Raw genomic sequence first — 57,671 nt, 5'->3', positions numbered from 1 at the left:
ATAGAATAGACGAACACCAGATGAATATTGAGGTTCTTTTGGGCCGTTCCGAAATTTATGACATTCTTACCCACCTTACCTTCCTTTTTATAGAAGCTGACAAAGTCCGTAATCTGGCATTTATCCAGGATGAAAACTGGAAGCCGACACGTGCCTTCAAAATTATTGAGGAAGTGGTAAAAGGTGAAAAGAAATACAGCAGAAAAGAAAAAGAAGTAGCACTTATTCATCTTTCTTCTTTAATAGGAAGATCTTTTGATGAGACTTTAAGAGCTTATAATACTTTTGGTGACGATCATAATCCTGACCGTCTGTTCAAAATCATTTACAACTTAGCAAAAGTAAGTCTTGATGATGCAAAAGGAAGCAGAGAAAGAGAGATTCATTTCAGTTCTATATTAAAAGAAAGAGTAGGTCACCATTATTTTGGTGAAAAATGGGCGAACAAAGTGAAAGAGGTTTTATTTGAAAATAATCTTCATATGCGTCCGTTACATATTATTTCAGCCAACATGCACTCGGTGAAAAATATGCTGTATGCCAATAATGCCCTTAAAAAGAAGCAGCACCACGAGGTGGATTATAAACTGTACGAAGAGATCTCCAACAAGAAAGAACTTCGTGATAAAGTTTTAAAATATGCTTTGGAGGAAGGAATGATCCATATTGCAGACAAGAGCGGAAGTAATATTGATGTTCAGATCATAGACCTCAGCAAAACAGACCTGAAGAATACCCCGTTTGCAGACATCAAGTTCTCAGGTGATGACGTGGTAATGGTTTTTGACTATGCTTTCGGAGAGCAGGCTTTTGAAGTAATGGACGAATTGCTGAGACCTTTTGAACATAAAGGAGAAGTATACATGATGCATGTAAAATCCGTTTCCATCATGGGTAAAGCAGGTATTCTTACCGGAGCGAAGGGGGATATTATGATCCCTACTTCTCATATTTTTGAAGGAACTGCAGATAATTATCCTTTTGAAAATGCCTTAAAGCTGGAAGATTTCAACGATGATGAATTAAAAGCTTTTGAAGGTCCAATGATTACCGTTCTGGGAACCTCTCTACAGAATAAAGATATTCTTTCCTATTTTATGAATACTTCATGGAAAGCTATTGGTCTTGAAATGGAAGGAGCACACTACCAGAAAGCTATTCAGGTGGCATCCAAGATCAGACACCATATTTCACCGGATTTGTTTGTCATGTATGCCTATTATGCATCGGATAATCCGCTGGAAACGGGAAGTACATTATCTTCAGGAGGTTTGGGTCTTACAGGAGTAAAACCAACGTATCTGATCACTTTAAGAATCCTTGAGAAGATTTTAAGAAGCGGTAAGAAAGAAGCTTCTGCTAAAAAATAATTACATTTTTAAGATGACTTTTCTTTATAAATTAAGAAATAATTTCATGAGCGTATCTTTTATGCTCATGATTTTTTTTGTATCAAGTTGTAATGTAAAAGAAGAACAAAATTTTCCTTTTTACCAACAAACGAATGAAAATAACTGTGGCCCTGCTTGCTTAAAAATGATTTTTGAGTATTATGGAAAAATATATTCAGAAAAGTATTTGGGCGAAATGACTCATGTCAATAGTAATGGAACAACTATGCTTGAATTATCTGATGCCTCGGAATCGCTGGGATTTAAACCTATAGGACTAAAGGTTGATTTTCTAAATCTGAGTAAAAATGTAAATTTACCATGTATTGCTTATTGGAAATCTAAACACTTCGTAGTAGTTTATAAGATAGAAAATTCAAAAGTTTATGTAGCAGATCCAGGAGACACCTTAAAGGTTTATGATAAGGATGAGTTTTGTAATTTGTGGGAGGATCCTCAATATATTGGTGAAAAAACTGGTTATATTTTAGAAATTAATAAATAAAATTATGAGCCAAATCTTACAATTATCAAAAAGATTCAGAGAAGTACTGCTTGACGGTCTCTGGATCGCCAATACCAATTTTAAAGATCAGCTTTCAGAGGTGACCTGGGAACAGGCGGTAACAAAAGTAGATGCTTTGAATACCATTGCGATGCTTACTTTTCACATTGATTATTATATTGCAGGAATCGTTAATGTTTTTGAAGGCGGGGGTCTTGAAATCAAAGACCAATTCAGTTTTGATCTTCCTCCCATAGAATCTCAAAAACAATGGGAAGATCTTTTAAATAAGCTATGGGCAGATTCTGAAAAATTTGCATCATTACTGGAACAAATGCCGGATTCCCAACTGGATGAGGTTTTCGTTGATGAAAAATATGGAACTTACCGAAGAAATATCGATGGAATGATTGAACACAGCTATTATCATCTGGGACAGATTACTTTAATTAAAAAACTGTTGAAAAGCAGATCAAACTAACCATTTATATTTTCCAAAAAAGAATTTAACAATACAGATTAAAACCTATCTAAAACCATAACAAACAGAATAAAACCTCAGAATAACTCCTATTTGAGGTTCTTACTTAAATTAACTACCTTTAGAAAAAATAAAATTTTAAATGAGAAAATCGGCTGCAATCATTTTTGCGTTTATCATTTCACAATTTCAGGCTCAGCAAGGAGCTTATTATCAGCAGGCTGCGAAGTACAAGATGGATATTGATGTCAATGCTGAAAAATTTACCTATCAGGGAAAACAAACTTTAGAATACACCAACAATTCACCCGATGAGCTGAATGTGGTTTATTTCCACTTATACTGGAATGCTTTCAAACCTAATTCCATGATGGATCAGAGAGTAGCTTCACAGGGAAAAAATGGTGATGGGAGACTTCAAAAAGACGGTATTTCAAGACTGGCTTCCATTCCAAAAGACCAGGAAGGTGCTCAGAACATTCACTGGATTAAACAAAATGGGAAAGACCTGAAGTTTGAAGTTCAGGAAACCATTATGAAAGTGTATCTGGCAGAACCAATCAAGCCTAATTCTACGACTACTTTTACAATGGATTGGGATGCTGTGATTCCTATGCAGATCAGAAGAAGCGGAAGAAACAACAGGGAAGGAGTAGACATGACCATGACGCAATGGTACCCAAAAATTGCTGAATACGATTATGATGGCTGGGCCACTTTCGATTATCTGGGAAGAGAATTCCATGCACCGTTCTCCGATTTTGATGTTACCATTAAAATCAATAAAGATTATGTAGTGGGAGCAGGAGGAATTCTGGAAAATCCAACAGAAGTAAAAGGCTACGATGCCAATGCCAAAATAAAAACAGAAAAAGACAAAAAAGCGGTCTGGAAATGGACCGCAAAAAATATCCTTGATTTCGCATGGAGTGCAGACAGAGATTATTCTGTAGAAAGCTTCAATGTTCCGGAAGGCCCGAAAGTATATCTGGTGTATCAGAAAAATGATAAAACGAAAGCATGGGGTGAAGCTCAGCCTTATATCACGAAGTATTTCCAGATCATGAATGCTCACTTCGGAAAATATGTATATCCTACCTATGCATTTATCCAGGGAGGAGACGGCGGAATGGAATACGGGATGTGTACCATGATTTTAGGAGAAGCTAAAAGTGTTAAAGATTTGATGGGATTAATGGCTCATGAGGGGGCTCACTCATGGTATCAGCAGATGCTTGCTACGAATGAATCCGTGCGCCCTTGGATGGATGAAGGTTTTACAAGCTATGCGGAAGGCTATACCATGTATCAGTTATTCCCTGAAGATCTTCCGAATCCTTTTGTTGAAAGATTAGATGCTTATAGAAATTTTGTTAAAAAAGGAATTGAAGAACCTGCCGTTTGGTTAGGTGACCATCATGATAACGGTACATCTTATACCTATGCATCCTATGTCAAAGGAGAGTTGTATCTGGTGCAGCTTGGATATATTATGGGAGAGCAGAATCTTGCCGAAACCTTAAAGCAATATTATGACCAGTGGAGTATGAAGCATCCTTCAGACAGAGACTTCCTTCACATTGCACAGAAAGTTTCGGGGATGGACTTGAAATGGTTCCATAATTACTGGATCAATACGACAAAAACTATCGATTACGGAATTAAGGATGTAAAGTATGATGCGAAATCTACCACCATTACCCTGATTAATAATGGTCAGGTCCCGATGCCGATTGATTTTGGTGTGATGACTACCGATAAGAAAGTTGTTACCTATCAGATTCCGATGAATATGACCCACACATGGAAAGAAAAGGATATTTATGGTGAGTTTAAAACAATGCCTTACTGGCCATGGACTCAGAAAGAATATACCCTTACTATTCCTTACACAAAATCCCAATTGTCTGTCCTGGGAATCGATTTCAGCCAGAGAATTGCAGATGTGAATATGGAAAATAATTTTGTTGAAGTAAAATAATTATAAATATATCACATAAAAATCCACAGATGAGTCTGTGGATTTTTTTATTGTATTCCAAATTGCTGTACCATCCAGTGATTGGGATGATTTTGGGTAAGATCCTTCCTCAAATTTTCATCTTTGGTATTTAGATAACTGTAAACCTTTAAAGGAACAGAATCCGGATATTCTTTTAAACCGCTTGCGACCGTCATTTTCGCTTCTTCTTTTTTTGAGCCGCTATCTAAAGCCTCTGCTTTAAAAATGTAAATGATTGCCGGAAGCTTTCCATATACTTCTTTTGTTTCGCTTTCCAGAAGATGCATAGTTTCTATCTGAAACACCGGATTGGGGCTTTTTCCTTCTGCTACGGCCTGGCTGATATGCTGCTGATACATCAAAAAAAGATAAAGCAGGTGTATATTCTTGGTATTTGAATCAGAAACTGCTTTTCGAAGTTTGTGGGTAAACTCGGGAGTCATTTCATCATTGTCAGCCTGAAGATTTTTTTGATAAAACTCATCCATCAGATCATAAACTGTTTTATCCTGAGTATCAATTTTCGACTGACTCTTTATTTTTTGTAAAATGCTTGCCATTGAATTGCCGGATTGTGCAAAAACAGAGATGCTGAGACATAGTAAAGTACCGAGGATCAGTTTTTTCATGAGTTAATCAGAATAATTATAATGTGTTATTAAATATAGTGATTTGTTCTCAGGAAAGAAAAAATAAGTGTGTCATTGTAATTTAGTTGGATAATGACAGGTTCTTTTTTTTAAAATTATTAAATTTAGTGCCTCAAAAATAAGCAGGATTTCAATTTGTGCAATGAATTTCTTCTGAAAAATATGTCAATGAATTCAATCGTAATAAACGTAGGAAACAGCAATATCAGATTTGGTCTTTTCAATGGCGATAATTGTGATATTTCGTGGGTCGTCAATACAAAACCTTACAGAACAGCAGATGAACTTTATGTACAGATGCTGATGCTCTATCAAACCTATAAAATTGATCCGAAAGAGATTGATAAGGTAATTATCGGATCCGTAGTACCTCAGCTTACCAAAGTAATGAGCTCCGGGATCAAAAAAATTCATGGAACAAATCCTGTGATTGTTGACAGAAATACACCTTCCGGAGTGCAGGCTAAATCCAAGCAGATGGGAACCGATATCTATGCAAACCTGGTGGCTGCACACAATTTGTACCCAAACAGAAAGAAGATTGTCATAGATTTCGGAACAGCACTTACGGCAAGCTGTGTAGCAGAAACAGGGGAGACTTTAGGAGTAATTATCGCTCCGGGAATTGTAACTTCTCTGAATTCACTGATTAACCAGACCGCACAGCTTCCGGATATCGAACTGAAGAAACCAAAATCTGTTTTGGGACTGGATACGGTAACCTGTATGCAAAGTGGTATGGTATATGGTTTTCTCGGAATGGTGGAAGGCTTTGTCAGTCGTATCAACGAAGAAGTGAATGACGATTGTTTCGTAGTGGCAACAGGAGGAGTTTCCCATGTCTATAAACCTCTGACGGATAAGATTCATGTGATGGACAGGCTCCATACATTGAAAGGTCTGTATTTCCTCGGAAAAGATTTATAAATTAAATGATTAAGGTTGAGGTTGAATCCAGCTGATACTTTAGTTCCTCAATCTTACAATTAATATAATGGAAAAATTTCCCATACTACAAACCGAAAGACTGATCCTTTCACAGCTGGAAGAAAAGGATATTCCTTTTATCGTTGAACTTCTTCAGCATAGGATTTTTTCTGATCTTACTTCCAATATTCCTTATCCATATGTGGAAAATGATGCCAGATCCTGGGTGAAAATGTCAAAAGAAGCTTTTGAGAATAATGCAGGATATACGTTTGCGATCCGGAATAAAGAAGGTCAAATCATGGGAGCTATCGGGCTGCATGACAGGGAAGATGATAAAGCTGAACTTGGTTACTGGATAGGAATTCCTTACTGGAACAAAGGATATGTAACCGAGGCTGCAAAAGGGATAATAGATTTTGGCTTTGATGAATTGAAGCTCAATAAAATTTTTGCCACTCATTTCCTTCACAATCCTGCTTCCGGAAGAATTATGGAGAAAATAGGAATGGAGCAGGAGGCTGTTCTGATAAAAGAAGTGAAAAAGGACGGAGAATATTTTGATCTGGTGAGATATTGTATCTTAAAAGACTAAAGAGATTGTCTTACTATTATAAAATTGAAAGCCGGAGAATATCACTATCCTCCGGCTTTTGTTTTTAATTATCTTTTACTTTTAAAAAATTCTTTAACAATAGAAGAACATTCCGTCTCCATGATTCCTGTAATAACTTCTGTTTTAGGATGGAGAGGAAGATGTTTGTTGATAAAACCTCTCTGTTCATCACGCGCTCCAATCACTACCTTCGAGACCTGAGACCAGGAAAGAGCTCCTGAGCACATCACACACGGTTCCATCGTTACGTAAAGCGTACAGTCTTTCAGGTATTTCCCTCCCAGAAAGTTGGCAGCAGAGGTGATGGCCTGCATTTCGGCATGAGCGGTAACGTCATTTAATGTTTCCGTGAGGTTATGGGCTCTTGCAATGATTCTGTTGTTGGAGACTACCACACATCCGATAGGGACCTCATCCTTTTCTAAAGCGGCTTCTGCCTCCTGCAGTGCCATTTTCATATAATATTCGTCGGTAAACATTAGTCTGTTATTGTTAAAGTTAAAGGAAGTTTAAAGCGGTAAATTGTAGGATCACCTTTTATCATTGCAGGAGAAAATTTTTCTGCCAGAGAATATAAAGCAATTTCTGCCTGTCTGTTAAAGGTGAAATTGTCTCCCTGTGCACGGACATTACTGACTGTTCCATCTTTCTCAACAATAAAGTCAACATCCGTTTTTATCATCTTCTCTTTAGAATATACTCCATCCACATACAGCAGGTTGGCTACTTCCTGCCTCAAAGAATTGATGCCTCCGGGATAATCTGCAATTTTTTCAGCATCTGAAAACTTTTCAGATGAGGTGAGCCTGGGATTTTTGATGGTTTGAAGATCCTCCAGATTTCTGACTTTTAATAAAGCTCCGATCAGGGCATTGTTTTCAATGCTATCCATTTTTTTCATGAAAAAAAGGAAGTCTCCCTTTATGGCAGCTTTTTTTACCGTATCGGGTTCTGCATCAAATTTCTTTTTGAACTCTTTATTCAGCATATTTCTGTGCTGGTTATAATAACTCTTTACGAGTCTGAACTCTTCTTTCTGCTGTGCGAGAAAAAAGGAAGAGATAAAGCAGCTGATGCCAATGAATAAAGTTTTCAATAAGGGTATATTTATGTAAATATAACAAAAAATATGAAATATATTCCTGATGATCAGCTTTCAAGATAACGATTCAAAGATTCCTGCAAATGATTGCGAATCTCTTCAACTAATGTTTTCGGTTCCAGAACGGTTACTTCTTTTCCGTAAGAAAGAATCTCCTGCATGAAATCATAAGTAGGGTGGAGGAAGAACTCAAAATAGATCTCTTCCGGTGTTTCTTTGGTCTCTTTCTGAGATTGATGAAGTGGGAAACTTCTGATGTACTCTCCCTGATGGCGGCTGCATTTCAATACAATGTTCTGCGGATTCTGTTCTGTCAGGTTCATCACTCCGAATGCATTTTTAAAGTGCTCTCTGAAGTTGTATTTGTATTTCTCCCTGAACTGATTTTTAGCCACATCAAGATAATTGATCCTGTCAAGCCCGAATGATTTTAAAACTTTGTCTTTGGTATCAATAGCAATAAGATACCATCGGTCTTTAGATTCTTTTAAAGCCAAAGGATGCACTTTTCTGGAGGTCATCAGTTTGTTCTTGTAATTGTAGTGTTCAAAACTTACAACTCTTTTATTTCTGATCGCAAAGAACAGGTCATAAAAATGTTCTACACCGGTGGGTTTTCGGCTTTCAAAAAAGATGAAATCTGAAAAGTCCGGGTGAAGATTCAGGGCATTGCTTACCTGAAAAGATTCGAGTAGTTTTTGATTGTACTCATCCACTTCCATAATCGGGCGGCTTTCGATATAATATCGGTTGTCACCCTTTTTTTTGTTGTGAATAGAAAGGTTAAAAAGATCGGAAATCTCCCGGATATCCCTCTGCAGGGTACGGATAGAGTAGCTCTTGATTCCCGCATCCTGGAATTCAAAAGAGTTTAAAAGATAGTCCTCCAGCTGTGAATAGGTAGCCGGAGAACTTTCTAATCTTTTAATTATTAAGGCATATCTTGTCAGATAAAAATCTTTCTTCATTTCTCTATTTTTAGGGTGCAGCGGAGCTGCGTTCATGGTAAAGTTTTATAGGACAAATATATGCGGTTCATGCGACAAAACGTGTCGTGTTTTATTTTTGTTTTAAATAGACATTTATTTTTGGTCTTCAATAGTGGCTGCCGTAATATACAAAGGGAAACCTTCTTTGAAACTACTTTTTAGATGATTGTAAAAAAGTTGAAAATAATATAAGTTTTTATCTCTGACATTTTCCCGAATATTATAATGATATAATTCACCAAGAAATTCTTTAACATCTTCATAAAAAATAGAACGATTTGTAATAGGATCAAAATGTTCATTTTTGTAAGTTTTCAAATATTCCATAGGATTTTTGGTATGCTCTTCCGGTACTTTTTTCATTGTTTTCAGTACATCTCTAATTTTATTTTCCAGTGCATCAACAACAAACTCCCATGTGTTGGGTTCATAGTAAAAGTCTTTCTTCCCAAAGTCATCTCCTAAAAGATCTTCAAAAACTTCTTTTTTGAAATCAAATTCATTCCATTCAGGACTTTCTTTATAGTCCTCTGTGCGTACATCAAAGCCTACATAGGTACCATCTGGATTATATAATCCATTTTTTTTTTACATCTTTCAAAGAAATTATGATTTTATCTATTTTTTCTTCTTTCATAATAAAGTGATTTTTATAAGTCCCGTTGTATTCTACGTTGTTATGGGCTTTGTATTCTGTGTATTTTTTACCGTTTTTATGATAAGATCTGAACCATCCTTCCTGATATCCGTCTTTATATTCCTCTTCGCAAAAGCTCGCCAGTGTCATAGTATCGTAAAACAATACCTGTAAAAGGGCTGCCATTGTGATAATATATAGGAACTCCTCCGCCATCTAAACGGTTACATGTTAAATCTTTTTCTTTAACTCTCAATACTGCTATATTCTTTAATTACTTCAATATTTTACATGTGATGAATATAGTAAGAATGTGACAGTTTAAAAAATATAAAACCACAGCATTGCTGTGGCTTATATATTATTGATCAAAATATTCTTTTCCTTTTCTGTCTACCCAGCCTATTTTACCGTCTGGAGTTTCAAACCTGGCGAAGGCTCCAAGATAAGGTCCAAGTTTTTTATATCTTGGATCGGTACCTATATTAGGATAGAAGGTAGACAATCCGTCTTTTTCCAGATACAAATAATTTTGATAAGGAATAATTTTTTTATAATGAAATGGAATAATTTCTTTTTGTTCTTTGAAATCCCAAACACCATACTTTCCATTTAATTTAAGTATAATGTATGTGTGTTTTAGAGGTTTGTAAAGAGTTTCTTCAGTATAATCGGGTGATGATGTTTTTTCGAAGTAATCTGAAATATGAGAATTATAAAATGATAAAATCATTAAGTTTTTTTCATTGTTTACAAATCTGGTATCTTTCCCATCTTTAATTATTTTATAATTGAATTCTCTCGGATAATTTTCCTTTCCAAAATATTCTTTACGTGTATATGTTACACCATTATTTGTTATCGTATAGTTTTCCAGAGCTCTGTCACTTTTAACAAATAGATCTTTTTGTGATCCAATCTTCAGTTTAGAAACATCAATTTGTTGTCCTTTGTTATTAAATGTTTTTATTTTATTGTTTTTGGTAATTATTTGAAATATGTCCATTGGAATAAAATATTCATATGCTTTAATATTCTGATCTAAGAGCGTTAAATCATTATTATACAAATCAAATTTATTACCCTTTTTAGCTATTACTAAAAAATCTGTGGAGACATCATCATAAATAGCAGGGACTACATTTTTACCATCTATCCGAACACCATATTTACTATTTTCTTCAAATTTTTCTGGAAGATTTTGAGCTTTAAAGCATATAGTAGTCAATATAGTAGCAAATAGTGTGATTATTAATTTATTTTTCATAATTATTATTCTATCAAACGAAGATAATTATTTTTAACTCCAGTATCAATCATTTTTTTCCATTGCCATTGATAAAAAGATTTATACTCAAACTTACTGTTTCTTGGTGCTGCTTCATTTCCATCTGCATCTCCATATTGAGAATAGTCTAGGAAGTTTTCTAAAGTTTCAGTTTGGGGAAGAACAATTCCTATTTGTTTTTCTTGGCGGGATTTGTTTGCTTGTAAGGCTATAATCTCGTTTCTACGCGTTTGAATAATTGAATTAAATGTAAGAGGAGTTTCTCTTTCTACTCTTTCTTGTTTTTCTTGCTCAGTTTCAGTTTGATCATGTAATACAACAACTTTAGCATCAATATTTTCTTCCATGTGCAAAATAACACTATTAAAAATATTTTTAACTTTCATGTGCTCGTAATACCAGCATTTATCTTCTATATCTTTAATAAAATACACTAAAAAGCTGCTTTCAAAGCTTTCAACTGAAAGTTCTTCCTTCTTTTGTGAAAGGATATCGTATAAACCACTATATATCCAGTCTAGACGAATATATTTTTCATATTCAGAGCTTTTTTGCTTTAATGTTAAGAAGTTTTGTATTTCTTTTTCTTTAGCATCAATTTCTCCCTGTATTCTTTCTACACTACGCTTAGCAACATCTTCCATAGTATGGTTCAGTCCAAAAGCATGTCCTAATTCATGAATAATTAAAGCTTCTGTTTTATCGTCTTGTTTTCTTTCTTTCTCCGCTCTTTTATTGGCTTCTAAGGCGTGGTTGAAAATATGAACGGTACCAAAGCCAGTTGCAGAGAATGCCCGGACATTATCTTTTTCTCCTTTGGTTCTTGCTGATTCGAGATCATTACTATAAAACAAGTAAGTAATATTGTTCTTATTTATAGTGTTGTCTCCTTTGTATTTTTTTTTCAGTTCTTTATATTTTTGATAAGCTTTGTTCACCCTATCACTTTTCCATGCATTTGTTGCTCTTTTTTCTTCGTAAAACTTAGCTGCTTTTTTTAAATCCGAAGTTTTTCCAAAATTAAATTTATCCTTAAATCCTTGAATCATTTCATAAGCAAGAGTCATTAGCTCTTCATTAATGGTTTGTTTTTCTTGTGCGTCAGAATTATAGGCTGCAAATCTTGATTCTATTAAATTATTATAGGCAAGTTTTTGACTCCTATCAAGTCTTAGTTTACCTTCATCTGTAAAAAAAAGCTTTTTGTTCATAAATTCATCTAAAGAAAAGGTAACCGTTTTCGTTGTAGGAGCTAATGTAGCCTGAATGTATGCCTGGTTAAAAGATTTATTATTAAAATATGGTAAAAGTTTGTTCTCAATAAAATCATCATGTTTGGGCAGAGATGCTAACTCTGTACTTGCTTTTTTACCGAAATTGATTAATACTGGCTGAATAGTCGTTCGATAAAGTTTGGAGTTTGCTTTTACGATTAACCTTCCAACAATTTGGTTGTTGTATTTAGCAACAATACTTATGTCATTTTCAAAACTTTCTTTACATTCAATATTGATTTTGAAATACTTTATATTATTTAGTATTTCAGGATCTTTTTTTGTTATATTCAGTTTGGACGTGGTTTTTGAAAATGTTTGAGCATTTTTGTCCCATTCTTTACATTCATATTCTAGTATTTCTTCGCCTCCGGAAGTACCTTTTGCTTTTACATATAAAGAGACCTCGGTCTTAGGCCAAATACTTAAATATGGGCAAACATAGTCGTTTATAGAAATTGCTTTTGCATCTTTTAGTGATTTACCGTTTTTATCAAAATAGTAAATAAAGCTTTTTTGTGGTGAAGTAACTAAACTATATCTGTCATAACCAAATTTTCCGAAATATTGTGAATCCTCATTACCTAATTTATCCTCAATACTTGTTTTTGAACGATAAAAAGTAACATCACCTTCAAGCTTATATTTTGAGTATTTCCTTCTGTCTGTTTTATAAACATCCACATCTGCCACACCAATCTTTGCTAGGTTTCTAATATCTATATTTTTCATTTTTTAAGATTTTTGAAATTAAAAATTGTAAAAAAATAGCGGTGATATTTCACACCGCCATTAAGGTAAATTCTATCCGACAATTGTGGTAGGCAATGTTGTAGCTCCGTCACTATGTGACAATTGTGCATCTTCATCCAATCTGAAGCTTGTTTCAAACTCCAATTCTGATGGGTTTTCACAATTCTCAGGGGCATTTTCCGGGAAAATTGGTAATGGCTGATTTACCGGAAGTCCTGTGGATTTGTCCTGAAGGATCGTTAAGGTAGTAGGGATTCTGGTAATCCAGTATTTACCCTGAGGTTCTCCGGTAGGCTGTCTCATTTCGTCTACGATACTCATGTACATTGGGTCGCCGATTACCGGAACAGAACCGCCATTCCAGATCAATCCTGTTTCAAGGAAGAACTGAACAGCTGCTTCGAAACCTGGTTTTACGGTAACGATAATCCTTGCCATACCTGCCTGCAGGAAACTTCTGAACAATGGGTCCATACTTTCGCTGATATAGAATTCCTGCCAGCTCTTACGGTTAGCCCAATAGTAAGGATAGAAGGTGTAATCCATGATTTCCCATTCGAATGCCTGTTCCATAAACTTGGCAAGGGCTGTATATCTGTCCAGATTTTCATTCAGGTATACCTGGAAATTATCCATGGTTGTTTTCTCATCGGCACCGTTAGTTGTTTCCTGGCCTAATGTATAAAGGTAATCCTGTAATAAATAAGCGATACAGTTGTGCTTTAAGACATCATGTTCCATATAACGGTAGAAAGTATCCTGTCTTTCTTTAAGCTGAGCTTCTTTTTCTTTTTGCTCTGCATCCAGCCTTGCCTGATCTTCCTGGAATTTGGCATAAGCAGCTTCATAGGCTTTAATAATATCATTAAAACTGTCTGTTTTCCACTTGTTGATAAAGGCATCGCTCAGCTCACAGTTCACAACAACTTTGATGGTATAACTTCTTACGTTGTGGCCCTTCACCTGGAAAGATACATTACCTGTGATATTGAAACCAGATGACCCGTCGTCAAAATTAAGGTCTCCACCACGTTCAGAACGGCCAATCATATCTCCTTTTAAGTTAGAGAACATCACTTCAGAATAACGTGACCCTGACCATCCACCACCTCTGTTTCTGGTTGATCTGCAGGCAAAGCTTGCATTTTTTCCGGCATAATTGTCCGGGATGGTAAACTGTGTATAGTCAATTCCAAAATCATCATTTGTCTGAGGAACGCTGGAAGCTGTATGAATTACTTGTTTGGTTGCTTCCGGGAATGCCTCTAAAGTTACTCCGTATTCCTGAGCCCAATGCTGGATCTGTACAATCGTTGCCGATTTTGGATCTGCCATTAACCATGGTTCCGGTGCTTTTCTTGGATCTACAGGAGCTTTAAGTACCTGAGCTTTGGCAACAGTAAGAGCCAGACGGTGTAATCTTGAAGGTTCAGGAACCATAAATTCAAACATTGTACGCTTACCATAGTTGTAGATCTGGTTTTTCATTTTCTTGTCGATCCATCTGTAAACTCCGGTAATGTGTTTAGGCTGTGCAGCTTCAGCATTATCAGTGTTGGTTACCTTTCCTCTGTTATCATATTCATGAACATTGGTTTCCGTATATTCCTTGATGATTTTCTGTACTCTTTCTTCTGAAATTTTAGTAAGAACTCTTTCCATTGCTCTTTCTGTAATTTCCTGAGATTTCATTACAGCTTGTCTTGTACTGTCGTGCTGTGCTGAGTTATTGGCATAATCTGCTCCGATTTCAAACTTCATGGCACTGTCATTTCCATAGCTGAATCTTGTGTAGGCAGAAATACTTTGCTGCTTTTCAATTTCTTTCGCAACTTCGGTCTGCATATCCGTTCTGGAAGTTTTGGAAGTGTCTGACATCTTCTCTGTTTCCTGAGATTTGGAAGTTGTATCCGTGATTTCAGAGTATTCTCTGGAAACGGAAGACTTATGTCTCAGTTCGCTTGCCATAACGTTCTCAATATTGGACACTTCTCCCGGAACATAAGCATGAACACTTTGCACGACTTTCATATAATCTGCTACACCCAATCTTTTGATCCCGAAATTTTTTCGTTTTTGGGTTGTAACTGGTTCAGGTGTACCCGGGTTTTCAACTGCTGCACGCTTCAGAGTCAGCATTCCGGTAAGGTTTAAGTCTTCTTTCAGATATTGCGTGGCAATCTCTCCATAAGCCTGGCTTCCGTTATCAAAAATAATTTCTATTTTGAAACTGAAGCTGGTTCTGAATCTGTTTACCAAAGCCGCAGGTAAGGTAATTTTATTATCAACTACAGAAATATTGCTGTAATTTTCTTCGAAAGTTCCGGCAGCATCTGTTGTAGCTGTAATTTTAGCATTGGCAACGCTCCACGAAACATCTTCAACTTCAAAAGAAAAATTAACAAATCCTCTGCTGCCTGCTACTACGTAAGCGCTGTGAGCATATAAGCTGTATGCCATCGGTGTTCTGGCTGTATTCTGAATAAGAGGTATTGAAGCTCCGCCGATATTGGCATACTGTTGTTCCGGAAGAGGACTATTTTGAAGTGCCGTCTCCATGGAAGCAGAGATATTGTTTCTTACAACAAGTAAAGCATCAGCATAGCTTTCAATCTCATCATCAAGAACAATGGTCTGAGCACCCATTCTTAAGGTGTCGTGCGAAAGGATCTGAAGGCTGTCTGTATCTTCTGCCACAGAAGTTAGGCTGGTTGTGGATTCACCGAAAAGTTCCACAAAAAGGTCGAAAGATTCCGGAGAAAGCTTTGCCTGCAAATCTTCCAAATTGATTTCATTTTTGTACGTAAATACGAAAGGAGCAACTTCATATTCTTTCAAAGTGCTGTAAAGACGTTCTTTTTCTTCTTCGGACATGTCCGGAGTGATTTTACTGTCTACTTCGGCCAGCTTTCTGTCATACAGTTCCAAACGTTCTTTGTTTTCTGCCATATATTTGGAATACTCGTCCTGGTAAGTCTGATATCTGGATTTATGGAACTTTTTCTGAAGTTTTTCCAGTTCGGAATTCAGTGTGTTCAGAGATTCTTTTCTGTGGACCGCTTTGCTGGATACAAAAGAAGCTCTTGCTTCAGACTCTAATCTTTGAACCGTTCTTGCTGCCAAAGCCGGTTCGTAACCTTCAGCGTTTGCAGATGAAACTAAAGATGCCGTTTCTGTATCCTCTGAAAATAGAATGGTAGGAAGTATAATTTTTCCATCCATTGCTTTTTCCAATGGTTTTTCTCCATTAATTTTGATGATTTCCTGATCAGTAAGGTCCTGATTGCTGGCAAAGCCAAGCTGAATAGCCATTAAAATGTGGCTGATGGCTTCTTTAATATAGAAATCTCCCTGGGTAACAATCTGATAAATATAATTATTCCAAAGCTGGGAAAATATAGCAATTCCTTCTGCGTTCAGCTGTCTGTTGGTATTAATAAGGCTTTTGTAATAATCCGTAACGAACGTCCAGTCAGCGCTTTCTAATGTTTCTTTTTTAGAAAGCTTTCTTCCGATCATCAGAAGGTCTTTAAATGCTCCTTCTTCGATTTTCTTCTCGCTTTCGAATCCGGAATTGTTAAACTCACCGGCAGCCCTTTTCATAGCTGTAAATTTTAAAGTTTTGGCAGGTCTTCCAACGACTGCTGTATCAAAGACACCGGTTACTCCTTTAGGTCTGTGGATAAATCCTAAGTTTTTGTCTTTAATTTCTGTTAATTGCGGGTTTCTCAGACTTACAAATCTGAAAAGTGATTGTGATGCGTTATTGGTATTCATAGGGTTTGTTTCTTTGTAGTTAATAATTCCTTCTCCTATTAGGGATTTTCCGACAGTAAATGCTGATTTTACTGTTGATGTATTATTTGTTGACATGGTTGATTATTTTTTTGTGTATTCAAGGGTTAGGGTAAATGAATTGATAAGAGAATAATTGTAATCAGTTACATTCAACAGCTCAATAATGGCTCTTTCTCTTTCGATTGTGATATAGGCTTTTGTTCTCCATTGGTTGCCTGCAAATGCTGCTTTAAGATCAGCCCATTCTGTAAACATTTCGTTGGAGATAATGGTTTCAAGATCCGGGAATTCAGGTGTTAAATCGATTTCACCTGTTCTCGGAATCTGATTCAGATACAGGGTCTTTTTATAAACAGGCTTACCGTTAATCCATTTTCCGCCTGTCAGCTCTTCTTTGGTACTGTAGGAATGCTGTTTGTCTGCATATTGTTTCTGGATGTAATCATTTTCCTGGGCATTGTCTCCAAAATAAGTTTTAGAACTTAATCCTCTGGCATCTGTTGTTTCATGCTCTATAAGCACAGGTTCATCTATGTTCGGACTTGCAAAAATTCCTTTTACACCTCCACCGTTTGTCTGTCTTAAAGCGGCACCTACACCACTCAGCATCAAACGTGAGCCCTGTCCATAAGCGAAAACACCATTTTCTTTACTTACATCTACACTGGAGGCATTTGTTCCATCTAAATTGCCTGAAAACATCATTACAGATTCAGGAAATAAACCGAGTGCACTTTTTACACCATCAAGTTCATTAGTTCTGTAAATGATTCTCTCTTCCGGGTCTTCATCTGTAAACTGGATATTACCTGTCACTGGAGCTCCCGTCCCAGTTCCTGTTAATGAAATGAAATCAGTAAAGTCTGATAAGTTTTTATATCCAAGTACATTACCGGCGTTCAGAACCGCTACTTTTGTATAGGTGTTATCCGCTAAAGGTGTTCTTTTTGCAGAAACCACAGCATCAAAATCCAATGTTCTTGCAGCAAAGTCTCCACCAATTAAAGGCGTTACAAAATCATGGCGTCTTGCTACCGGATTGGATTCAATCACCAGTTTGTTGAAGGTTGAACCTCCTAACGGGGCATTACAGCCGATAACGACATTGTTGTCACCCCAAACCCCCATAGCATGTGTAGTGGAGGCGGCATTATATCCAACAAAAGTATTCGATCCCCATGCACCCGAAGTTGTCGCTTTTCCATGAATATTTCCCGCAAAAGCACCTAAAAAGGTATTCTGGGTTCCATTAGTTAAGGAATAAGCGGCTCCAAGCCCAAGCGCAGTGTTATTAGTTCCGGCAATATTTTTGTTTCCTGCCTCATCTCCGATATACGTATTTCCATTTCCTGTTGTTGTTTCAGTTCCCGCCTGTGTTCCGAAAAAAGCATTGAAATTACCTGTTGTAAGTTTAGTTCCGCTTGAAACACCCGTTGCGGTATTCCATCTTCCCGTAGTGGTTTCATTTAAAGCATAAGAACCAAGTGCTACGTTATTTGCTCCGGTGGTTAATTTTGATAATGTATTATAACCAATTCCCAATCCGTAGGCTCCGGTGTGATCCGTATTCAAATTTCCAAACCAGAAGGAATACGTTGTAGGACTGAAATTGATTTCGCCTGCTCTGCCCTGGCTTGGCTGAAAAATAATAGGTTTGGTTGTTCCGTTACCTCTGTCGATGACATTTTGTAAATTATCATTCCCGCTAAAAGTGGGTTTGTCAGAAAGGTCATTATAACTGCCTGTTACAGCTACTTTTTTCAGGATAACTTTTTCCTGTCCTTCCTGTGACAATGTAACACTTCCATCTGCATTGGTGGTGGGAGTGATACTGAATTCCGAAAGATTAATCTGAAAGGCAGAGCCATCATTCTGGGTAATGGTAATAATATTTTGAGAGGCATCATATGAAGCATTCTCAATACTGATATCACGGGTTACCAAACTGCTTAAATCTACCGATTTACTTTGCTGGACACCATTCTCACCTGTATAAAATACCGTTAAGATATTTCCATTTAATTGCGGAGCCTGAATAGCTGTCTGCGTTTCAATTTTTTCTTTCCAAAGCTGAGCATTCTGCGGATTTATATTGGATGCATTTGCATCTGCTTTTTGTGACAGATCATAATCTAATTGAGCTGCAGGAATCTTTTCATCTTTGTGCCAGTATGAATCATGCCACTCCCAAAATTCTTCCTGTACCGGGATATCTCCGTTTTCGAAATATTTTTTTAATTCTTGTTTTGTTTTCATTTGCTTAAAAATTTTAATTGATGAGTTTTCCTCCCACGATTTCCACTGTGCTGTCAAAAGAATAAGGTAAATAGGTCGTTTCAGGGCCTAATGTTACTTTTGTAAGCTGGTTAACTCTGAAAGCATTGTTTTCAATTTTGAGTACACTGGCCGGAATGGTTACTGAGGTGAGTTGATTGCTGACAAAAGCATCCGAGTGAATTTCTGTTACTCCATCGGGAATCTCAACAGATGTCAGCTTATTGGCAGAGAAGGCTCCTTGTGAGATAATCGTTATTCCTTTGGGAAGGCGAACTTCTTTCAGTTGATTGGCTGTAAATGCCTGTATTCCAATATTGATAACGCTGTCCGGAATAAATAAAGACGTCAATCTGTTATTGTAAAAAGCCCAATTGGGGATTTCGGTTACCTTTGGAGGAATTGTAAAGGTCGTTAAGCCGCCGTTACTAAATGCGCTTTCCTGGATAGTTGTTACAGAGTCAGGGATTTCTACGTCAGTTACCTGCAGACCTGCGGTGAAATTTTTGGGAATAGTGAGTGTTCCTTCTTTTATCACAATTTTTCTTTTTGAAAAGAAAGCCAGTGAAGCATTTTTATCAGCATCGATTTCAGCATAGAGTATGTTGAAAGTACCATTCTCCAGACCTGCAACTTTCTGCATGTCAATTTTTTCATCCTTATGCCAGTAAGAGTCCTGCCATTCCCAAAAGTCTTCCTGTTTTGGAATATCTCCATTTTCAAAATAGAGCCTGAGTTCTTCTTTTGTTTTCATAAAACGTTGTGTGATTTGTTGGTTAATAAATTGATTATATGTCCTGTATTTTGGTATAACAGGCTTATGATTGCTATATTTTAAGACATAGTTCTGGCTGTCCAGCATTTTGTGAATGGTGAATTCAAAGGGGTTCGGGGTTGTTTAATGAGATTGCTGTGCGTATATTACAGAGATTTAAAGGTAATGGCGGACAGCGTCAGAACTTGTCGTGTTTTTTTAATTTTATTTAAAAAATATCTTCTTCAGGTATTCCTTTTTCAAAATCTTCTCTGAAGAAGTTTTCAATGTCATTGAGATAGTTTTCATAATCCATCTCAGCATTTTCGATATCACTCCATTCTATCGTATAGAGATCTTCATCGATGAGTATATCTGTATTGTGATCTGGTGTTTCCATGTTTTGTGTGATAAGGTGTTGGTTATATTTTTTTGAACATATTTCAGGCTGTTCAGCATAGGGAAATGTTGAATTCAAAGGCTTCTTAAAGTTTTTTAGATTGTTGTTCTGTGTCTTTTTTGATACTCCAAAGGTAGTGGAGCGAAACGACAAAACTTGACGTGTTTAAAAAAGATTTTTTAATTTTTAAATATAATCTTAATAACTTATATAAGGTAGTTATAAGGCAAAAAGCTTATATTTTATTTTTGATGAGTTTCTGAACAATCTGGTTCAAAGTTTCTCGGTTATCATCAATATAGCTCAGTCCGGCCTGTATCAGATTCTCAATATTGGATCTTCTTACATTATCCATGGCGGGAGAAGCATTTTTCAGTGAAGGATTCAGACGATAATAATTTTTTTGATTTCTAAGTCCCAGAGTCTGAAACATCTGTTCCAGCTGGTAATCTACTGTTTCCGCATTGGCAGACATCAAAATGTCAACAATAGGGCTTACCCAGCCAATTTTTCCTGCTTTTTCCAGTCTTTTAAAAGAGTAGGGCCTTGCTTCGATCCCTGTTCCGATGGAAACTATTATCATATCGTTTACCGTGGGACGGTTAGCTTTCTGATGATTTTTTAAAACTTCTGCAAAAGGAATCTTTCTGGCCTCTGCATAAGCACACAATGCGGGATTATTGGCAAACATACCGCCATCAATCAGACTGAAAATCTGGCCATACATTGATTTAATCTGAACAGGACTGAAATACGTAGGAGCTGCTGAAGTCGCTCTGCAGATATCTCTTACATAGAAATTGTCTGTGCTGAGGTTGGCTTTCCAGGAGTTGAAAAGCTTTGCTCTTCTGTTTTCTATATCATAACTTGTTATCAAACAGGGTTTTATTAATTCTTTTAATTCTAAATTTCCAAAGAAATCATGTAAATTTTTTTCCAGAGCTTCCTGGGAAATTTTTTCATTCAATAATCCGAATGGATTAACCAGTTTTTCCCAAAAGGAAACCTGGAAGATGTCGCCGCCCTTTTCAGCATATAATTCTAATCCTTTCTGAATAGAATATTTTGCTTTTCGGGTTTCATCAGGAGAGAGAATAATAGAAGCAATCAGACCTCCGGTGCTGCTGCCAGCTACCAGATCAAAATAATCTCCCAGCTTGGCGGAAGGCTTATCATAATACTGGAGCTGTTCTTCTATGTAACGCAGAATAATGCAGGTTACAATTCCCCTTATTCCACCTCCGTCCAAAGAAAGAATGGTTGTCTTTTTCATGTGATATTTTTAATGGTTTGTTAAAAGGACACATGCAATCTTACATCTACAGAATCTGTTTAATATTTTAAAAATTGTGGAGATTCCATACTTAGATTTCATTGCTTTTTTTGTTGTTTTCTTATAAAGCAAAGGTAGTCTGGGGAAGCGACAGAACGTGTCGTATTATATTTAATTTCAAATAAATGAGACTAAAAAATAACGTAATTCTGCTGGTCTTTTGGCATCTTCAAAAGCGTTCTCCAGCTGGTTTTTACAGGTCCTTTTTTAGAGGGAATTGTCTTTTTTTCAAAGTGGGGAAGGTCTTTAAATGTTTTCCAGTTTCCGCCCCAATCCCAGCCGTGGCGGGCAAAGATTTTTACACATTCGTACCAGTCTGCAACGTTGTCATTATCCCAGTCTTTTGCCGTATCCCAGCTTGCTGTTTTTCCGTCAATCATAAGACAGATATCTACTGCAAGGCCATAGTTGTGAATGCTTTGCCCTGCCTTGGCATTGGTTACTTTTTTTCCTGAAGTAATTCTTCCGATTGCATAAAGCTTTTCCTGCTCTTCAAAAGATCTTAATCCCTGAGTGATCCGCACTTTGGCTCTTCCGGTAAGTGCTTCATCACATTCCTGTATAATTTGCTTCACTTCATCTCTTACCAACGGGTGAAGTTTCTGAATCCGTTCTAAGGTTACTTTGTCCATATTTCTTATTTTCTTGTAGAACAAAAGTATAGCGCGGATGCGACGAAACTTGACGTGTTTTATTTAAAATTCTATAAATATTCAACCTGAGGTGAAAAACATAAAGTAAAAAGATTTAGAAGGAGATAAATTCATCCATACACAAAAAAATAAGAAAAAATTGTTTTTAAATTTTTAAAAATCAAATAGAAGTAGTAAATATGACGGATAAAACACAATATCAATGCATACCATCCTACCTTTTTTATTGGCCATGATTGTGGCTATTGTGCTGCTCAACATGTGGGCTACAAAATTAAAAATTGCTTATCCTGTTTTACTCGTTGTATTCGGACTGCTTGTTAGTTTTGTCCCAGGTCTTCCGGTGGTAAAGATCAATCCGGATCTTATCTTTTTTATCTTTTTGCCTCCTCTTTTGTTTGAGGCTGCATGGTCAATTTCCTTTAAAGAAATGAAAAGATGGTGGCGTATTATCGGAAGCTTTGCTTTTTTAGTGGTCTTTTTTACAGCGCTGGCAGTAGCGGTGACAGCGAATTATTTTATTCCCGGATTTACACTTGCTCTCGGGTTTTTGCTGGGAGGCATTGTGTCTCCACCGGATGCTGTGAGTACAGGAGCCATTATGAAATTTGTAAAAATACCATCCACTACATCTGCGATTCTGGAAGGAGAAAGTCTGTTGAATGACGCTTCCTCTCTTATTATATTCCGGTTTGCTCTGATTGCTGTAGGAACCGGACAGTTCGTATGGCAGGAAGCTTCTCTGGATTTTTTATGGATGGTAATCGGAGGTGCAGGAATTGGGTTAGTACTGGCATGGATTTTTGTACAGGCTCACAAGCGGCTTCCTACAGAAGCTTCTTCTGATATTGCCCTGACCCTTATTGAACCGTATCTGATGTATTGGGTCGCAGAGCAGTTTCACTGTTCCGGAGTTTTAGCTGTAGTTTGTGGTGGGTTGTATATGTCTGGAAAACGAATGATATTTCTAAACAGTACCAGCCGTATCATGGGGTATAGCGTATGGGAAAGCTTCGTATTTATTCTGAATGGCATCGTATTCTTAATAATAGGGCTCGAGCTTCCTGAAATTGTCGGAGGGCTGCGGTCAGAGGGAATTCCTTTGAGAATTGCTATCCAATATGGAGTGTTGGTGACCGGTATTCTGATTGCTGCCAGAATCATAAGTTCTTATGCCGCCATGCTGGCTACATTGATTTTCCGGCCAAGTGTCGCTCCCCGTGCTTCTTCCGCAAGAAGACGTCTCCTGATGCCTTTGATGCTTGGATGGACAGGAATGAGAGGCGTTGTCTCACTGGCCGCTGCCCTGGCCATTCCGATTACCCTTGAAAACGGACTCCCTTTTCCCAACAGAAACCTTATCCTGTTCATTACTTTCGTGGTAATCTTGCTTACCTTACTCGTACAGGGACTTACTTTGCCTTACTTTATAAAATATGGACATGTATTTGATGATTTCACAGATGAAGAAAAAGATAAAAAGACACGGGAAGAAATAAAATATAAACTAAAGCAGCATGTCTACCATTTTCTTAAAACCAAGCATGAAACTGAACTGAACAGCCATGCAGGATTGGAAAGAATGCTGAAACAATGGGAAGAAAAAATACAGACCAATAATACCGAATGGATGAATGAAAAGACCAAAGATATCTTTTTTGAAATGCTGGAAAGCCAGAGACAGTTTCTTTCAGAACTGAATAAAGATATTTCCGTTAATGAAGAAATTATCCGCCATCAGCTGTACCAGCTCGACCTTGAGGAAGAACGGCTGAGGATGATTTAATCTATAATTAGTTACATGGTTTGATCTTTTATAGCAAGAACCTTATTTTCTAATTCCGTAATATTATTTTTTAGTTCTGAAAATATATCTTTAAAATTATAATTTTCAAAACTGGTTGAATCAAAATCTTCAGGAAATATACCTGATGCATACTGCCATATCTCTATAATTTCTCCCAAAGGGATATCATAAGGCTTATAAAATGCATTGTCAGAAACCACTGTGATTGATTTTTTCTTTTTAGTCTTCAATCTCTTGTAAGAAATACCATCATTCAAAGTCACAAAAACATAACTTTTATTCGGTTTCAGGTCATCAATATTTTCAACATATTTCCCGATAATATAGGAACCATCTTTAAAAGGAGGCATTGAGTCTCCCTGAGCCGGAAAAGCTCTATATTTTCCGTTGGTTAAAAAAGGAAGTGAAATCCTTTGCAGACTTTCAATATATTCCGGATCACTATAACCTGATAAATATCCCATTGATGCTTTCTGCGGAACGATTTCGATACTGTTATTTCCCAATTGATCTACAACAACGGGTAAGACAATTCGATTGTCAGGAAGTTTTAAAATATCTTCCAACGGGTACTTTCTGATGTCAACAGATACAAGAAGGTCAATACTGAGATTGAAAAACTTGGAAATTTTGATTAATATTTCGATAGGTGGCTCGGATCTGCCATCTTCATAAGATACGTATCTGGAACGGGTAAGTTTCAAAGTATCCGCTAACTCTTGTTGAGTTTTTTCTTTCTTACCTCTTAAAAAGCGTATGTTATCTGAAAAAATTGACATTGTTACAAATTGTAACAACAAAAATACAAATTTTGTTTAAAAACGTAACTAAATTTGTAACGTGAATCGTGCAATTGTACATATGGACCTTGATACATTTTTCGTATCCTGCGAGAGGCGTAATAACTCGCAGCTTCAGGGTATTCCTCTCATCATAGGAGGTGGAGACCGTGGAGTCGTGGCATCGTGTTCCTATGAAGCAAGAAAGTTTGGGGTTCGTTCAGCCATGCCAATTCGTATGGCACTTAGGCTTTGCCCTGATGCAAAAGTTATTAAAGGCGATCATGAAATGTATTCCAATTTATCACATACTGTAACCGAAATTATTCAGGAAAAAGTTCCGCTGATGGAGAAAGCAAGTATTGATGAATTTTATCTGGATTTATCAGGAATGGATAAGTTTTTTGGCTGCTACCAATGGACCAAAGAAATTGCTGAGGCAATTACCAAAGAAACAGGACTTCCGATCAGTTTTGCGCTGTCAACCAATAAGACCGTTTCAAAAATTGGTACCGGAGAAGCAAAGCCTGTTGGAAGGCTGGAAATCAGAGAAATGGAAGTGAAGCCATTTTTAAACCCTTTATCCATTAAAAAAATTCCAATGGTGGGTGATAAGACCTTTCAGTTATTATCAAGAATCGGAATCCGGACGATTCATACCTTATCTGAAATGCCGGTACTGGTTCTGCAGCAGATGATCGGCGTTAACGGAAAGGAACTCTGGAAAAAGGCCAACGGAATTGATGAAAATCCTGTTGTTCCCTATTCCGAAAGAAAGTCTGTCTCAACTGAAAGAACTTTTACCAATGATACTATGGATATTATCGAGTTAAAACGGATGATATCGGGAATGGCAGAGCAGCTGGCCTATCAGTTGAGACAGGAAAAATGGCTGACATCTACAGTGGTGGTAAAAATAAGATATGCCAATTTCGATACCGAGACCAGGCAGTGTAAAGTGTCTTATACCTCTGCTGATCATACTTTATCCAGGGTAGCATTAGACCTTTTTAATAAAGCCTATACAAGGAGAATGAGGCTTCGTTTGGTAGGGCTGAGATTTACAGGATTAGTACACGGAAACCATCAGATGAATCTATTTGAAGACACCGAGGAACAAATGAGTTTATATCAGACAATGGATGATATCAAAAACCGCTTTGGGTCTGATGCGGTAGGGCGTGCCTCCGGTTTTGACTTCGGAAAATAATTTTAAATCTTTCAACATGTTTATTAATTGTCATTCTTTTCACAGCCTTCGTTATGGAACATTATCCATACAGGAATTAGCAGAACAAGCCAAGGCTTTAGGGATCAAAGAGCTGGTGCTTACTGATATCAATACCGTGACGGGAATTTATGATTTTAAAAAAACATGTGAAGAGCTGGGAATAAAACCTATTCCCGGTGTTGAGGTCAGAAACGGGGGGAAACTTCTTTATGTAGGCATAGCCAGAAAATTCTCAGGAATTGGTGAGATCAACAAAATGATTACAGATCATAATTGTAATGGTAAAGAACTGACTGAAATTGCCCCTGAATTCAAAGATGTATTTATTGTTTATCCCATGAGTAATATTCCTCGGGAATTGAAAGACAATGAATTTATAGGAGTAAGAATAGAAGAATTAAATTTTCTGATACGTCCCGAATATGAAAAATACATCGCTAAAATGGTTGTTTTTCATCCTGTTACCTTTAGTTCTGATGAAAAATACGAATTGCATAAAATTCTGCGGGCTATTGACCACAACACCTTATTGTCTAAGCTGACCAAAAGAGAAGTTTGCCGCAGATCTGAGTATTTTATTTCCGAACAGGAGATGATAAAGGCATTTGAAAGATATCCCCGGATTATTGAAAATACGAAAAGCCTCCTCGAACAATGTAAATTTGAATTTGATTTTGGAAAAGTAAAGAATAAGCAACACTATAAAAAATCTAAAGAGTCTGATGTAAAACTTCTCAGAAGATTAGCCTATTTAGGATTGAAAAAACGGTACGGAAAAGATCATGAGACGGCAAAAGAAAGAGTTGAAAAAGAGCTGAAAGTTATTGATGAACTGAACTTCTGCGCCCATTTTCTGATCACCTGGGATATTATCCGCTACAGCAACAGTATGGGGTTTATGCATGTTGGCAGGGGAAGCGGCGCGAATTCCATTGTAAGCTACTGCCTTGGAATTACAGACATTTGCCCTCTGGAACTTGACCTTTATTTTGAAAGATTCCTCAATCTTAACCGCCAGGTACCACCCGATTTCGATATCGACTGGAGCTGGCAGAACAGAGATGCTATATTGGAGTATATCTTCAACAGGTATGGAAAAGACCATGTCGCCTTTTGCGGAACTAATGTTGAATTCAAATACAAATCAATTTTCAGGGAAGTTGGAAAGGTATTTGGTCTGCCCAAGGAAGAGTTGGATGATCTGGCAGGTAAATCAATGGAAGTTCATGACCGGAATTCAGTAGTGGAACAGGTGCAGAAATATGGTAAGTTATTGGAAAAGTTTCCTAATCAAAGAAGTATGCACGCCTGTGGAATCCTTATTTCGGAAGAGCCCATTACCCATTACACAGCATTAGAAATGCCCCCCAAAGGTTTTCCGATTGCCCAGTTTGATATGAACGTGGCAGAAGATATAAAAATGGAAAAACTGGATATTCTCTCACAACGTGGGCTGGGTACTATTAAAGACACGGTAGACCTTGTAAAAAAAACAAGAGGAATTGATATTAATATCTGGGATACAACGATTTCCAAAGATGAACAGAAAGCTAACGAATATTTGGCAATAGGAAGAACTATCGGATGCTTCTATATTGAATCTCCGGCCATGAGAGGACTCTTAAGAAGATTAAAATGTGATAATTACAGAATATTGGTTGCCGCGTCCTCTATTATCAGACCTGGAGTAGCACAAAGCGGTATGATGCGGGAGTATATATTCAGACATAATCATCCTGAGCAGTTTGAATATTTTCATCCCATATTTGAAGAGCACTTAAAAGAAACTTATGGCATTATGGTCTATCAGGAAGATGTGCTGAAGATTGCCCAGTATTTTGGAGGGCTGTCTCTTGCAGACGGTGATATTTTACGTAGGGCAATGAGCGGAAAAGGAAGATCAATCAAAAAGCTTCAGGAGGTAAAAGCTAATTTTTTTGAAAAATGTAGAGAAAAGGGGCATTCGGAAATACTTACTGCTGAAGCTTACAGACAGATTGAGTCTTTTGCCGGATATTCTTTCTGCAAAGCTCACTCCGCTTCCTATGCCGTGGAAAGTTACCAAAGTCTTTATCTGAAAGTATATTATCCGTTGGAGTTTATGGTTTCTGTGATTAACAATCAAGGTGGATTTTACCGCACCGAAGTCTATATCCATGAAGCAAAAATGTCAGGTGGAAATGTTCAGGTTCCTTGTGTGAATACCAGTGAATATAAGACAACGCTTAAAGGAACAGATATTTACCTGGGGCTGATGCTTTTGGAAGGGCTCGAAACAAGAGTAGCACATGGTATTGTTGAAGAACGCGAAAAAAATGGAGCATACAAATCGCTGGAAGATTTTATCAGACGAATTCCCATTGGTATTGAAACAATACAGATTCTTATTTTTATTGGCGCGTTCAGATTCACAGGTAAACCTAAAAATGAACTGTTGGTGGAAGCCCGATTACTATTGGTCAATTTTAAACCAGAACAGAGAGGGCTTATGCTGATTGAAGAACCCGTTCAGGAGTTTAAACTTCCGAAGTTAAAAAGAGAACAGTTTGAAGATGCTTTCGACGAAATCGAACTGATTGGTTTTCCGGTTTCATGCAGCCCTTTTGATTTACTGCAAACACGATACAGAGGATCTGTTTTCGTAAAAGATTTACTGCAGTATCATAAAAAACAGGTAAAAATGCTCGCCTATCTTATCTCAAGGAAGCATGTTCCAACCAAAAAAGGAACGATGTATTTCGGAACCTGGACTGATGCAAATGGAGATTACTTTGATACAGCCCATTTTCCGGATAGCCTGAAAAATTATGACTTTCAGGGTGGCGGCTGCTATTTATTACTGGGAACAGTAGAAGTAGATTTTCATTTTCCGACTGTAACGATTCATAAGATGGCCAAAATGCCAATGATCCCAGACCCCAGATACGCTTATGATAAAGAAAAACAATATGATATCCACAGACAGATTAAGGAAGATGTAAGTATGACTTTTCGAAAACCTTATCCACAGGCACATGAGATTGGGCTGCCAAGACATAGAATAGTTAAATAGTTTCTCTTATATTAACTTTAAATTTTCATTGACATTATTTTTAATTCAAAAATTCTGTTTATTTTTCCCTTTTATTATTTCTTATTGAATGGAAAATAAAATACCTGAAATCAATAATTTCATACATAAACTTGAACTGGAAGACTTTTCCGGATATGAATTTGTAGATTACTGGGACGCAGATACTACAGCTTTAGGACTGAAGAAGGGGAATGTTCTCATTTATATTTCAGCATACGACTATTTTAAGACCAATGGCTATGATGTCATTATTGAGGAGTCTGAAACAGGAACAATATTGAGATCGGAGTATGGGAGATCATATAATGAACTTCTTAATGACATTCAATCTTTTCTGAAATAATCTTTTCCATCCAAAAGCATAAATTCTTTAAAAATTTCTTACGAAATAAGGTTCAGTTTTATGGTAAAATAATAAAATTCCGTATTTTGATAATGTAAAATAATGCCATATTTTACTTGTTATCAATGTTTTAAGTGTTTGTGTCTTAAGCGGGGCTATTGTGTGGGACGTGCTTTTACATTTATCTTTGACCAAGAAATGTACTCGTTTTAAAACCACAAATTAAATGAAAAATCTAAGTATTTTGATGAAGGGAATTCTGGTTCCCTTATGCTTTACCATAAGCTATTCAAAAGCTCAAGTAGGTATTAATACTTCAAGCCCTCAAACTATTTTCCATGTGGAAGGGGCCAAAGATAATCCCTCATCCGGAGCTCCATCCTCTACCCAAATTTCCAATGATGTTGCCATCACTTCTACCGGAGAAATCGGAATCGGAACTTTAACACCGGCCACCAGAATCGATACGCGCTCAGCCACCAATACTGATAATGCAATCGGAATAGGAGAAACCAGTCAGACAGCATCAGCTGCAGGCGGAGGTGCTGTACGGTATAATCCGCTGAATGGTGGAAAGATGCAGTATTCGGATGGTATTGTATGGCAGGATCTTATTTCTTCCCCAACAAAGGCAGTAGTGGTAGCCAACCTTCAGGCAGCGAACTTTGCTGTTAAAATTCCCTATCAGACTGCTACAGGTATTACAGGCTGGACAGAAGTTTCCGACCCGACAGGAAACTTTACTCCCGGAACAGGTATTTTTACAGCGCCCAGAACAGGAGTATATCTTATTTCTTTTACGTATGACTTTGTAAGAATTCCTATTGTTTCAGGCTATTTTTCAGAAGCAAGATATGTTGTAAACGGAAGCAGTACGGTAAAAAAATGCGTGAAATCTTACTCCAATATCTCAAAACAGGCACAGGTGGCAGGATCTTGCGTTGCAGGCGTTCAGCTCAATAAGGGAGACACGCTTCAGCCGTATATCTATCAGTCTGTCTATAATGGCAACCTGAGTCTGAGAACCGATACTTCTTCTGCAAGCAATGAATATGGCTTTGTAAATCTTTCTATTCTGGAACAATAACACATTGAATATGATAAAAAAATTAGGACTGGCCCTGGTCATTTGCAGCAGCATAGTGATGAAGGCTCAGATAGGAATCAATATGTCTTCTCCGGAAGGAACGGTACACATTGACGGACAGAAAAATACAAATACTTCAATACCTTCCAGTTATTATGATGACGTAGTCATTACTTCTTCCGGAAATGTAGGAGTAGGAAAAAAAACTCCCAAAACAAGACTGGATCTGAGATCAGGGGAACGCCTGAATGCTATTGGAATCGGAGGAACTTCACAATCTGCATCTGCAGCAAAGGCAGGAGCGATGAGGTATAATTCCGGAACTCAGGATCTGAGCTATTCCAACGGAACAGCTTGGGTAGCACTGGCTCATAAGGCTCCCAATGATTTTGTGGATGCCGAAAATGCTTCCATACAAAGTTTCAGCAATGGAGTACAGACTGCCGTTACGGGCTGGACTAAAAAAACAGATGTGAACAGCAGTTTCAATGCCGGTACAGGAACTTTTACAGCTTCAAAAGCTGGGGTATATATTGTATCCTTTACCTTTTCACTGGCTTCCGGAAGTATTGCAGACGATTCAAGATATGAAACCTTGATCCAGACCAATTCCACCTCTTCCGCAACCGGTAAAGTTTTCAAATGTGTAGGAAGTTATCCCGGAAACAATACCATTGGAAACCGCGTCGCAGGAAACTGCTCAGGTATTTTCAACCTGAACCAGGGTGATAATATTACCGTAAGCCTGAATCAGAAACTGGGAAGTTCAAAAACCCTGGATACCGATTCTACGCTTACCTCTTTAAGTATTTTCGGATTATAAAAACATACATGATGAAAAAAAATTGTTTACTGATTTTAATGACGTTAAGCTTCCAGTGTGCATTTTCACAAATTGGAATCAATACCCCAAATCCGCAGGGCATTTTGCATATTGACGGACAAAAAGATAATCCTGCTTCAGGGTCTGTATTTACTCCAGCCCAGCAGAGTAATGATATCCTTGTGAACAGTGCAGGGAAAATAGGAGTTGGAACTTTGGTTCCAGCCGTAAAAGTGGATGCCAGAAATTCCGGAAACGGAGCCATTGGTTTTGGAACATCTGCCCTTACAGCTGCAGCCGCAGATGAGGGTGCCGTACGGTATAACAACGGTGTGGAATATTCCAATGGAAATGAATGGCTTCCTTTGCTCACAGCACAGCCTGCCAGTAATAAAGTAATCGTTATTGCAGCCAAAACGACAAATAATGTAAAACTGGCAACTCCTGCTGCTCCCACTATAACTGCGGGTTTACAGAACAGAGCGAGCAATTATCTTGTAGACTGGAGTAAAACTTTTGAAAGCAATTCCGGGACGAGCTTTAATGCTGCGACAGGTATTTTTACAGCTCCCAGAAATGGAATTTATGTAGCCACTTTCACTACAGATCTGGCTCCGCTGGCCATTAATTATACAACAGATCCTTTAAATCCTATTCAGATAGAAGCCATCTGGCAGCTTTATGATAACACGGCCGGACTGGCTGTCACCAATATTATCAACACCGTAAAATGTGCCAATACCATGTCCTCAAACAGCGTAGGAAATATTGATGCAGGAAGTAACTGTACTGCTTCATTCTACATGACAGCAGGGCAGAGGCTGATGCCTTACATCTGGTTTAATTTAAATAATTCAAACCTCGCTAATTTTTCGCTCAACAATACGGGTGGCTATAATAATCTTACCATAGCAGAACAGTAATCAGGAGATTTCATCAAGGGTTTTGATAAAAGCAGACGGGTGAAGTCCCGTAATCTTTTTGAACTCAAGAGAAAAAGCACTGTGGGAGGAATATCCCGTAATTTCTGCAAGGTGATTGATCTTATACTTTCTGTATTGAGGTTCATTTTTCAACTGGTTAATAATATAATTGATCCTCAGATGATTAATGTATTGGTTGAAATTGAATTTCTTATGTTTCTTAATAACCGTTGAAAGATATTTTGTGTTGATATTCAATGTGTTGGCAAGATTGTAACGCGAAATGTTTTTGTTGTTAAACTCAAGGTTTTCTTCAAATATTTTTAATCCCTGTAATATGTTTTCCTCTACTTCCGGCGAAATTTTTATTTCTGTTGGAGTAGAGGTATTTTTTGCCTGAATATCCTCAGAAATTTCCTGTGGATCTTCCTCATAAATAACGGGTGAAATGCCTTCTCTGTAAATTCTGGAAACAGCTTCTTTATGTTTTTTACGGAGACGGAGGGTCTTGAAAATCACAGCTCCTAAAATAATTATCAAAGCAAGACACGCAATAATAAGCCCTTTTGAGACAGAATGGCTTTCATTGAGCTGCTGATTAAAACTTTCTTCTTTTTTAGAAAGTGTTTTGTTGACGGCCATGGCCTTATTGTAAGCAATACTGTCTTTTAATTTAAGATTTTCAATTTTATATTTTTTGGTATTGGTATCGTCGTGAAGCTGGGCATAGGCTTCTTCAAGATTTTTAGTTACCTCAATCTTTTTTTCATTGAATCCATACCGATCTACAATGGCCAGCGATTTCTGATAATAAAGCACCGCACTGTCCGGTTTATTCTGTTTTGAAAAAGAAAATCCGATATCATTCAGGATGTTTGCCCGAAGATAATAATTGTTTTCCCCTACCAGCGAAAGGGCTTTTACAAAATAAGGTTTGGCCTCCCTGAATTTTTTTACCTCAGATAAATTATATCCCATATTGGTATAAGCGGAAATCAACAGTTCATTTCTTCTGCTGACATTTTTAAGCTTCTGAAATTCCTGGATGGCACTTTTGGAATAATACGCTTTCTCTTTATACTGTTCCTTGTTAAGAAGGATCAAAAAAGAATTATAGATCATTCCTTTCAGCTCATGTCCTTCCTCGGTATTATTATTTTTTACTTCAGCGAGTGCATTTCGGAGGCTGGCAGAAGACTCTTTAAGAAGACCGAGCTTTGCGTACTGGGTTCCCTGCATTCTGTATGCGAGCGCCTTTCCGATGCTGTAATCGCTTTGTATAGCTATTGTAAGCGCCTTATCTGCAAAATCAAGACTTTTCTCAGCATCAGATCTCAGATAGCTGTTGAAAGACTTTAAATAATAAGCTTTTGCTAAAAATTCCGGGAGATTTCTTTTCCATGCAGAATCTATAATCTTATTCAGAACAATTTCTGAGCTGTCCGGATTTTTGGACGATAGTATACGGGCATACTTATATTGTCCCTCAAAATCAAATTCCTGAGCGAATGTAAAAATTGAAATAATCAGGAAGAAAAAGAGAATAATTTTTTTCTTCATTGTGTGTGTTTTTTATTTTTTCTGGTACTTCCAGTTGCGGCCTTTACCTTCGGCTATCCATTCCAAAGACTGTTCCAATCTTTTATTTCTGGTAGCTTCTGTTTTGGCTTCTGTAAGCCATGCAATATACTCTTTTCTGAAAGATGGTGAAGCTTTTTCAAAAATTTCTTTTGCTTTCGGCTGAGTATCCAGAGCAGATTGAAAATAATCAGGAATTTCCATTTCTATCCTGGATGGGGGTGCTTTTTTCATCGTTACGCCCATATCTGTAAGCTCCATGGCTTCTTTAATTGCTCTTTTCAGCTGAGGTTGGGATGGAAGATCTTCAAGACGGGTTATTTTTCCCAAACTGAACATTGAACTTTTTTCAGTATTTGTTTCTATTTCCTTTAAAGTTTTCATTTCCTGATGCAGCCAGAATCCCAGGCTGCAATACTGCTTGAAAGCGGTGATGGAACATAAAATCTTCCCTTTATACATGAAAGTGGGAAACTTCCATTTGATGGCTTCTTCCGCATCAGGGCAGGCTTCATGAATGATTTCACGAAGATAATTTAAGATAGGTTTTGCAAAATCAGGAGATTTTTCAATGTATTCATCAACTTTTACGCTATGTTTTTCCATACTGTTTATCGGAATAGTTCTACAATTTCATTCACAAGGAATTTTACCTGGTCAGGTCTTCCTCTGTCATTCTTAGGATTACTGGAATAGCTCCCGGTTTTTACAATAACCATATTATGCTCCGGAACCATGATAATATATTGTCCCTGTAATCCCAGGAAATAATAATGTTTGATGGGGTTGTCATGATTAATCCAAAGTCCCATTCCATAAATGTTTTGAGACTTTTCAGTAGGAGTTCTCATCTCTTCAATGAAGTCTGCATTGAGAATCTGATGATCTCCCGCTTTCCCATCATCCAGAAAAAGCTGTCCAAGTTTGGCAAAATCTCTTGCATTGGAATGAATACAGCAATAGGCTTTTTCCATACCGTGATCATCTGTACTCCACTTGGCATTCTGTTCCATTCCCAGAGGAATCCAGAATTTTTCGGATAAATAGGTGGCCAGTGATTGATTCAACGCTTTTCGGAGTGCAAAACCAAGAAGCTGTGTCGAGCCGCTTTGATACTCAAATCTGACTCCGGGTTCTTCTTTAAATCTCCGGGAAAATACAGCTTTTACAAGGCTTTTTCCATAATAGGCTTTAGCATTGGGCAGAAAAGGATTGTTGTAATCTTCATTCCAGTCCAGTCCGGCTTCCATTTGGGCCAAATTCTTAAGGGTAACCTGATTTCCAAAGGGTTTGTTTTTAAATTCGGGATAAAAATCTGAGAACTTTTCATCTAGAGTTGGAATAATTCCTTCTTCCAGTGCCTTTCCCAGAAGCATCACCGTCACTGCTTTTGCCATAGAAAAAGAATTGGTTTGTGATAGCTGGTTGTAGCCTTCCCAGTATTGTTCATGAAGAATTTTTCCATTCCTTATCACTACCAAAGCTGCTGTTCGGGAGTGTTTTAAGTTTTCAACTAAATGTTTAGGTAATTCTGTTTTATTGTAGTCCGGATCTTCCTCCCAGAGTTTGGGTTCTTCTGTTGCAACAGGATTGCTCGGGAAAAGATTTCCATCATCAATATGGGCGCTTGATTTTCCTTTCAGATAGGTTTTGGAAATGCCATTGAATAAATAATCATATCCCAGAAAATAAGCTGCTGCCGCACCGGCTACAGCCCCGCCTATCATATATTTTAGTATTCTCATTTTTTATGAATGGGTCTTTAACAAATTTAAAATAATTTGGTTATAAAATTTAAAATGAATCAGCAAATAAGTTATTTTTGTTCTTATTGATGAAAACTATGACCAGAAAAATTTTTGTATTGGGGTACTTCCTGTTTTCAATCCTGGGAACAGCCCAGATGTATAAACCGATAGATACTGCAGATTATATACAGAGAAAAGCATTTTTAAAGAGTTTTGAAGGGAATAATGAAGCAACTGTAAAGAGATTAAAGTCCCAATATTCCGGGAAAACAGGCTCTGAATTATCCAAAATTTATAAAGAATTCGGAACTGATTTCGAAAAGCAGGTGAAGAATAAGGATTTTATTTTTAAATCTGAATTTGAAACCAGCATACAGTCTATGATTCAACGTCTTAAAAAGAATAATCCCACAATTCCTCACGATCTGAAAATTCTGATTGCCAAAGACAACACTCCCAATGCCTATTGCCTTGCTGACGGAACTTTTGTCATCAATATGGGGCTTTACAGCTGGCTGAATAATGAGGAACAGATTGCTGCAGTGATTTCCCATGAACTTGGACATAAAATAGAGGAACACTCTCTGAAGACTTTTTTGAAAATTATAGAACAGGATAAACAGGACAAACTGGTGGTTGAGAATATCAAATCCACTACGACAAGCAGAAGCCAGAGCCAGAACCAGAAGGCTTTCGATATTTTTAAAAACAGAGTCTACAAGAAAAGCGTGGAAAGAAGACAAAATGAAATACAGGCAGATTCTTTAGGGTATGTTATTTTTAAAAACAGTGATTTCAGGAAAACAGAATTCGTCAATGCTCTTCAGAGGTTACAGGATTTTGATACGATCTCTCCCCGGGAATTAAAGGTGGAAACCTATAAAAAACTGTTTAATCTTCCCAGGCAGGCATTCAATGAGAAATGGATGAAAAAGGAAGATTTTTCCCTGTACAATTATAACTTTTATAAAGAAAAGCTGAACAAAGATTCTCTGGCATCGCATCCTGAAGTTTCCAGAAGAATAGAAGCGCTTAAAAGGACTTTTACAGAGCTTGGTACTTCTGTGAGTCCGGAAAAACCTTCAGATCTTTTTTTAACATTAAGAAAAACTGCAAGGATGGAGATTTTACCCAATTATTTCCATTCGGAAGATTACGGACTGGGAATCTATGCTGCCATGCAGTTTCTGCAGGATGAAGAGGAAGAAAAATATTATAAAAGCTGGCTGGGAAGATGTTTCTCTAAAATATATGAGGCGAGAAAAAATTATAATCTGAACCGGTATCTGGATAGAATAGAACCTAAAAATCAAAGTGAAAGCTACCAGCAGTTTCTGAACTTTATGTGGAACTTAAGCCTTGATGAAATAAAGAATATAGCAGACTTTTATCAGACGAATGAGACGCTGGCAAAAGCAAACTGATTTTAATTATAATGATTGAAATATCAAGATAGGAACGGGCTATTGTCCTGAGCTTAGTGGAAGGGAACCCGTTTTTGAAATAATAAAAATCCCGCTGGCTTAGGTCAAAACATGAAGAAAGAACCCTGATGTTTCGTCAGGGTTCTTATTATTTTAGTAATTTAATTTCTCCAAACGGATTTTATTGAATTTCTCTTTCTCGTTATACTCCCGGAGCAGGATATAACCTTCTTTTCCTACATACGGCGTAACGGCATAATTGTCCTTTTCAGAGATCGGAATAATCTCCTGTTTGAATTTTCCATCAATAATGGTATTGATAAACAGATTCCATCTTTTCTGTTTGGTGACTTCATCTTTTTGATAGTCACGATAGAAAAACACCACATCTTTTCCTCCGTTAAGGTACTGTGAAAACAGATAATCGCTGTTCACCCATTTTGATTTTTCCTTTTCAAAAACCTGAACATTTTTCACTTTAAAATCCTTATCCGTGTAGATGTACACAAGATCAGTCGTCTTTGGTGCGTTATACTGACCGGCCGGCTTATACTTTTCTGATAAAATACCCACACTTCCATCATTCATAAAGTACATGTCTTTAGTCTGAAGCATGTATCCGCTTTCTACCATACCATTTTTATTGAGCTTCGGGAGAAAAGCAGAGATGTTGGGCTCATAATTAATTGTTTTCGTATCTACAGAGAAATCGGATTTGTTGAGGAGCATTCTCGCAAACCCTACTGATTCTGAGTTATCATAGTTTCTTCCCAGCAAAACTACTTTATCATCAAAGGTTTTATCATTATCAAGCTTTCTGTAATTGGAGTAGAAAGATTCAATATTGTCTATGGTATCATCAGATAATCCGGTAATGGGTTTGCTGGATTTCTCTTTTCCGGTTTTCATATCAAGAACCATGAGGCTGAATGTTTTCTGCTTGTCATTCACTTTTTTCATAATGCAGTACATATTGTTCTCATCCCTTTCCAGAACAGAAAGGGTAGTGTACAGTTTTTTGCTGCCGTCTGTGTTGTATTGATACCTCCAGATTTCCTTTTTGTTTTCATCAAACCTCATGAGGCTGTTGCTGTTTTCATACTTGCCGTAATCTTTGTATTCAACAGCAAAATAACCGCCTTCTTTCAGTTCTCCTACCGCAGAAACGTAGTTATAGCCTTTCTCTTTTTTCTCATCACGGTTTTCCTTACGCTGTTCTTTCCAGCTCTTCGGTTCGTTGATCTCTTTGAAAGTACCGTTTTCCAGATAGTCGTAATATATTTTCCGGGTAATGGAGTTGGTTTTCGGATCTATTACCATAGAAACCGGAGTAAATACTTCTTTACTTTTCACAAGAGAATAATCCATCATGGAAGGCTTTAAGATAATCTGGCCTTTAAAATCAACATATCCCAGATAAGAGGCTGCCGTGATATCTCCTTCAAACTCCTTATTGGCAACAGGGTTGAGGTTTTTATCAAGAATTACATACTCAAATTTCTTGGTCTTGTCACCGGATTTACCATAAGAATAGAGAGAAACGTAACCGTACAAATTATCTTTATCATCGAATAGCGCATTCATTCCTACGTGATCGCCTGCAGCTAATGTTGTAAGGTCCTGAGTTTGGGAAAAAACAAATGTCTGGATCAGGCCAAACATCATTAGAGTTATTTTTTTCATGGTTAGAATTTGAGGTATAAAAGTAATAAATTAACCCATATGTTGCGAAAAATAAAAAAGCCCTGAAACCAGGGCTTTGTAACTATAATTGAGAAAGTAAATTTCTGAAGTTCGTTTTTTCATCAATGATTCTTCTCAACTCTGAAACAGGAACTCTTTCCTGCTGCATTGTATCTCTGTCTCTGATGGTTACAGTGTGATCTGTAAGAGAATCGTGATCCACAGTGATACAGTATGGAGTACCAATCGCATCCTGTCTTCTGTAACGTTTTCCGATAGCGTCTTTCTCTTCGTAGAACAGGTTGAAATCATATTTCAGATCATTGAAGATCTTTTCTGCATATTCTGCTAAGCCATCTTTCTTCATCAATGGAAGAATAGCTGCTTTAATGGGTGCCAATGCCGGAGGTAACGATAAAACCGTTCTTTCTGAACCGTCTTCCAACACTTCGTCTCTTAAACAATGAGAGAATATGGAAAGGAATAATCTGTCTAAACCTACTGAAGTTTCCACTACATAAGGAACATAGTTTTCGTTTCTCTCAGGATCAAAGAACTGAAGTTTTCTTCCTGAGAATTCTTCATGCGCTTTTAAGTCGAAATCCGTTCTTGAGTGAATACCTTCCAGCTCTTTAAATCCGAATGGGAAGTTAAACTCAATATCAGCCGCCGCATTCGCATAGTGAGCAAGCTTTTCGTGATCGTGGAATCTGTAGTTCTCATCTCCCAAGCCTAAAGCTCTGTGCCAGTTCAGACGTTTCTGCTTCCACTGTTCGTAGAATTCAAGTTCTGTTCCCGGAGCTACGAAAAACTGCATTTCCATCTGTTCGAATTCACGCATTCTGAAAATGAACTGTCTCGCAACAATCTCATTTCTGAATGCTTTACCGATTTGTGCAATACCGAAAGGAAGCTTGTGACGTGAAGTTTTCTGTACGTTTAAGAAGTTAACGAAAATACCCTGAGCCGTTTCAGGTCTCAGATAAAGATCCATAGCACTGTCAGCAGAAGCACCAAGCTTTGTACCGAACATCAGGTTGAACTGTCTTACTTCCGTCCAGTTTTTAGAACCTGTATCAGGATCTGCAATTTCAAGCTCCTCAATTAAAGCTTTTACATCAGCAAGGTCTTCATTTTCAAGAGATTTTGCCAGTCTTGAAAGAATAGCCTCTCTTTTTGCTCTGTATTCAATAATTTTTGGATTGGTAGCAACAAACTGATCTTTATCGAAAGCCTCACCGAATCTTTTCGCTGCCTTTTCGATTTCCTTATTCTCTTTATCTTCAATTTTAGCACAATAATCTTCCACCAAAACGTCTGCTCTGAAACGTTTCTTGGAATCTTTATTATCAATCAATGGATCGTTGAAAGCGTCTACGTGGCCCGATGCCTTCCAGGTTGTTGGATGCATAAGGATCGCCGAATCAATGCCGACAATATTTTCGTTAAGCTGTACCATAGCTTTCCACCAATATTGTTTGATATTATTTTTTAGTTCGGCACCGTTCTGTCCATAATCATAAACAGCGGATAAACCATCATAGATCTCACTCGATGGGAAAATAAAACCATATTCTTTAGCGTGAGAAATCACTTTCTTGAAAACATCTTCTTGCTTTGCCATAATTTTTTTACGTCTGAAATGCAAAAATAGCAATTTGGATCCAAAATCATGAGATTCAATAAAAAAAGCAGTTAATAAACAGACAAATATTGACAATTTAATTTTTAAGGAGCCGGGAACCCGCTCTCCGTTGCAATTCCTCGCTCGGCGGCTCTGCTTCGCGCCGCCGCCTCACTGCGGGATTTTCTCTCAGATCGGGGCTATTGATAAAGGAATGTCTAAAACCTGTTAGGTTTACAAAGATGGCAGCATATAATATCAATCGAAAAATCTTTACTTTTGCCGGATGTTAGAAATTCTTTATCGTGACGAGCATCTTATTGCCATCAACAAACCCAGCGGATTACTGGTTCATAAATCTTTTTATGCCGGAGAAGCTGATACATATGCTATTCAGGAGTTGAAGAAACAGATCGGGCAAAAAGTGTATCCCGTACATCGGTTAGACCGGAAAACTTCGGGGGTTCTGCTTTTTACTCTGGATAAAGATACTCTTAGAATCATGAGCGAGCAGTTTGCATCACGCGATGTGGAGAAGAAATATCTGGCCATTCTTCGGGGTTGGACAAAAGAAGAAGAAACGATTGATTATGATTTAGTTAATGAAAATGAAGTTAAACAAAACGCCGTTACAAACTATCGTCGGTTGCAGACTTCGGAAATAGATTTACCTTTTTTAAAACATCAGACTTCGAGATATTCTTTGGTAGAAGCCATTCCTGAAACGGGAAGATTTCATCAGCTGAGAAAACATTTTAAACATATTCTCCATCCGATCCTGGGCTGTCGCAAACATGGCTGTAACAAACAAAATAAATTGTGGCTTCAAACATTTGACATCAACAAAATGACGCTTCATGCCCATCAGTTGATTTTTAACCATCCTGTTTCTAATGAGAGAATTACAATAAATGCCACTATAGATGAAGAGTTCAAAAGAGTAGGAGATATCCTGAAATTCGATCTGAGTGCGTACTCTTCATTAAAACCTTAAGATTTTAAATATCCTTGTCAAGGTTTTAAACCTTGACAAGGATGGTGAAGGTATTTCTCTGTTTCTATTGTTTTAACGCAATGCTCGCAAAGTTATTGATAAATAGCTTTTATTTCCGATCGGGAGTGCACTTCGTTCAGCAAAGACTGATAATGTGTACTTCGCTTAGTGAAACGCCCTTGCGAACCAAATGTTTTCATGATTGTCCTATTTCTTTGCAATCGTAGCGTTTAAAAAAATTATCTTACCAATATGTATATGTTATAGATGCTATATATGAGATATTTCGATAAAATATCATACATCAATCCAACATTAATTTTAAAATGAGTAATTTTGTAAAACTTTTTTTCAATGTACAAATCGCTCATTCGTCCGATCCTTTTCAAATTTGATCCTGAAGAAGTTCATCATTTTACATTTTCAATGCTTAAAAATTTTGGATTTCTTACCAAACTGTTTTTACCCAAACCTATTGAAGACAAACGTCTGGAAAGAGAAGTCTTTGGATTGAAATTTAAAAATCCTGTAGGACTGGCTGCTGGTTTCGATAAAAATGCAGTGTTATTTAACGAATTGGGAGATCTTGGTTTCGGATTTGTAGAAATCGGGACGGTAACTCCAAGAGCGCAAGCCGGAAATCCTAAAAAAAGATTGTTCCGTTTGATTGAAGATGGCGGAATCATCAACAGAATGGGATTCAATAATGATGGTCTTGAAGCAGCTATTGAAAAACTGAAATCCAATAAAGGAAAAATAATTATCGGTGGAAACATCGGAAAAAATACAGATACAAGCCCGGAAAACTATACCCAGGATTACTTAGACTGTTTTGAAGGTCTTCATCCTCATGTAGATTACTTTGTCCTGAATGTAAGCTGCCCGAATGTTGGAAGCCACGCCAAACTGGAAGATGTAGACTATCTGAGAGAGCTGATTACGGAAGTGAAAAAAATAAACAAGTCAAAATCTGTACAGAAACCTATACTGCTTAAAATTGCACCGGATTTGAATAACAATCAGTTAGATGAAATTATTGATCTGATCGCAGAAACAAAAATAGATGGTATTGTAGTTTCCAATACATCCGTGAACAGAGAAGGGCTGAAAACGTCTCCGGAAGTTTTAGCACATATAGGAAATGGTGGATTAAGTGGAAAACCCATCCGTGAGAGAAGTACAAAAATGATCAAATACCTTGCTGATAAAAGTAACAGGGCATTTCCAATCATTGGAGTAGGAGGAATTCACTCTGCTAAGGATGCGATGGAGAAGCTGGATGCAGGGGCTACACTGGTTCAGCTATATACTGGATTTATTTATGAAGGCCCGGAACTGATTAACGACATCAATCAGGAATTACTAAAAAGAGCCACCAGGTTACCGAGATAAAATAAAATAGAGTTGATATGACTCTCTTTTTTATTTTGACTTTACAACAGATGCGTTTTTAATATTTACTGTAAGCGTATGGGGTGGAGTGCTTTCGGATTTACCGATTTTATAGATAATCGTTTGTTTATCTTTGGATTTCGTTTTGCTAACGTCATATATATTTTCGCGGCAGCTCTCAGTCAGGAATTCTTCATAGCTTTTATAATTCCAGTCTTTTGTGAAGTAAAGAACCCGGTAGCCTTTCTCTCCATTGCTTGCCCCGCATTGCCCGCAGGCATTAAAATTTGATATTTCCTCAAAATACAGTAAAATCCTGTTCCCGTTTTCTCCTGAGGAATAAGATATTAGCTCGTTTCCACCTGCTTTATTGATGAAATCATAGGTGTTGATTTTCTTGTTATTCGGTAAGTACAGATAATTGTTGAGACGGTAGAGCATCGTATTGCCTGTAAACAATTTTGCAGGCTGAGCTTTTCCATTCAGATAAAAATGTCCGGGAACAGGGTTGGTATTCTGGCTGCTATTTTCAAATACAATAGATTCCTTTGGGGCTAATTTATGGGCTATTTCATCAGTCTTTTCTACCTTCTGAAGAGAGGTGATCTGTTCTTTCAAAAGCTTTGAATTCTGTTTTTGTTTCGCTCCAAAATTATATAGCGACAAATTTCCATAGTAATCATATATTCCGGTAAGAGGGATTTTCTTTTTGTACTTGTTATAATAATACCATCCATCAACATAATGCTGATACTGGTCACAATCTACTATTCCTGTATAGTTGAGTTCTATGGTAATCGGAATTCCTCCGATTTCTCCCGTAAAGGTCTGGGAAGAATCCGTTACTTTCTTTAATTCAACTTTTTGACACAGAGCAAACGTGAGGAAACAAAAAAAGAAGACACTGAAAATTTTTTTCATGGTTGAGTTGTCGTGGATTTTAGTTTTTTTAAATGAAGAAGTGTGCGATGGTATAGATAATCAGTCCTACCAAACCTCCTACCAGCGTTCCGTTGACCCGGATAAACTGCAGGTCTTTCCCTACTTCCAGTTCCAGTTTTTCACTGAGCTCTTTTCCTTGCCAGTTCCCAACGGTAGTACTGATGAGGTTTCCGAATTGATGAGTGTTTTTCAGAATGTATTTATAAGCCGTTACGCGAACCCAATGGTCAATTTTATTCTGAAGGTTTTCATCTGTTTTTAAATTCCGGGCAAACTCATTCAGATTTTTTGAAAGGTAATTTTTCAAAGCGGAATCCTCCTCCTGAAGTTCTTTCATCAATGTCCTTTTAATGGAAACCCAGATATCATTGGAATATTCATCCAGTTTATCATTTTTGAGAAGACCGTTTTTAATCGTTTTAAATTCCTCATCCCATTTCGGATCTTCTTTCAGATCAACGGAAAATTCATGAATTTTCTGAGTGATCAATGCTCTTACTTCATGCTGGGGATCTTCTTCTATTTCTTTGAAAAAATCAGAAAGTCCGTCGGCAATTTTATCAGCAATTTTGTTATCTACAAAAGATGGAATGAACGAATAACTGCCTTTTTTTACTCTCTCCTGGATCATTTCATCGTTTTCAATGATGTATTCTTTGATCTGTTTTGAAAGATTGGTGATGATTCTCTGGTGATCATTTTTTTCCAGTATATAACCGATTCCGTTTCCAACCACTTTGTTAAGCTTGATATCATCCGTCATTTCAGACACCTTTTTGCTGATAAACTGGCTTACTGTAGAATCATCCAGTTTATTGAGAATATCAAGAACAATATCCGAAAGGTTTTTAATCAAAATGTCCTGGCTTTTTTCCTTTGCCAGCCATTCTCCGGCAAAATTGGAAACTTTAAGCTTTTGGATGTAAGGGCGAATATTCTGAGGTGAAAGGAAGTTCCCCACTACAAAATTTCCAAGGTTGTCTCCCAGTCTCTGCTTACTGTTTTCAATCAGATTGGTGTGGGGAATGGGAAGGCCAAGAGGATGCCGGAATAATGCAGTGACCGCAAACCAGTCCGCAAGCGCACCCACCATTGCCGCTTCGGAAAAGGCCCGGACATAGCCAATCCAGTGAGAGTTATCAGACTTCTGTAAAATAGTGGTAACAATGAAAATAACAGCCATCAGGACAAATAATCCGGTGGCAAATGCTTTATATTTTCTAAGTTGTTTTCTTTTTGCTTCGTCATTCATATTCTCAAATTTACTAAATTTGGTTATGAAACCATTCGTGGTTAAAGAATTAAAATTTACTATGAAATTTTTAATTTCAATAACCCAATTAATTATTCTGCAGGCATGTACGCAGAAATATGAACCTATTAAAAAAACTCCTATGGAAAATACACAAGCAAAAAGCAATCCATATTACTCCAGAACAGATACTTCAAAACTCAATGTTTCCAATGAAGAATGGAAAAAAATCCTTGCTCCGGATCTATACGCAATAGCCAGAGAAGCGGCAACAGAAAGAGCTTTTACAGGAAAATATTACGAATTTGATGAGGTAGGAGAATATTATTGTGCGGTATGTGGAAATCATCTGTTCCGTTCGACATCAAAATTTTCCAGCAGCTGCGGCTGGCCGAGTTTCTTTGAAGCTGATAAAGAAGGAGTCTATTATGTAAGAGATCAGTCGTACGGTATGGATAGAGTAGAGGTACTTTGCAAAAGATGCGATTCCCATCTGGGACATGTTTTTGATGACGGTCCGAAACCTACAGGATTAAGATATTGTATGAATTCTGTAAGCCTGGAATTCGTTCCGGATTCTCAAAAATAAATGCTTTAATTCACAAAATCAGGACGTTAAAGTTTCTTAAATAGCGTTAAACTTTGTAGAGTTATAACCCCTTGGTAGTTATGTTTTTATAATTTTGCCCCACTAATTTGGATTTATATAGTATTGAATGAAAGGATTTTATAGCGTATTAGGCCTTGTTTACATGGTGACGACTTCATTCTACATTTCCCCAAAAGTGGTGGCGAAAAGTGAGAATGTGAAAACAACGAAAACTGAAAAAGTAGCTGAAACGAAATCTGAGAAGAACACTGCAGCAGTGTCTTCATCAGAAGCACTGTACCAATCTATTGCATTTGAGCCGGGGCATGAACTGAATTATGAAGTGTTCTCAAAAGCATTGACTGGCTATGAAAATTTAAAAAAAGCAGGATTGCTTACCCAGGACTCGCATTTATTGACTATCTGCGATTTTTCTATGTCTTCTAACACAAAAAGACTTTGGATCATTGACCTCGAAGACAAAAAAGTTCTGTTCAACTCATTGGTAGCACACGGAAAAAATACCGGCGAAGAATTTGCGACGAATTTTTCTAACAAGGAAAGTTCGCTGCAGAGCAGCCTGGGATTTTATATCACGGATGCAACCTATCAGGGTGATAACGGATACTCTCTGAAATTATTGGGAATGGATAAGGGCTTTAATGATGCTGCATACAGAAGAGCAATTGTAATGCATGGTGCGGATTATGTGAGTGATGCATTTGCTGCGATGCACAAAAGAATCGGAAGAAGCTGGGGATGCCCTGCCGTCCCAAGAGAACTGACACAATCTATAATCAATACGATTAAAGGCAAAAACTGTCTGTTCATCTATTATCCTGATCAGAATTATCTTTCTTCCTCAGAATGGTTGAAAGCGTAAGATTAAAAAAGCAGTCATTTTTGACTGCTTTTTAATTTTTGGAAGGAAATTCCACAGTAAATACACTTCCTTTGGATACTTCAGAATTGATAGTCAATTTTCCTTCGTGTATTTCTACAATTCTTTTTACAATGGAAAGACCGATTCCGTTTCCTTTTTCGAAACTCTTATTGGAACCGCGGTAAAAAAGATCAAAAATTTTTGAAAGATCCTTTTCTGAAATACCGATCCCATGATCAATAAAATGGATTTTGATATGTTCCTGTTGGGTTTCTATCTCAATATGACAGCTTTTGTCTGCCGAATATTTACAGGCATTCTCTATTAAGTTGGAAAAAGCAACCTGCAGCAGGTAAGGATTGCCATAAAAATCATAATTGTTTTCATCATCATCTGAGGCATTGCTCATATAATTGATCCCGATTTTGTAACTGGCATTTTTCTGCAGCAATGCAAGCTTGGCTTCTGCCAAAATCTCATCCAGACGTAGATTGGTAAAACTGATTTGTGATACATCATAGCTGGCTCTGGCAAAATCCAAAAGAGCAGAAGATAGTTCCGAAGCATCATTGGCATCCTGCAGGGCATTGTCAATAGAAAGCTTATAGTCATCCAGGGTCACGTTAAGTTCCTTGGCAAGCTCAAGCTCAGCAATTAAGGTAGAAAGAGGTGTCCGGAACTCATGGGAAATAGTGGTGACGAATTGCTTATGATTGTTGAAGGATTTTTCAAGTCTGTTGAAGGTAGAATTAAAAGTTTCCGTTAGTTCATAAATCTCATCTTTTGCTTTGGGAATATCCAGCCGTTTATTAAGGTTGTGCTCTGAAATATCACGGATCTGGAGAATGATATCCTTTAAAGGCTTAAGCGTATAATAGGAAAAAAGAAATCCTATAATAAAGATGATAACAATGGAGCTGATGTAGATGATGATAATATCTTTTTTAAACTCAGAAATATGGGCTTTTCCCGTAACATCAACTGCGCTTCCGATGATATAATATTTTTCTCCGTTGGATGGAAACTGCATGGCAATATACTGACGGTCACCCTGCTGCCAGAATATTCTGTTTTTATGGGACCGGGTAATTTTGTTCAGGTATTTTTCATTGCTTTTGAGAGGAGGAACATCTGTGAAGGTAAGCTCTTTTTTGCTGTTATAAACACTGATGTCTGCTTCATTCAGAAGTTTTTGGTTACGCTGGTGAAGTTCACGGATTTTTTCATCACTGATTCTGGCATCAAATATAAATTCTGAACGCCAGATCACTTTGTATCCCAGCCGGTCATTGAATTCATCTTCTCTGTTTTTTTCAGAAACAAAATAAAGAACGTAGGCAAACAAAAATAGGATGCCTGCCGTAAGGATGGAATAAATGAGTGCTGTTCGGGTTGCTATTTTCATAATTGTGAAGCAAAAATGAATCCTACTCCGGGTTTGGTATGAATCAGTTTATGATCAAAATTTTTATCAATCTTTTTTCGTAAATAAGCAATATAGACATCAATATAATTGGTTCCTGTGTCGAAATGATTTCCCCACACATTTTCGGCAATTTCTTCACGGGTAAGAATTCTTTCGGCATTGCTTACCAGAAATACCAGGAGTTTAAATTCTTTGGGAGTGAGTTCTATTTCCACTCCGTTTCTGAAAACCCTGTTAAATTTCTTATCAATTTTCAGGTCATAATATTCCAGATCGTTCAGATAGGCTTCTTTATTTTTAATTGATCTTCTCTGCAGAATGGCTTTGATTCTCACATAGAGCTCCCTAATCTCAAAAGGTTTCACCATATAGTCATCTGCCCCGGCGTCAAATCCTTCAATTTTTTCATCAATCGTTCCAAGAGCGGTAAGCATGATGATGGGGAGGTCAGGATATTGCTGTTTGATCAGTTTGCACAGATCAATACCACTCATTTTCGGGAGCATAATATCCGTAATGGCCAGATCAAATGTTATTTTATTCAGCAGGACAATCGCATCTTCTGCATCTTCCGAAATATAAACCTGATATTGCTGGCTTTCCAGCCCTCTTTTCAAAAGGCTTGAAACGCGTGAATTATCTTCTACAATTAAAATTTTCATAAAGAAATACGATGAATAAGGGTGTTGGTTTTCAAGCGTTTTTTTGATTTTAAAAGCCTGACTTTCATTTATTCCCAAAGCACTGTACAAAGGTATTTTATATTTTTCTTTTATCAGAAAACATTCCCCCTTTTAATAGTTTTCTATAAGGTTTCTAATAGATTTCTAATACCTGTCGGCCTTTTAGCAATCTAATTTTGTCCCGTTGAAATCAACAAAAGATAAGAATAGAAAAATATGAAGACTACCTCTTTCAAAACAGCAATTGCGTTGTTTTCCTTATTAGGACTTATGGGGAAATTAGAAGCCCAGAAAAAAAATGATTTTAATAATCCCGGATTGACTCATTATTTCAATGAAGATCACTCAAGATATATTTCCTTTAGCGGATATGCAGAATTGTGGGCCAGATATACCCAGCTTAACCCTGGAAGCCTTGTCAATAACGAAGCAAAATCAGACCTGTCTGACCTTTCGCTTAGAAGAGTTCGTGTAAAAATGACTTATAAACCAACAGAAAAGCTGATGTTTGTATTGCAGGGTGGAACTACCAACGTGAATGTCAATGCAAAAGGAAGTAACTATTTTGACCTTTTGGATGCTTATGCTGAATACGCTTTTAATGATAAAATTGCTTTTGGGGCAGGACGTTCTACATGGCGCGGCCTTTCAAGATTTACTACAGGACCTTTGAATACGCTGTTATACGACCTGCCAGCTTATGCAACCTCCAATACGGGAGCAACAGATTATACCGTAAGGGAATTGAGTGCCTATATTAAAGGACAGCTCGGAAGATTTGATTATCGTCTGGTACTGGCTGATCCTTATACCATGGCAACTTCTGATCCGAAACTGAATGTAGCTTCCTTTAGTAAAAACTCCCCCGGAAAAGACTTCTCAGGATATTTCAGATATGCTTTTTTGGACAAGGAAAATATTTCCACTCCCTTTAATGCAGGAACTTATGTAGGGAAGAAGAATGTACTGAGTCTGGGAGCGGGGTTTGATTATATTCACAATGCATTATGGCATCTGGATTCCGGTAAAAATACAGTGAATGATGATATGAAAAGCTTTGCAGTAGATTTATTTTATGATGCACCACTGAATAAAGAAAAAGGAACGTCAATAAGCGCTTATGGGATGGCGATGCATAACGACTACGGACCCAATTATATCCGGTATGTAGGTACCAATAATCCTGCGACTTCTGTAGATGTTACACAAGCGAGTCTGAATGGAGCAGGAAATGCAATGCCTGTTATCGGAACCGGAAATACATATTATGTACAACTGGGAGGAACCCTGCCTTATCTGGACAAAGAAAAGAAAAGTCTTCAGCTTCAGCCTGCCGTAGGAATGCAGCTGTCAGATCTGAAAGGACTTCATGATAATGCTGTGATCTATGATGCAGGAATATCTCTGCTGATGAACGGAATGTCTTCCCGTTTAACCTTTGACGCTCAGAACAGACCTGTTTACACCAATGACCCTTCAAACAATGCCGTAGTTTCTGATCGGAAATGGCAGTTTGTCCTTAAATACAGAATAGATTTTAATTAAAATAAATGACAATGGAAAGAAGAAAATTTTTATTTGGCTCAGTCCAGGCTTCTGCTTTGCTGCTGATCTCAGGAAATATGTTTGCCTCTGCTTTACCCATGTTTAATCCTAAAAAAAAGAAAAAAGTGTACTTCCATTATTTGTTGTTCTGGCTTAGAAAAGACCTTTCCGGGCCTGAAGTAAAAGAGTTTGAAAATTTTTTTGAAGGCCTTAAAAAGCTTCCTTATCAGAAGAATCTCCGTTACGGAAAGCCGGCAGCTTCCAGCCCGAGAAGCGTTTTAGACAGCACATTTACTTATAATGCTTCTATGGAATTCGATAGTCTGGAAGAGCTTGAAGCGTATGGGAAACTTCCTGAACATCTTGCTTTGGTTCAGAAATATAAACCATTCTTTGACAGAATGCTGGTTTACGATACTGTTTATAATTAAAAATAAAAATTTAAATTTATAATGAAAAACATCATTAAGGGCTTAAGCCTTGTTTTAGTAGTAAGTACTGTAGGATTTATGAATGCACAACATAAAAAACACAACCATGTGAGCGTTACTGCGGAGAGCTCCACTGAGTTTATTCCTGCCATAAGATTAATTAATAATCCTGACGGCTCATGCTCTTTTGAGAAAGGGAAAATACCTACTCTTAAACATATGAATACCACAACATTCTGGATGAGCAATAAAACGGAGGAGTGGGAAAAAAATGCACATCCGGCTCCCAGAAGACAATATGTGATTACCATCAAGGGCAATATACGATTTAAAGTAACAGATGGTTCTACTTTTATGATTAAACCGGGAGTAGTTCTTCTTGCAGAAGACCTTAAAGGAACCGGCCACAGCTGGGATATGGTGAAAAGCAAAGAATGGGAGAGACTCTATATTCCGATTGCTGAAAATGCCGATGATTTTTTTATCCCGGATGCTCAATAGTTACAAGTCAATCTCTTTATAAGGGGTATATAATTCGTTATGTTTGAAGCAGTCAGTTTTGGCTGCTTTTTAAATTTTAAAATAAATAAAAAATCCCTGCATGGTTCTCATACAGGGATTTTCAATTATTTAATCTGATTAGCTGAATTTCTTAAATACTACAGTGGCATTATGTCCTCCGAATCCAAAGGCATTACTCAACGCAAAATTGATGTTCTTTTCTTTCGCTTCTCCGAAAACGATATTGATATCCTTAGGAATACTTTCATCAATATTGTGAAGATTAATCGTTGGAGGAATAATTCCATTCTGAATCGCTTTGATTGAAAGAATGGCTTCCACCGCTCCTGCAGCACCCAATAAGTGGCCGGTCATGGATTTTGTGGCACTGATATCAAGGTTTTTACTTCCCTTAAATGCTTTATTGATGGCTGTTAATTCAACCATATCTCCTAATGGAGTGGAAGTAGCATGAGGGTTAATATAATCAATATCTTCCATATTGGCTCCTGCTTCTTTCACTGCCAGCTGCATTGCTTTTATAGCTCCAACGCCATCAGGATGAGGTGCTGTCATGTGGTAAGCGTCTGCAGTCATGGCGGCTCCTGCTAATTCTGCATAAATTTTTGCTCCTCTGGCAACAGCATGTTCATATTCTTCAAGCACCAGGGCTCCTGCACCTTCACCCATTACAAATCCGTCTCTGTCTGCATCGTAAGGTCGGCTGGCCGTTGTAAAATCATCATTTCTTGTCGACATGGCCTTCATAATAGAGAACCCTCCGATAGAAGCCGGAGTGATAGCTGCTTCAGAACCACCGCTGATGATTACTTTGGCTTTTCCCAAACGGATATAATTGAAGGCATCCATCAATGCCGTATTTCCTGTAGCACAGGCAGAAACTGTTGTATAATTGATTCCCTGAAGACCATATTTCATAGAAATCATTCCCGAAGCCATATTGGCGATAAACTTCGGTACAAAGAAAGGATTGAAACGTGGCGTTCCATCTCCAGCAGCGAAATCCATTACTTCTTTTTCAAAAGTCCACATTCCGCCCTGTCCTGTTCCCCAGATGACTCCTGTGTCGAAGGGATCCATTTTTTCAAGCTCCAGACCTGAATCCTGAATCGCTTCCGCAGAAGCATACATGGCATATTGTGTAAACAGGTCACTTCTCTTGATTTCGTTATGATTCAGATATACTTTTGGATCAAAGCCTTTTACCTCACAGGCAAAATGTACTTTAAATTTTTCCGTATCGAAATGGGTAATGAGTCCTGCTCCGCTGACTCCTTTAATACTGTTTTGCCAAAAATCTTCAACATTATTTCCCAAAGGTGTCACAGCACCTAATCCTGTAATGACAACTCTCTTCATATGTAGTTACTATTTTTTAATAGATTAGACTTTCATAAGATAAACCCTGTTTATCCCATGTTTTATTTTAATTACTTCTTTTATCAGCTAATTTTTGCACTGCAATATTATCAATTTTCTTTCTCTGCAGACGAATAATCAATCATATTATTTACTGCATAATAAAAGAATCTGCTCTTTTGAATATAGGATGAGGCTTTTATTACTTTTCCAAAATCATCGTTACTCCCTGTCCACGGGCTGCACAAATGGATATAAATCCTTTCCCACTGCCTTTTTCATGAAGTAATTTTGCCAGTGTTGCGATAATTCTTCCTCCGGTGGCTGCAAAAGGATGGGCGGCTGCAAGGCTTCCTCCTTTTACATTCAGTTTATTTCTGTCTATTGTTCCCAGCGCTTTTTCCAATCCGAACTTTTTGGCCAGCTCATCATTTTCCCAGATTTTTATGGTAGCCAGGACCTGTGCTGCAAATGCTTCATGAATTTCGTAGTAATCAAAGTCTGACAAATTCATACCTGCTTTTTTAAGCATTCTCTCTGCTGCAAAAACAGGAGCTAGAAGTAAATCCTGTTTATTTTCAACATATTCTATTCCTGCCAGCTCTGAAAAAGTGATATAAGCTAAGACGGGAAGATTATTGGCTATCGCCCATTCTTCGCTGGCCAGCAAAACTGCAGAAGCACCATCTGTAAATGGAGTTGAATTTCCTGCCGTTAAGGTTCCGTTTTGCTTATCAAAAGCAGGTTTCAGCTGCGATAATTTTTCAATACTGCTGTCACGTCTCAGATTATTATCTTTATCCAGCCCAAAAGCTGGAGTGATCATATCATCAAAAAATCCCTCATCATAAGCTTTTGCCATGTTCTGATGGCTTTTTAATGCCAGTTGATCTTGTTCTTCTCTTGGTATATTGTAATATTGGGCAGTAATTTCTGTATGTTCACCCATCACAAGACCTGTTTTGGGTTCCTGCCCTTTATAAGGAATGGGCATCCAGTCTTTCAACTTCGGGCTTAGCAGTTGTTTTATTTTTCCAAACGCTGATTTCTCTTTATTGGCTTTGAGCATGGCTTTTCTTAACCTTGGTGAAGACTCAAATGGAATATTGCTCATGGCTTCCACACCGCAGGCAATGCCACAATCTATCTGACCCAGGGCAATTTTATTCCCAATATAAACAGCTGCTTCAATTCCTGTATCACATGCCTGCTGAAGATCACAGGCAGGAGTAGCGGGATCCAGCGTTGTATTCATCACCGTTTCCCTGATGAGGTTGCTTTCGGAAATATGTTTAATGACTGCGCCGCCGGCAACCTCTCCGAGTCGTTTTCCTTTTAAGTGATAACGGTCTATTAATCCGTTCAGAGAAGCAAGCAGAAGATCCTGATTTCCCTGCTCTGAATAAGCGGTATTCATTCTGGCAAAAGGAATTCTGTTGTATCCTACAATAGCCACTTTTTTTGTTTCCATATGGTGTAATTTATGATGGAAGAATATTGAGTTCATGATCAATCATTTGGGCAACCTTATCCAAGGCATGGTTGAGATAACTTTGATCTCCCATTGTTTTTGAAAGCAGAATTCCACCTTCAATAAGCATGATGAACAGGGAAGCATATTGCTCAGCATTGATTTTTTGATCAATTTCACCTTTATTTTGGCCCTCAGCGATAGTAGTTGATATTTTGGTCATCCATTGTGTAAAAGACCTTTTCACCTGAGTTTTTAAAGCAGGAAATGAATCATCAGCTTCCGTAGCAGCATTCATCAGCGGACATCCGCCGTTGGCAAAGACAAACGTCCAGTTTTTTCGGTAAAAATCTATAAATGCATGGAGCTTATCCAATGACGTAGGGAATTCATTGCCAAAGGAGCGGCTGAGGGTTTTACTCAACACGGCGGCATTGTATTTATAAACCTCAATGGCTACTTCATCCTTGTTTTCAAAATTTCCATAAATGCTGCCTTTCGTCAATCCGGTTGCTTGGGTAATGTCTGACAGCGATGTGGAAATATAACCCTTGGTATTAAAAAGAGTTGCTGTTTTCTCAATGATATGCTGTTTTGTTTTTTCTGCCTTTGACATTATAAATGTTTAAATATGATGCAAATATACAAAAATATACCACTCGGTATATTTTATTGAGGACGAATAATTAATTTGAATGTTTTGGATTTAAGTTTTGGCTGAAGCCAATGGATTTTTTTTAAATTAAAAAAACGGACTTTTAGCCCGTTTCTATTGATATTGAATGAATACTTAAATTAGTTTTCCAAAGTAGCATTCAAAGTAATTTCAAAGTTGAATGCGGCGCTTACAGGGCATCCTTCTTCTGCAATTTTCGCAAATTTCTGGAATTCCTCTTCTGAGATTCCCGGCACTTTAGCGGTTAATGTCAATTCAGATTTTGTAATCTTACCAATATTGGGATCAAGGGTAATGACAGAAGTCGTCTTTAATTCTTCAGGATTATAACCTGCCTGAGATAATTCTGCATCCAGTTTCATCGTGAAGCATCCTGCATGGGCTGCTGCCAGTAATTCTTCGGGGTTGGTACCTACACCATCCGCAAAACGGCTGTTGAAAGAATATTGAGTCTGGTTTAAAGTTGTACTCTGAGTTGTTAAATGTCCTTTTCCTTCTTTAATGGTACCGTTCCAAACGGCTGTTGCGTTACGTCTCATAATGTTTGTTTTTTTGTATTTAGTATTGTTGTTTGATTTTGATGTTACAAAGGTATGTCTGTGATAAGGAGTTTTCAATAGATAAAAAGACTTAAATATTGTACTTTTTTCCCGTGTTATAGTTTTTTTTTGAAATTTGCGGGAGTGCTTCCTGTTTTATTGGTGAAAAGGCGGTTGAAATAAGCCGGATCTTCATAACCCAGATCATAAGCAATTTCTTTGACAGGTTTATCCGTATAAAAAAGTAACCTTTTTGCTTCTAATAAAATTCTGTTAATGATAAACTGGTTGGGAGACTCCAGCTTTAAGTTTTTAAATTTATGAGTTAAAGTTTTCGGAGCGATGTGAAGAAGCTCTGCATAATCAGCGACATTATGTTTTTCTCTGAAATGAATTTCCAGATGTCTGCTGAAATCTCTGAAAATATCAAGCTCACTGCCTGGTATTCTGAGCGTATCATTATCCAGATTTTGTTTCTTCCACTTGCGGGTAGCCCTAATGATGATTTGTTTTACATAGGTTCTGATCATTTCTTCTGCGGAAGAATCCTTCCCTTCAAGTTCATCCTGAATATTCTGGAACAGGGATTTTATAAGTGTGGCTTCTGAGTTGTCAAGTTCCACATAAGGAATTTCAAATACATTATGAAAGAGAAGCCCGTCACAAGCCACTTCCTTATCATGGATCTGGATACAGTAGAAATCGCGGTTGTAGAAAAGAAGAATAGATTCATCTTTGCCTTTTTGGATACTCAAATGTTGGTTGGTGAGGAAGAAAAGTGAAGGTTTCTTTGTTTTATAATGATTAAAATCTACTGTAAGTTCATATCCTGAAGGAATAAAAAATACTTTAATATCTGAAGAGAACCGACTTCCGTTGAAATTCTCCAGATTTTCTTCTGAAAATACTTCCAGTCCGAGTCTTTTATAGTGGTCTTCAAAAATAAGCTGTTGCGGCATCCTTTAACTTTAGTTTAAAGATACAAAAAAGCATGATTTGATCCGTATTAAATTATCCAACCTATGATTTCTTATGTTTGATATATAAAATTGAAATAAAAATAAATTGGAAATATGTTTTTACATTGATATTATTTTATCATTTTTACAAAGATTTGTATTGTAACCTAAAAGTATTAACTTTTTTTCATAACTGCCTGTATGAGCGAATTAGAAAATATTCTGAGAGAAATAACTCCACTATCTCCTGAGGATAGTTTTCTCGTGTTTGACAGGATTAAGGCCTCATTTGACTTTCCATATCATTACCACCCGGAAATAGAAATCAATTTTATTTATAAAGGGAAGGGCTACAAAAGAATGGTGGGAGATCATACCGGAGAGATCGGAAATATAGAATTGGTGTTGGTAGGTCCAAATTTACCGCATTGCTGGGCTAATTACAGATGTAAGAACAGAAAGACCCACGAAATTACCATACAATTCAATCAGGATTTCTTTAATCAGTCACTGATGGAGAAAAATATCCTGAAACCTATCAATAATCTTATGAAAGATTCCATCCGGGGAATTCTTTTTTCTACAGAAACTGCCGAGAAACTAAAAGATTCGTTTCTCAATCTTTCAAAGATGAACAGCTTTGAATCTTTCATAGAAATTATGAAGATTCTGAATGAACTGGCTGTGGCAGAGGATAAAACACTTTTATCTTCGTATAGTATTGAACTTGAAACTTTCGCAGATAATGACAAAATGAAAGTGGTTCATGATTTTGTCCATAAAAATTTTGAAAACAAAATTACACTGGATAATGCAGCATCATTGGTGAATATGAGCAATGTGACGTTCAATAGGTTTATTAAAAAAAGAACAGGAAAAACCTTTATCAATTATCTTAACGAGATAAGAATCAGCTATGCTGCACGCTGGTTGATGGAAAAGAATCTGACTGTTTTTGAAATTGCTTTTGAGGCTGGCTTTAATAATATCGCCAACTTTAATAAAGTATTTAAGTCGATCAAAAAGACAACTCCAACCGAATTTAGAGAACAGTTCAAAGGAGTTAAAAAGATTGAATAATACGTTTTAAAAATTTATTTTTTCTTTTTAACATACTATTTTTTGCACTAAAATTCTGTGCAAAAATCTTCTTTTATTTTGTCAGAATATCAGAATAAATCCTCTTTTTTTTAATGTTTGGAGAGTGTTGTATTATGTTGATATATAGGGTTTTAATGTCTTTTAAAATTAATTGCTGAAAAAATAATATCGTTTTATGATAAAATAGTATTATATCAGACTGGTTACAAAATTTAGATTTGTGAATGTGAATTAAATCTTAACAAAACTTTAAATAATTTAATACATAAACGGCAAAATTTTGCTGAAAGAACAATAATTTTTTTTGTATTAAAAAATAAAGTAATGTCATTGATTCTCAATTAAATCTAACGAATCTATACCTTATGAGAAAAGCAGTTATACCCGTTCTGTTTGTTTTTTCACTCACTGCGAATGCACAGGAGAAAAAAACAGCCGATACTACGAAGACAACCAGTATTGAGGAGGTCGTGGTCACCTCTTTGGGGATAAAAAGGCAGGCCCGCTCTTTGACGTATTCCAGTCAGCAGATTGGCGGGGATGAGCTTACAGAAGTGAAAACTCCCAATCTATTAAATTCGATCAACGGAAAAGTTTCCAATGTGCAGATCAACAGAACCAATGGTGTAGGTAGCTCCGTAAGGGTGGTCATGAGAGGAGATAAGTCTGTCAACAGTGCACAGCCACTGTATGTGATTGATGGTATTCCCATTATCAACGGAACAGGAAAATCAGCAGATATCGGACAGTATTCCAATATGCCGGATCCGGGGGATGTATTGAGCTCCATCAATCCTGATGATATTGAAAGCATCAACTTCCTGAAAGGAGCTTCTGCTTCTGCATTGTACGGTTCTGCCGGAGGTAATGGGGCTATCCTGATTACAACTAAAAAAGGACGTGCAGGGAAAAGTTCAATTACTTACAGCTCCAGCCTTACAGTGGACAGGGCTTATA

The 57,671-nt window shown here is 37.3% G+C and carries 52 protein-coding genes (2 of these 52 only partly in view); 23 read left to right on the top strand and 29 right to left on the bottom strand.

The window, feature by feature from the left end:
- The 4 genes from FFS26_RS05065 to FFS26_RS05050 all read left to right on the top strand — a co-directional run.
- Window positions 1-1,370, top strand: partial view of a DUF6909 family protein gene (locus tag FFS26_RS05065; RefSeq protein ID WP_110009136.1) — the 3' portion only. It extends 322 nt beyond the left edge of the window; the window shows 1,370 of its 1,692 coding nt (coding positions 323-1,692); its start codon lies beyond the left edge, outside the window; it ends in the stop codon at window positions 1,368-1,370.
- Window positions 1,371-1,416: 46 nt separating this feature from the next.
- A complete protein-coding gene (locus FFS26_RS05060) occupies window positions 1,417-1,896 on the top strand; it encodes a cysteine peptidase family C39 domain-containing protein (protein ID WP_171006245.1) in 480 nt (159 codons plus the stop codon).
- 4 nt (window positions 1,897-1,900) lie between these two features.
- Window positions 1,901-2,377, top strand: coding sequence for a DinB family protein (locus FFS26_RS05055; RefSeq protein ID WP_110009138.1), 477 nt, complete (start codon window positions 1,901-1,903; stop codon window positions 2,375-2,377).
- 142 nt (window positions 2,378-2,519) lie between these two features.
- Complete coding sequence (locus FFS26_RS05050) at window positions 2,520-4,358, top strand: M1 family metallopeptidase (protein ID WP_137904451.1); 1,839 nt, start codon at window positions 2,520-2,522, stop codon at window positions 4,356-4,358.
- Between the two features lie 47 nt (window positions 4,359-4,405).
- Here FFS26_RS05050 and FFS26_RS05045 read toward each other — a convergent pair whose 3' ends face one another.
- On the bottom strand, window positions 4,406-5,008 hold the full coding sequence (locus FFS26_RS05045) for a hypothetical protein (protein ID WP_137904450.1): 603 nt from the start codon (window positions 5,006-5,008) through the stop codon (window positions 4,406-4,408).
- Window positions 5,009-5,197: 189 nt separating this feature from the next.
- Here FFS26_RS05045 and FFS26_RS05040 point away from each other — a divergent pair, with 189 nt between their 5' ends.
- Together FFS26_RS05040 and FFS26_RS05035 are read left to right on the top strand one after the other, a co-directional pair.
- Window positions 5,198-5,956: a type III pantothenate kinase gene (locus tag FFS26_RS05040; protein WP_137904449.1), complete on the top strand. Its 759-nt coding sequence runs from the start codon at window positions 5,198-5,200 to the stop codon at window positions 5,954-5,956.
- Window positions 5,957-6,023: 67 nt separating this feature from the next.
- Complete coding sequence (locus FFS26_RS05035; protein WP_137904448.1) at window positions 6,024-6,551, top strand: GNAT family N-acetyltransferase; 528 nt, start codon at window positions 6,024-6,026, stop codon at window positions 6,549-6,551.
- 68 nt (window positions 6,552-6,619) lie between these two features.
- Here the strand turns inward: FFS26_RS05035 and FFS26_RS05030 are convergent, their stop codons facing one another.
- The 13 genes from FFS26_RS05030 to FFS26_RS04975 form a co-directional block, all read right to left on the bottom strand.
- Complete coding sequence (locus FFS26_RS05030; protein ID WP_137904447.1) at window positions 6,620-7,051, bottom strand: nucleoside deaminase; 432 nt, start codon at window positions 7,049-7,051, stop codon at window positions 6,620-6,622.
- Window positions 7,051-7,668: a hypothetical protein gene (locus FFS26_RS05025; RefSeq protein ID WP_228449391.1), complete on the bottom strand. Its 618-nt coding sequence runs from the start codon at window positions 7,666-7,668 to the stop codon at window positions 7,051-7,053. Before FFS26_RS05025 ends, FFS26_RS05030 begins: the two co-directional genes overlap by 1 nt.
- 53 nt (window positions 7,669-7,721) lie before the next feature.
- On the bottom strand, window positions 7,722-8,642 hold the full coding sequence (locus FFS26_RS05020; RefSeq protein WP_137904446.1) for a helix-turn-helix transcriptional regulator: 921 nt from the start codon (window positions 8,640-8,642) through the stop codon (window positions 7,722-7,724).
- A 114-nt stretch (window positions 8,643-8,756) separates the two neighbouring features.
- Window positions 8,757-9,026 (bottom strand): hypothetical protein, encoded by a 270-nt coding sequence (locus tag FFS26_RS05015; protein WP_062673174.1) that lies wholly within the window; start codon window positions 9,024-9,026, stop codon window positions 8,757-8,759.
- Window positions 9,027-9,231: 205 nt separating this feature from the next.
- Entirely contained in the window at window positions 9,232-9,486 is a 255-nt protein-coding gene (locus tag FFS26_RS05010) for a hypothetical protein (RefSeq protein WP_137904445.1), read from the bottom strand.
- A gap of 175 nt (window positions 9,487-9,661) precedes the next feature.
- Window positions 9,662-10,567: a hypothetical protein gene (locus FFS26_RS05005; RefSeq protein WP_137904444.1), complete on the bottom strand. Its 906-nt coding sequence runs from the start codon at window positions 10,565-10,567 to the stop codon at window positions 9,662-9,664.
- 5 nt (window positions 10,568-10,572) lie between these two features.
- On the bottom strand, window positions 10,573-12,594 hold the full coding sequence (locus FFS26_RS05000) for a hypothetical protein (protein WP_110008326.1): 2,022 nt from the start codon (window positions 12,592-12,594) through the stop codon (window positions 10,573-10,575).
- Between the two features lie 72 nt (window positions 12,595-12,666).
- The gene (locus FFS26_RS04995) at window positions 12,667-16,488 is read right to left on the bottom strand and encodes a hypothetical protein (RefSeq protein ID WP_110008327.1); all 3,822 of its coding nucleotides are present in this window, start codon (window positions 16,486-16,488) and stop codon (window positions 12,667-12,669) included.
- Window positions 16,489-16,494: 6 nt separating this feature from the next.
- Window positions 16,495-18,669 carry a hypothetical protein gene (locus FFS26_RS22695; protein ID WP_185149758.1) on the bottom strand — a complete coding sequence of 725 codons (2,175 nt, stop codon included), beginning with the start codon at window positions 18,667-18,669 and terminating at the stop codon, window positions 16,495-16,497.
- Between the two features lie 13 nt (window positions 18,670-18,682).
- Window positions 18,683-19,441 carry a leucine-rich repeat domain-containing protein gene (locus tag FFS26_RS04985; protein WP_171006244.1) on the bottom strand — a complete coding sequence of 253 codons (759 nt, stop codon included), beginning with the start codon at window positions 19,439-19,441 and terminating at the stop codon, window positions 18,683-18,685.
- Between the two features lie 229 nt (window positions 19,442-19,670).
- Window positions 19,671-19,841 (bottom strand): hypothetical protein, encoded by a 171-nt coding sequence (locus tag FFS26_RS22415; RefSeq protein ID WP_167497887.1) that lies wholly within the window; start codon window positions 19,839-19,841, stop codon window positions 19,671-19,673.
- Window positions 19,842-20,076: 235 nt separating this feature from the next.
- Window positions 20,077-21,114 carry a patatin-like phospholipase family protein gene (locus FFS26_RS04980; protein ID WP_137904442.1) on the bottom strand — a complete coding sequence of 346 codons (1,038 nt, stop codon included), beginning with the start codon at window positions 21,112-21,114 and terminating at the stop codon, window positions 20,077-20,079.
- A 191-nt stretch (window positions 21,115-21,305) separates the two neighbouring features.
- The gene (locus FFS26_RS04975; protein ID WP_110008332.1) at window positions 21,306-21,806 is read right to left on the bottom strand and encodes a M15 family metallopeptidase; all 501 of its coding nucleotides are present in this window, start codon (window positions 21,804-21,806) and stop codon (window positions 21,306-21,308) included.
- Between the two features lie 223 nt (window positions 21,807-22,029).
- Here FFS26_RS04975 and FFS26_RS04970 point away from each other — a divergent pair, with 223 nt between their 5' ends.
- Window positions 22,030-23,613, top strand: coding sequence for a Na+/H+ antiporter (locus FFS26_RS04970; RefSeq protein ID WP_110008333.1), 1,584 nt, complete (start codon window positions 22,030-22,032; stop codon window positions 23,611-23,613).
- Between the two features lie 11 nt (window positions 23,614-23,624).
- On the opposite strand, the gene FFS26_RS04965 is transcribed toward FFS26_RS04970, so the two are convergent.
- On the bottom strand, window positions 23,625-24,413 hold the full coding sequence (locus FFS26_RS04965; RefSeq protein WP_110008334.1) for a LexA family transcriptional regulator: 789 nt from the start codon (window positions 24,411-24,413) through the stop codon (window positions 23,625-23,627).
- Between the two features lie 61 nt (window positions 24,414-24,474).
- Between FFS26_RS04965 and dinB the strand changes: the two genes are divergently transcribed.
- The 6 genes from dinB to FFS26_RS04935 all read left to right on the top strand — a co-directional run bounded on the left by dinB (window position 24,475) and on the right by FFS26_RS04935 (window position 31,893).
- Complete coding sequence (gene dinB / locus FFS26_RS04960; RefSeq protein WP_110008335.1) at window positions 24,475-25,623, top strand: DNA polymerase IV; 1,149 nt, start codon at window positions 24,475-24,477, stop codon at window positions 25,621-25,623.
- 16 nt (window positions 25,624-25,639) lie between these two features.
- Window positions 25,640-28,696, top strand: a complete 3,057-nt coding sequence (locus tag FFS26_RS04955) for a DNA polymerase III subunit alpha (RefSeq protein WP_110008336.1) — start codon at window positions 25,640-25,642, stop codon at window positions 28,694-28,696.
- An 88-nt stretch (window positions 28,697-28,784) separates the two neighbouring features.
- The gene (locus FFS26_RS04950; protein ID WP_110008337.1) at window positions 28,785-29,060 is read left to right on the top strand and encodes a hypothetical protein; all 276 of its coding nucleotides are present in this window, start codon (window positions 28,785-28,787) and stop codon (window positions 29,058-29,060) included.
- Between the two features lie 226 nt (window positions 29,061-29,286).
- A complete protein-coding gene (locus FFS26_RS04945) occupies window positions 29,287-30,147 on the top strand; it encodes a hypothetical protein (RefSeq protein ID WP_137904441.1) in 861 nt (286 codons plus the stop codon).
- 10 nt (window positions 30,148-30,157) lie between these two features.
- Window positions 30,158-30,970, top strand: a complete 813-nt coding sequence (locus FFS26_RS04940; RefSeq protein WP_110008339.1) for a hypothetical protein — start codon at window positions 30,158-30,160, stop codon at window positions 30,968-30,970.
- Between the two features lie 8 nt (window positions 30,971-30,978).
- Window positions 30,979-31,893: a hypothetical protein gene (locus tag FFS26_RS04935; RefSeq protein ID WP_110008340.1), complete on the top strand. Its 915-nt coding sequence runs from the start codon at window positions 30,979-30,981 to the stop codon at window positions 31,891-31,893.
- On the opposite strand, the gene FFS26_RS04930 is transcribed toward FFS26_RS04935, so the two are convergent.
- From FFS26_RS04930 to FFS26_RS04920, 3 genes are read right to left on the bottom strand one after another with little or no spacing between them, the layout of a single operon-like run.
- Complete coding sequence (locus FFS26_RS04930; protein ID WP_137904440.1) at window positions 31,894-33,453, bottom strand: helix-turn-helix domain-containing protein; 1,560 nt, start codon at window positions 33,451-33,453, stop codon at window positions 31,894-31,896. It lies immediately after the preceding gene.
- A 12-nt stretch (window positions 33,454-33,465) separates the two neighbouring features.
- On the bottom strand, window positions 33,466-34,077 hold the full coding sequence (locus tag FFS26_RS04925) for a YdeI/OmpD-associated family protein (protein ID WP_137904439.1): 612 nt from the start codon (window positions 34,075-34,077) through the stop codon (window positions 33,466-33,468).
- A 5-nt stretch (window positions 34,078-34,082) separates the two neighbouring features.
- Window positions 34,083-35,216 carry a serine hydrolase domain-containing protein gene (locus FFS26_RS04920; RefSeq protein WP_110008343.1) on the bottom strand — a complete coding sequence of 378 codons (1,134 nt, stop codon included), beginning with the start codon at window positions 35,214-35,216 and terminating at the stop codon, window positions 34,083-34,085.
- 98 nt (window positions 35,217-35,314) lie between these two features.
- Here FFS26_RS04920 and FFS26_RS04915 point away from each other — a divergent pair, with 98 nt between their 5' ends.
- On the top strand, window positions 35,315-36,643 hold the full coding sequence (locus tag FFS26_RS04915; protein WP_228406424.1) for a M48 family metalloprotease: 1,329 nt from the start codon (window positions 35,315-35,317) through the stop codon (window positions 36,641-36,643).
- 153 nt (window positions 36,644-36,796) lie between these two features.
- Here FFS26_RS04915 and FFS26_RS04910 read toward each other — a convergent pair whose 3' ends face one another.
- Both FFS26_RS04910 and FFS26_RS04905 read right to left on the bottom strand, forming a co-directional pair.
- On the bottom strand, window positions 36,797-38,326 hold the full coding sequence (locus FFS26_RS04910; protein ID WP_137904438.1) for a hypothetical protein: 1,530 nt from the start codon (window positions 38,324-38,326) through the stop codon (window positions 36,797-36,799).
- An 82-nt stretch (window positions 38,327-38,408) separates the two neighbouring features.
- A complete protein-coding gene (locus FFS26_RS04905) occupies window positions 38,409-39,950 on the bottom strand; it encodes a glycine--tRNA ligase (RefSeq protein ID WP_137904437.1) in 1,542 nt (513 codons plus the stop codon).
- Between the two features lie 286 nt (window positions 39,951-40,236).
- Here FFS26_RS04905 and FFS26_RS04900 point away from each other — a divergent pair, with 286 nt between their 5' ends.
- On the top strand, window positions 40,237-40,944 hold the full coding sequence (locus FFS26_RS04900; RefSeq protein WP_110008347.1) for a pseudouridine synthase: 708 nt from the start codon (window positions 40,237-40,239) through the stop codon (window positions 40,942-40,944).
- A gap of 354 nt (window positions 40,945-41,298) precedes the next feature.
- Window positions 41,299-42,336 carry a quinone-dependent dihydroorotate dehydrogenase gene (locus FFS26_RS04895; protein ID WP_137904436.1) on the top strand — a complete coding sequence of 346 codons (1,038 nt, stop codon included), beginning with the start codon at window positions 41,299-41,301 and terminating at the stop codon, window positions 42,334-42,336.
- A gap of 30 nt (window positions 42,337-42,366) precedes the next feature.
- Here the strand turns inward: FFS26_RS04895 and FFS26_RS04890 are convergent, their stop codons facing one another.
- The gene (locus FFS26_RS04890; protein WP_137904435.1) at window positions 42,367-43,257 is read right to left on the bottom strand and encodes a hypothetical protein; all 891 of its coding nucleotides are present in this window, start codon (window positions 43,255-43,257) and stop codon (window positions 42,367-42,369) included.
- Window positions 43,258-43,285: 28 nt separating this feature from the next.
- A complete protein-coding gene (locus tag FFS26_RS04885) occupies window positions 43,286-44,530 on the bottom strand; it encodes a DUF445 domain-containing protein (protein ID WP_137904434.1) in 1,245 nt (414 codons plus the stop codon).
- A gap of 142 nt (window positions 44,531-44,672) precedes the next feature.
- On the opposite strand from FFS26_RS04885, the gene msrB reads away from it, so the two are divergent.
- Together msrB and FFS26_RS04875 are read left to right on the top strand one after the other, a co-directional pair.
- Window positions 44,673-45,119: a peptide-methionine (R)-S-oxide reductase MsrB gene (gene msrB, locus FFS26_RS04880; protein ID WP_228406425.1), complete on the top strand. Its 447-nt coding sequence runs from the start codon at window positions 44,673-44,675 to the stop codon at window positions 45,117-45,119.
- A gap of 127 nt (window positions 45,120-45,246) precedes the next feature.
- Window positions 45,247-46,002 (top strand): murein L,D-transpeptidase catalytic domain family protein, encoded by a 756-nt coding sequence (locus tag FFS26_RS04875; protein WP_137904433.1) that lies wholly within the window; start codon window positions 45,247-45,249, stop codon window positions 46,000-46,002.
- 31 nt (window positions 46,003-46,033) lie between these two features.
- Here the strand turns inward: FFS26_RS04875 and FFS26_RS04870 are convergent, their stop codons facing one another.
- Together FFS26_RS04870 and FFS26_RS04865 are read right to left on the bottom strand one after the other, a co-directional pair.
- The gene (locus FFS26_RS04870; protein WP_110008351.1) at window positions 46,034-47,407 is read right to left on the bottom strand and encodes a sensor histidine kinase; all 1,374 of its coding nucleotides are present in this window, start codon (window positions 47,405-47,407) and stop codon (window positions 46,034-46,036) included.
- Entirely contained in the window at window positions 47,404-48,090 is a 687-nt protein-coding gene (locus tag FFS26_RS04865) for a response regulator transcription factor (protein ID WP_110008607.1), read from the bottom strand. Before FFS26_RS04865 ends, FFS26_RS04870 begins: the two co-directional genes overlap by 4 nt.
- Before the next feature lie 237 nt (window positions 48,091-48,327).
- Between FFS26_RS04865 and FFS26_RS04860 the strand changes: the two genes are divergently transcribed.
- From FFS26_RS04860 to FFS26_RS04850, 3 genes are read left to right on the top strand one after another with little or no spacing between them, the layout of a single operon-like run.
- A complete protein-coding gene (locus FFS26_RS04860) occupies window positions 48,328-49,656 on the top strand; it encodes a porin (RefSeq protein WP_110008352.1) in 1,329 nt (442 codons plus the stop codon).
- A gap of 11 nt (window positions 49,657-49,667) precedes the next feature.
- Window positions 49,668-50,087 (top strand): Dabb family protein, encoded by a 420-nt coding sequence (locus tag FFS26_RS04855; protein WP_171006243.1) that lies wholly within the window; start codon window positions 49,668-49,670, stop codon window positions 50,085-50,087.
- Between the two features lie 21 nt (window positions 50,088-50,108).
- A complete protein-coding gene (locus tag FFS26_RS04850) occupies window positions 50,109-50,588 on the top strand; it encodes a hypothetical protein (protein ID WP_227941155.1) in 480 nt (159 codons plus the stop codon).
- 138 nt (window positions 50,589-50,726) lie between these two features.
- Here FFS26_RS04850 and fabF read toward each other — a convergent pair whose 3' ends face one another.
- From fabF to FFS26_RS04825, 5 genes are all read right to left on the bottom strand, one after another.
- A complete protein-coding gene (fabF, locus tag FFS26_RS04845; protein WP_110008354.1) occupies window positions 50,727-51,968 on the bottom strand; it encodes a beta-ketoacyl-ACP synthase II in 1,242 nt (413 codons plus the stop codon).
- A 202-nt stretch (window positions 51,969-52,170) separates the two neighbouring features.
- Window positions 52,171-53,439 (bottom strand): acetyl-CoA C-acetyltransferase, encoded by a 1,269-nt coding sequence (locus FFS26_RS04840; RefSeq protein WP_110008355.1) that lies wholly within the window; start codon window positions 53,437-53,439, stop codon window positions 52,171-52,173.
- 10 nt (window positions 53,440-53,449) lie between these two features.
- On the bottom strand, window positions 53,450-54,055 hold the full coding sequence (locus FFS26_RS04835; protein ID WP_110008356.1) for a TetR/AcrR family transcriptional regulator: 606 nt from the start codon (window positions 54,053-54,055) through the stop codon (window positions 53,450-53,452).
- Between the two features lie 179 nt (window positions 54,056-54,234).
- Window positions 54,235-54,654, bottom strand: coding sequence for an OsmC family protein (locus tag FFS26_RS04830; RefSeq protein ID WP_002982623.1), 420 nt, complete (start codon window positions 54,652-54,654; stop codon window positions 54,235-54,237).
- A gap of 116 nt (window positions 54,655-54,770) precedes the next feature.
- The gene (locus FFS26_RS04825) at window positions 54,771-55,613 is read right to left on the bottom strand and encodes a helix-turn-helix domain-containing protein (RefSeq protein WP_110008357.1); all 843 of its coding nucleotides are present in this window, start codon (window positions 55,611-55,613) and stop codon (window positions 54,771-54,773) included.
- A 201-nt stretch (window positions 55,614-55,814) separates the two neighbouring features.
- Between FFS26_RS04825 and FFS26_RS04820 the strand changes: the two genes are divergently transcribed.
- Window positions 55,815-56,693 (top strand): AraC family transcriptional regulator, encoded by an 879-nt coding sequence (locus tag FFS26_RS04820; protein ID WP_110008358.1) that lies wholly within the window; start codon window positions 55,815-55,817, stop codon window positions 56,691-56,693.
- 386 nt (window positions 56,694-57,079) lie between these two features.
- Window positions 57,080-57,671, top strand: partial view of a SusC/RagA family TonB-linked outer membrane protein gene (locus FFS26_RS04815; protein WP_120232472.1) — the 5' end (the start) only. The gene runs 2,375 nt beyond the window's last position; 592 of the gene's 2,967 nt are visible here — the first part of the coding sequence; it begins with the start codon at window positions 57,080-57,082; its stop codon lies off the right edge, out of view.

Source organism: Chryseobacterium sp. 2VB (assembly GCF_005503635.1).
Taxonomy (GTDB): Bacteria; Bacteroidota; Bacteroidia; order Flavobacteriales; family Weeksellaceae; genus Chryseobacterium; species Chryseobacterium cupriresistens.
The sequence above is the reverse complement of the archived record's forward strand: the minus strand, read 5'-3'. Positions and strand labels throughout refer to the sequence as shown.

Excerpts from the sequence above, each read along its gene's own strand:
- FFS26_RS04985 (WP_171006244.1), bottom strand. The coding sequence starts at position 19,441 with ATGAAAACAAAAGAAGAACTCAGGCTCTATTTTGAAAATGGAGATATT.
- FFS26_RS22695 (WP_185149758.1), bottom strand. The coding sequence starts at position 18,669 with ATGAAAACAAAACAAGAATTAAAAAAATATTTCGAAAACGGAGATATC.
- FFS26_RS04895 (WP_137904436.1), top strand. The coding sequence starts at position 41,299 with ATGTACAAATCGCTCATTCGTCCGATCCTTTTCAAATTTGATCCTGAA.
- FFS26_RS04830 (WP_002982623.1), bottom strand. The coding sequence starts at position 54,654 with ATGAGACGTAACGCAACAGCCGTTTGGAACGGTACCATTAAAGAAGGA.
- FFS26_RS04955 (WP_110008336.1), top strand. The coding sequence starts at position 25,640 with ATGTTTATTAATTGTCATTCTTTTCACAGCCTTCGTTATGGAACATTA.
- FFS26_RS04840 (WP_110008355.1), bottom strand. The coding sequence starts at position 53,439 with ATGGAAACAAAAAAAGTGGCTATTGTAGGATACAACAGAATTCCTTTT.
- FFS26_RS04940 (WP_110008339.1), top strand. The coding sequence starts at position 30,158 with ATGATAAAAAAATTAGGACTGGCCCTGGTCATTTGCAGCAGCATAGTG.
- FFS26_RS04975 (WP_110008332.1), bottom strand. The coding sequence starts at position 21,806 with ATGGACAAAGTAACCTTAGAACGGATTCAGAAACTTCACCCGTTGGTA.
- FFS26_RS04900 (WP_110008347.1), top strand. The coding sequence starts at position 40,237 with ATGTTAGAAATTCTTTATCGTGACGAGCATCTTATTGCCATCAACAAA.
- FFS26_RS04915 (WP_228406424.1), top strand. The coding sequence starts at position 35,315 with ATGACCAGAAAAATTTTTGTATTGGGGTACTTCCTGTTTTCAATCCTG.
- FFS26_RS04925 (WP_137904439.1), bottom strand. The coding sequence starts at position 34,077 with ATGGAAAAACATAGCGTAAAAGTTGATGAATACATTGAAAAATCTCCT.
- FFS26_RS04855 (WP_171006243.1), top strand. The coding sequence starts at position 49,668 with ATGGAAAGAAGAAAATTTTTATTTGGCTCAGTCCAGGCTTCTGCTTTG.
- FFS26_RS04860 (WP_110008352.1), top strand. The coding sequence starts at position 48,328 with ATGAAGACTACCTCTTTCAAAACAGCAATTGCGTTGTTTTCCTTATTA.
- FFS26_RS05040 (WP_137904449.1), top strand. The coding sequence starts at position 5,198 with ATGAATTCAATCGTAATAAACGTAGGAAACAGCAATATCAGATTTGGT.
- FFS26_RS04825 (WP_110008357.1), bottom strand. The coding sequence starts at position 55,613 with ATGCCGCAACAGCTTATTTTTGAAGACCACTATAAAAGACTCGGACTG.
- FFS26_RS05035 (WP_137904448.1), top strand. The coding sequence starts at position 6,024 with ATGGAAAAATTTCCCATACTACAAACCGAAAGACTGATCCTTTCACAG.
- FFS26_RS04995 (WP_110008327.1), bottom strand. The coding sequence starts at position 16,488 with ATGTCAACAAATAATACATCAACAGTAAAATCAGCATTTACTGTCGGA.
- FFS26_RS04885 (WP_137904434.1), bottom strand. The coding sequence starts at position 44,530 with ATGAATGACGAAGCAAAAAGAAAACAACTTAGAAAATATAAAGCATTT.
- FFS26_RS05055 (WP_110009138.1), top strand. The coding sequence starts at position 1,901 with ATGAGCCAAATCTTACAATTATCAAAAAGATTCAGAGAAGTACTGCTT.
- FFS26_RS04920 (WP_110008343.1), bottom strand. The coding sequence starts at position 35,216 with ATGAGAATACTAAAATATATGATAGGCGGGGCTGTAGCCGGTGCGGCA.
- FFS26_RS05015 (WP_062673174.1), bottom strand. The coding sequence starts at position 9,026 with ATGAAAAAAGTACCGGAAGAGCATACCAAAAATCCTATGGAATATTTG.
- FFS26_RS05030 (WP_137904447.1), bottom strand. The coding sequence starts at position 7,051 with ATGTTTACCGACGAATATTATATGAAAATGGCACTGCAGGAGGCAGAA.
- FFS26_RS04980 (WP_137904442.1), bottom strand. The coding sequence starts at position 21,114 with ATGAAAAAGACAACCATTCTTTCTTTGGACGGAGGTGGAATAAGGGGA.
- FFS26_RS04865 (WP_110008607.1), bottom strand. The coding sequence starts at position 48,090 with ATGAAAATTTTAATTGTAGAAGATAATTCACGCGTTTCAAGCCTTTTG.
- FFS26_RS04875 (WP_137904433.1), top strand. The coding sequence starts at position 45,247 with ATGAAAGGATTTTATAGCGTATTAGGCCTTGTTTACATGGTGACGACT.
- FFS26_RS04910 (WP_137904438.1), bottom strand. The coding sequence starts at position 38,326 with ATGAAAAAAATAACTCTAATGATGTTTGGCCTGATCCAGACATTTGTT.
- FFS26_RS04945 (WP_137904441.1), top strand. The coding sequence starts at position 29,287 with ATGAAAAATCTAAGTATTTTGATGAAGGGAATTCTGGTTCCCTTATGC.
- FFS26_RS05005 (WP_137904444.1), bottom strand. The coding sequence starts at position 10,567 with ATGAAAAATAAATTAATAATCACACTATTTGCTACTATATTGACTACT.
- msrB (WP_228406425.1), top strand. The coding sequence starts at position 44,673 with ATGGAAAATACACAAGCAAAAAGCAATCCATATTACTCCAGAACAGAT.
- FFS26_RS05020 (WP_137904446.1), bottom strand. The coding sequence starts at position 8,642 with ATGAAGAAAGATTTTTATCTGACAAGATATGCCTTAATAATTAAAAGA.
- FFS26_RS04965 (WP_110008334.1), bottom strand. The coding sequence starts at position 24,413 with ATGTCAATTTTTTCAGATAACATACGCTTTTTAAGAGGTAAGAAAGAA.
- fabF (WP_110008354.1), bottom strand. The coding sequence starts at position 51,968 with ATGAAGAGAGTTGTCATTACAGGATTAGGTGCTGTGACACCTTTGGGA.
- FFS26_RS04850 (WP_227941155.1), top strand. The coding sequence starts at position 50,109 with ATGAAAAACATCATTAAGGGCTTAAGCCTTGTTTTAGTAGTAAGTACT.
- FFS26_RS04870 (WP_110008351.1), bottom strand. The coding sequence starts at position 47,407 with ATGAAAATAGCAACCCGAACAGCACTCATTTATTCCATCCTTACGGCA.
- FFS26_RS04905 (WP_137904437.1), bottom strand. The coding sequence starts at position 39,950 with ATGGCAAAGCAAGAAGATGTTTTCAAGAAAGTGATTTCTCACGCTAAA.
- FFS26_RS05045 (WP_137904450.1), bottom strand. The coding sequence starts at position 5,008 with ATGAAAAAACTGATCCTCGGTACTTTACTATGTCTCAGCATCTCTGTT.
- FFS26_RS05000 (WP_110008326.1), bottom strand. The coding sequence starts at position 12,594 with ATGAAAAATATAGATATTAGAAACCTAGCAAAGATTGGTGTGGCAGAT.
- FFS26_RS05060 (WP_171006245.1), top strand. The coding sequence starts at position 1,417 with ATGAGCGTATCTTTTATGCTCATGATTTTTTTTGTATCAAGTTGTAAT.
- FFS26_RS04935 (WP_110008340.1), top strand. The coding sequence starts at position 30,979 with ATGATGAAAAAAAATTGTTTACTGATTTTAATGACGTTAAGCTTCCAG.
- FFS26_RS04890 (WP_137904435.1), bottom strand. The coding sequence starts at position 43,257 with ATGAAAAAAATTTTCAGTGTCTTCTTTTTTTGTTTCCTCACGTTTGCT.
- FFS26_RS04835 (WP_110008356.1), bottom strand. The coding sequence starts at position 54,055 with ATGTCAAAGGCAGAAAAAACAAAACAGCATATCATTGAGAAAACAGCA.
- FFS26_RS04970 (WP_110008333.1), top strand. The coding sequence starts at position 22,030 with ATGCATACCATCCTACCTTTTTTATTGGCCATGATTGTGGCTATTGTG.
- FFS26_RS04820 (WP_110008358.1), top strand. The coding sequence starts at position 55,815 with ATGAGCGAATTAGAAAATATTCTGAGAGAAATAACTCCACTATCTCCT.
- FFS26_RS04930 (WP_137904440.1), bottom strand. The coding sequence starts at position 33,453 with ATGAAGAAAAAAATTATTCTCTTTTTCTTCCTGATTATTTCAATTTTT.
- FFS26_RS05050 (WP_137904451.1), top strand. The coding sequence starts at position 2,520 with ATGAGAAAATCGGCTGCAATCATTTTTGCGTTTATCATTTCACAATTT.
- FFS26_RS22415 (WP_167497887.1), bottom strand. The coding sequence starts at position 19,841 with ATGGAAACACCAGATCACAATACAGATATACTCATCGATGAAGATCTC.
- FFS26_RS05010 (WP_137904445.1), bottom strand. The coding sequence starts at position 9,486 with ATGGCAGCCCTTTTACAGGTATTGTTTTACGATACTATGACACTGGCG.
- FFS26_RS04950 (WP_110008337.1), top strand. The coding sequence starts at position 28,785 with ATGGAAAATAAAATACCTGAAATCAATAATTTCATACATAAACTTGAA.